Annotated in this window: 51 protein-coding genes; 26 read left to right on the forward strand and 25 right to left on the reverse strand. The window is 65.7% G+C overall.

Annotation, left to right across the window (positions count from 1 at the left end; all coding sequences use genetic code 11):
- Together BW39_RS14810 and BW39_RS14815 are read right to left on the reverse strand one after the other, a co-directional pair.
- A partial coding sequence (locus tag BW39_RS14810) for a hypothetical protein (RefSeq protein WP_043822694.1) occupies positions 1 to 212 on the reverse strand: 212 nt, incomplete at its 3' end.
- A gap of 493 nt (positions 213 to 705) precedes the next feature.
- Positions 706 to 978, reverse strand: coding sequence for a hypothetical protein (locus BW39_RS14815; protein ID WP_043822610.1), 273 nt, complete (start codon positions 976 to 978; stop codon positions 706 to 708).
- Positions 979 to 1,432: 454 nt separating this feature from the next.
- On the opposite strand from BW39_RS14815, the gene BW39_RS14820 reads away from it, so the two are divergent.
- Together BW39_RS14820 and BW39_RS14825 are read left to right on the forward strand one after the other, a co-directional pair.
- Entirely contained in the window at positions 1,433 to 1,852 is a 420-nt protein-coding gene (locus BW39_RS14820) for a hypothetical protein (protein WP_043822696.1), read from the forward strand.
- A 176-nt stretch (positions 1,853 to 2,028) separates the two neighbouring features.
- Complete coding sequence (locus BW39_RS14825; RefSeq protein ID WP_043822611.1) at positions 2,029 to 4,905, forward strand: aconitate hydratase; 2,877 nt, start codon at positions 2,029 to 2,031, stop codon at positions 4,903 to 4,905.
- Positions 4,906 to 5,047: 142 nt separating this feature from the next.
- Here the strand turns inward: BW39_RS14825 and BW39_RS14830 are convergent, their stop codons facing one another.
- Positions 5,048 to 5,947, reverse strand: a complete 900-nt coding sequence (locus tag BW39_RS14830; protein ID WP_043822612.1) for a LysR family transcriptional regulator — start codon at positions 5,945 to 5,947, stop codon at positions 5,048 to 5,050.
- Between the two features lie 136 nt (positions 5,948 to 6,083).
- Between BW39_RS14830 and BW39_RS14835 the strand changes: the two genes are divergently transcribed.
- The 3 genes from BW39_RS14835 (at position 6,084) to BW39_RS14845 (ending at position 10,140) form a co-directional block, all read left to right on the forward strand.
- Entirely contained in the window at positions 6,084 to 7,787 is a 1,704-nt protein-coding gene (locus BW39_RS14835) for an acyl-CoA dehydrogenase family protein (RefSeq protein ID WP_043822614.1), read from the forward strand.
- Between the two features lie 75 nt (positions 7,788 to 7,862).
- On the forward strand, positions 7,863 to 8,867 hold the full coding sequence (locus BW39_RS14840; RefSeq protein ID WP_043822617.1) for a Bug family tripartite tricarboxylate transporter substrate binding protein: 1,005 nt from the start codon (positions 7,863 to 7,865) through the stop codon (positions 8,865 to 8,867).
- 157 nt (positions 8,868 to 9,024) lie between these two features.
- Positions 9,025 to 10,140: a CaiB/BaiF CoA transferase family protein gene (locus tag BW39_RS14845; RefSeq protein WP_043822619.1), complete on the forward strand. Its 1,116-nt coding sequence runs from the start codon at positions 9,025 to 9,027 to the stop codon at positions 10,138 to 10,140.
- A 14-nt stretch (positions 10,141 to 10,154) separates the two neighbouring features.
- Here the strand turns inward: BW39_RS14845 and BW39_RS14850 are convergent, their stop codons facing one another.
- Both BW39_RS14850 and BW39_RS14855 read right to left on the reverse strand, forming a co-directional pair.
- Entirely contained in the window at positions 10,155 to 11,810 is a 1,656-nt protein-coding gene (locus BW39_RS14850; protein WP_043822622.1) for a GDYXXLXY domain-containing protein, read from the reverse strand.
- Entirely contained in the window at positions 11,807 to 12,778 is a 972-nt protein-coding gene (locus BW39_RS14855; protein WP_034398293.1) for a DUF2157 domain-containing protein, read from the reverse strand. Before BW39_RS14855 ends, BW39_RS14850 begins: the two co-directional genes overlap by 4 nt.
- Before the next feature lie 253 nt (positions 12,779 to 13,031).
- Here BW39_RS14855 and BW39_RS14860 point away from each other — a divergent pair, with 253 nt between their 5' ends.
- The 8 genes from BW39_RS14860 (at position 13,032) to BW39_RS14895 (ending at position 23,072) form a co-directional block, all read left to right on the forward strand.
- The gene (locus BW39_RS14860; protein ID WP_043822624.1) at positions 13,032 to 13,565 is read left to right on the forward strand and encodes a hypothetical protein; all 534 of its coding nucleotides are present in this window, start codon (positions 13,032 to 13,034) and stop codon (positions 13,563 to 13,565) included.
- A 136-nt stretch (positions 13,566 to 13,701) separates the two neighbouring features.
- Positions 13,702 to 15,171 (forward strand): cytochrome c oxidase accessory protein CcoG, encoded by a 1,470-nt coding sequence (gene ccoG / locus BW39_RS14865; protein WP_052155346.1) that lies wholly within the window; start codon positions 13,702 to 13,704, stop codon positions 15,169 to 15,171.
- Between the two features lie 648 nt (positions 15,172 to 15,819).
- Positions 15,820 to 16,122, forward strand: coding sequence for a helix-turn-helix domain-containing protein (locus BW39_RS14870; RefSeq protein WP_016450218.1), 303 nt, complete (start codon positions 15,820 to 15,822; stop codon positions 16,120 to 16,122).
- 117 nt (positions 16,123 to 16,239) lie between these two features.
- Positions 16,240 to 18,102 (forward strand): dihydroxy-acid dehydratase, encoded by a 1,863-nt coding sequence (locus tag BW39_RS14875; RefSeq protein WP_043822630.1) that lies wholly within the window; start codon positions 16,240 to 16,242, stop codon positions 18,100 to 18,102.
- Positions 18,103 to 18,182: 80 nt separating this feature from the next.
- Positions 18,183 to 19,175, forward strand: a complete 993-nt coding sequence (locus tag BW39_RS14880; protein WP_012204371.1) for a Bug family tripartite tricarboxylate transporter substrate binding protein — start codon at positions 18,183 to 18,185, stop codon at positions 19,173 to 19,175.
- A gap of 478 nt (positions 19,176 to 19,653) precedes the next feature.
- A complete protein-coding gene (locus tag BW39_RS14885) occupies positions 19,654 to 20,559 on the forward strand; it encodes an SDR family oxidoreductase (RefSeq protein WP_043822631.1) in 906 nt (301 codons plus the stop codon).
- The gene (locus tag BW39_RS14890; RefSeq protein ID WP_043822632.1) at positions 20,556 to 22,061 is read left to right on the forward strand and encodes an acyl-CoA synthetase; all 1,506 of its coding nucleotides are present in this window, start codon (positions 20,556 to 20,558) and stop codon (positions 22,059 to 22,061) included. The genes BW39_RS14885 and BW39_RS14890 overlap by 4 nt, the downstream gene beginning before the upstream one ends.
- Before the next feature lie 33 nt (positions 22,062 to 22,094).
- Positions 22,095 to 23,072, forward strand: coding sequence for a Bug family tripartite tricarboxylate transporter substrate binding protein (locus BW39_RS14895; protein WP_043822634.1), 978 nt, complete (start codon positions 22,095 to 22,097; stop codon positions 23,070 to 23,072).
- Positions 23,073 to 23,092: 20 nt separating this feature from the next.
- Here BW39_RS14895 and BW39_RS14900 read toward each other — a convergent pair whose 3' ends face one another.
- From BW39_RS14900 to BW39_RS14910, 3 genes are all read right to left on the reverse strand, one after another.
- The gene (locus BW39_RS14900) at positions 23,093 to 24,007 is read right to left on the reverse strand and encodes a LysR family transcriptional regulator (RefSeq protein ID WP_043822636.1); all 915 of its coding nucleotides are present in this window, start codon (positions 24,005 to 24,007) and stop codon (positions 23,093 to 23,095) included.
- A 163-nt stretch (positions 24,008 to 24,170) separates the two neighbouring features.
- A complete protein-coding gene (locus BW39_RS14905) occupies positions 24,171 to 25,175 on the reverse strand; it encodes a tripartite tricarboxylate transporter substrate binding protein BugE (protein ID WP_012205002.1) in 1,005 nt (334 codons plus the stop codon).
- A 79-nt stretch (positions 25,176 to 25,254) separates the two neighbouring features.
- Positions 25,255 to 26,214, reverse strand: a complete 960-nt coding sequence (locus tag BW39_RS14910) for an alpha/beta fold hydrolase (protein ID WP_043822638.1) — start codon at positions 26,212 to 26,214, stop codon at positions 25,255 to 25,257.
- A gap of 132 nt (positions 26,215 to 26,346) precedes the next feature.
- Here BW39_RS14910 and BW39_RS14915 point away from each other — a divergent pair, with 132 nt between their 5' ends.
- Positions 26,347 to 27,282: a LysR family transcriptional regulator gene (locus BW39_RS14915; protein WP_043822640.1), complete on the forward strand. Its 936-nt coding sequence runs from the start codon at positions 26,347 to 26,349 to the stop codon at positions 27,280 to 27,282.
- 35 nt (positions 27,283 to 27,317) lie between these two features.
- Here BW39_RS14915 and BW39_RS14920 read toward each other — a convergent pair whose 3' ends face one another.
- Positions 27,318 to 27,938 carry a hypothetical protein gene (locus tag BW39_RS14920; protein WP_043822641.1) on the reverse strand — a complete coding sequence of 207 codons (621 nt, stop codon included), beginning with the start codon at positions 27,936 to 27,938 and terminating at the stop codon, positions 27,318 to 27,320.
- A gap of 332 nt (positions 27,939 to 28,270) precedes the next feature.
- Between BW39_RS14920 and BW39_RS14925 the strand changes: the two genes are divergently transcribed.
- The 3 genes from BW39_RS14925 to BW39_RS14930 all read left to right on the forward strand — a co-directional run bounded on the left by BW39_RS14925 (position 28,271) and on the right by BW39_RS14930 (position 30,860).
- Positions 28,271 to 28,672, forward strand: a complete 402-nt coding sequence (locus BW39_RS14925) for a hypothetical protein (RefSeq protein ID WP_043822698.1) — start codon at positions 28,271 to 28,273, stop codon at positions 28,670 to 28,672.
- A 195-nt stretch (positions 28,673 to 28,867) separates the two neighbouring features.
- Positions 28,868 to 30,163 (forward strand): hypothetical protein, encoded by a 1,296-nt coding sequence (locus BW39_RS31050; RefSeq protein WP_141441623.1) that lies wholly within the window; start codon positions 28,868 to 28,870, stop codon positions 30,161 to 30,163.
- A 325-nt stretch (positions 30,164 to 30,488) separates the two neighbouring features.
- Positions 30,489 to 30,860 (forward strand): hypothetical protein, encoded by a 372-nt coding sequence (locus tag BW39_RS14930; protein ID WP_043822643.1) that lies wholly within the window; start codon positions 30,489 to 30,491, stop codon positions 30,858 to 30,860.
- 46 nt (positions 30,861 to 30,906) lie between these two features.
- Here the strand turns inward: BW39_RS14930 and BW39_RS14935 are convergent, their stop codons facing one another.
- Genes BW39_RS14935 through fepB form a run of 3 tightly spaced genes read right to left on the reverse strand, consistent with a single transcriptional unit; the run spans position 30,907 to position 34,025 of the window.
- Entirely contained in the window at positions 30,907 to 31,947 is a 1,041-nt protein-coding gene (locus BW39_RS14935) for a FecCD family ABC transporter permease (protein WP_043822645.1), read from the reverse strand.
- Positions 31,944 to 33,020 (reverse strand): FecCD family ABC transporter permease, encoded by a 1,077-nt coding sequence (locus BW39_RS14940; protein ID WP_043822646.1) that lies wholly within the window; start codon positions 33,018 to 33,020, stop codon positions 31,944 to 31,946. Before BW39_RS14940 ends, BW39_RS14935 begins: the two co-directional genes overlap by 4 nt.
- 3 nt (positions 33,021 to 33,023) lie before the next feature.
- Complete coding sequence (gene fepB, locus BW39_RS14945) at positions 33,024 to 34,025, reverse strand: Fe2+-enterobactin ABC transporter substrate-binding protein (protein WP_043822648.1); 1,002 nt, start codon at positions 34,023 to 34,025, stop codon at positions 33,024 to 33,026.
- A 119-nt stretch (positions 34,026 to 34,144) separates the two neighbouring features.
- Here fepB and BW39_RS14950 point away from each other — a divergent pair, with 119 nt between their 5' ends.
- Positions 34,145 to 34,960, forward strand: a complete 816-nt coding sequence (locus BW39_RS14950) for an ABC transporter ATP-binding protein (protein ID WP_043822650.1) — start codon at positions 34,145 to 34,147, stop codon at positions 34,958 to 34,960.
- Positions 34,961 to 34,990: 30 nt separating this feature from the next.
- Here the strand turns inward: BW39_RS14950 and BW39_RS14955 are convergent, their stop codons facing one another.
- Entirely contained in the window at positions 34,991 to 35,782 is a 792-nt protein-coding gene (locus BW39_RS14955; protein ID WP_012204987.1) for an IclR family transcriptional regulator, read from the reverse strand.
- Between the two features lie 358 nt (positions 35,783 to 36,140).
- On the opposite strand from BW39_RS14955, the gene BW39_RS14960 reads away from it, so the two are divergent.
- On the forward strand, positions 36,141 to 38,090 hold the full coding sequence (locus tag BW39_RS14960; RefSeq protein WP_235264211.1) for a TonB-dependent receptor: 1,950 nt from the start codon (positions 36,141 to 36,143) through the stop codon (positions 38,088 to 38,090).
- Positions 38,091 to 38,109: 19 nt separating this feature from the next.
- A complete protein-coding gene (locus tag BW39_RS14965) occupies positions 38,110 to 39,420 on the forward strand; it encodes an NtaA/DmoA family FMN-dependent monooxygenase (protein WP_043822653.1) in 1,311 nt (436 codons plus the stop codon).
- 27 nt (positions 39,421 to 39,447) lie between these two features.
- Here BW39_RS14965 and BW39_RS14970 read toward each other — a convergent pair whose 3' ends face one another.
- The 4 genes from BW39_RS14970 to BW39_RS14985 form a co-directional block, all read right to left on the reverse strand.
- A complete protein-coding gene (locus tag BW39_RS14970) occupies positions 39,448 to 40,143 on the reverse strand; it encodes a response regulator (RefSeq protein ID WP_043822656.1) in 696 nt (231 codons plus the stop codon).
- The gene (locus BW39_RS14975) at positions 40,140 to 41,789 is read right to left on the reverse strand and encodes an ATP-binding protein (protein WP_043822659.1); all 1,650 of its coding nucleotides are present in this window, start codon (positions 41,787 to 41,789) and stop codon (positions 40,140 to 40,142) included. The genes BW39_RS14970 and BW39_RS14975 overlap by 4 nt, the downstream gene beginning before the upstream one ends.
- Positions 41,790 to 41,801: 12 nt before the next feature.
- A complete protein-coding gene (locus tag BW39_RS14980) occupies positions 41,802 to 42,725 on the reverse strand; it encodes a dioxygenase family protein (protein ID WP_043822661.1) in 924 nt (307 codons plus the stop codon).
- A gap of 82 nt (positions 42,726 to 42,807) precedes the next feature.
- On the reverse strand, positions 42,808 to 43,107 hold the full coding sequence (locus BW39_RS14985; protein ID WP_016448111.1) for a hypothetical protein: 300 nt from the start codon (positions 43,105 to 43,107) through the stop codon (positions 42,808 to 42,810).
- A gap of 128 nt (positions 43,108 to 43,235) precedes the next feature.
- Between BW39_RS14985 and BW39_RS14990 the strand changes: the two genes are divergently transcribed.
- Entirely contained in the window at positions 43,236 to 43,679 is a 444-nt protein-coding gene (locus BW39_RS14990) for a hypothetical protein (RefSeq protein ID WP_043822662.1), read from the forward strand.
- Positions 43,680 to 43,722: 43 nt separating this feature from the next.
- Here the strand turns inward: BW39_RS14990 and BW39_RS14995 are convergent, their stop codons facing one another.
- The 3 genes from BW39_RS14995 to BW39_RS15005 form a co-directional block, all read right to left on the reverse strand.
- A complete protein-coding gene (locus BW39_RS14995; RefSeq protein ID WP_043822664.1) occupies positions 43,723 to 44,706 on the reverse strand; it encodes a tripartite tricarboxylate transporter substrate binding protein in 984 nt (327 codons plus the stop codon).
- A 77-nt stretch (positions 44,707 to 44,783) separates the two neighbouring features.
- A complete protein-coding gene (locus BW39_RS15000; protein WP_326923862.1) occupies positions 44,784 to 45,929 on the reverse strand; it encodes a CaiB/BaiF CoA transferase family protein in 1,146 nt (381 codons plus the stop codon).
- Between the two features lie 29 nt (positions 45,930 to 45,958).
- Positions 45,959 to 46,912, reverse strand: coding sequence for a hydroxymethylglutaryl-CoA lyase (locus BW39_RS15005; RefSeq protein WP_043822669.1), 954 nt, complete (start codon positions 46,910 to 46,912; stop codon positions 45,959 to 45,961).
- A 114-nt stretch (positions 46,913 to 47,026) separates the two neighbouring features.
- Between BW39_RS15005 and BW39_RS15010 the strand changes: the two genes are divergently transcribed.
- Entirely contained in the window at positions 47,027 to 47,950 is a 924-nt protein-coding gene (locus BW39_RS15010) for a LysR family transcriptional regulator (RefSeq protein ID WP_043822672.1), read from the forward strand.
- A gap of 379 nt (positions 47,951 to 48,329) precedes the next feature.
- Here BW39_RS15010 and BW39_RS15015 read toward each other — a convergent pair whose 3' ends face one another.
- Both BW39_RS15015 and BW39_RS15020 read right to left on the reverse strand, forming a co-directional pair.
- A complete protein-coding gene (locus BW39_RS15015) occupies positions 48,330 to 49,631 on the reverse strand; it encodes an MATE family efflux transporter (protein ID WP_161786991.1) in 1,302 nt (433 codons plus the stop codon).
- Positions 49,632 to 49,663: 32 nt separating this feature from the next.
- Entirely contained in the window at positions 49,664 to 50,164 is a 501-nt protein-coding gene (locus BW39_RS15020; protein WP_161786992.1) for a glycine-rich domain-containing protein, read from the reverse strand.
- Between the two features lie 698 nt (positions 50,165 to 50,862).
- Between BW39_RS15020 and BW39_RS15025 the strand changes: the two genes are divergently transcribed.
- The 4 genes from BW39_RS15025 to BW39_RS15040 all read left to right on the forward strand — a co-directional run bounded on the left by BW39_RS15025 (position 50,863) and on the right by BW39_RS15040 (position 54,027).
- A complete protein-coding gene (locus BW39_RS15025) occupies positions 50,863 to 51,837 on the forward strand; it encodes a DDE-type integrase/transposase/recombinase (protein ID WP_043822674.1) in 975 nt (324 codons plus the stop codon).
- A 328-nt stretch (positions 51,838 to 52,165) separates the two neighbouring features.
- Positions 52,166 to 52,819, forward strand: a complete 654-nt coding sequence (locus BW39_RS15030; protein ID WP_043822676.1) for a cytochrome b/b6 domain-containing protein — start codon at positions 52,166 to 52,168, stop codon at positions 52,817 to 52,819.
- A complete protein-coding gene (locus tag BW39_RS15035) occupies positions 52,816 to 53,607 on the forward strand; it encodes a molybdopterin-dependent oxidoreductase (protein WP_043822678.1) in 792 nt (263 codons plus the stop codon). The genes BW39_RS15030 and BW39_RS15035 overlap by 4 nt, the downstream gene beginning before the upstream one ends.
- 105 nt (positions 53,608 to 53,712) lie before the next feature.
- A complete protein-coding gene (locus BW39_RS15040; protein ID WP_012204972.1) occupies positions 53,713 to 54,027 on the forward strand; it encodes a pentapeptide MXKDX repeat protein in 315 nt (104 codons plus the stop codon).
- Positions 54,028 to 54,188: 161 nt separating this feature from the next.
- Here BW39_RS15040 and infA read toward each other — a convergent pair whose 3' ends face one another.
- The 3 genes from infA to BW39_RS15055 form a co-directional block, all read right to left on the reverse strand.
- On the reverse strand, positions 54,189 to 54,452 hold the full coding sequence (gene infA, locus BW39_RS15045; protein WP_012204971.1) for a translation initiation factor IF-1: 264 nt from the start codon (positions 54,450 to 54,452) through the stop codon (positions 54,189 to 54,191).
- 500 nt (positions 54,453 to 54,952) lie between these two features.
- A complete protein-coding gene (locus BW39_RS15050; protein ID WP_016453662.1) occupies positions 54,953 to 56,341 on the reverse strand; it encodes a GntP family permease in 1,389 nt (462 codons plus the stop codon).
- Positions 56,342 to 56,492: 151 nt separating this feature from the next.
- Positions 56,493 to 56,873, reverse strand: coding sequence for a hypothetical protein (locus BW39_RS15055; protein WP_161786993.1), 381 nt, complete (start codon positions 56,871 to 56,873; stop codon positions 56,493 to 56,495).
- Between the last annotated feature and the right edge of the window lie 291 nt (positions 56,874 to 57,164).

Raw genomic sequence — 57,164 nt, forward strand, 5'->3', positions numbered from 1 at the left:
GTTTCGCTGGCCAGCATGTCGGCGCTGTTGCGGATGGTGCGCAGGGCGCTGGCGAGCACGTCCAGGCGGTTGCTGGTCTCGGGCGTTTCCAGCCACAGCAGGGCCATGCGGGAGAGCGCCGAGATTTCGGCACAGCCTTGCTGCACCAGGCGGTCCACCTCGGTCACGACCTGGGTGAAATGCTCGGCGCTGGGTGGGGGTCTGGGTGTCATGGCTCGGCTCTCCGTGCAAGGTTGAGAGAGGCCGTGGAAAGGCAAACGTTGCGCATGCTTCCGTGCTCCTAGTCGAGGCTTGAGACCACCGGGTTGCGTTTTCAAGCGCAGGCAGGTGGGCGGGATGTTGAAAACACGAGACTAGTCGTGCGGGCAGCCTTGCGGTGAGCCCCATCCCGCCCGAAATCGCACAGACGTGGGCAAGCGCCCACGAATACAGGATTCAGACGTGACAAAGCCTCGCTGACGGGGAGGCTGCACCGCTAGTCTTGGAAAAGGTGTTTTCAAGCACCGGCCCCGTGACAGGGGGCTGGTGCGGATTGTGGCATAGCGACTGGAGTTGCTCCAGAGGGGCTGGCATGACCTGGCAACTGCGGCGAGTCAGTTGACGAAGCAGTCCTGTCCTTCGGCAGGACTGCAACCCAGCAGGCGGCCCGACGCAGGCGCTGGCATACGGGGAGCTGGTGCGGGCCTTCGCTGCGCTGGGCCCGGTTCAGGGGGCTGTGCTGCTTTTGACGTAGTGGGAGCAGCCCACGGCGACGACTTCGCCGCTGGTTTCGCTGGCCAGCATGTCGGCGCTGTTGCGGATGGTGCGCAGGGCGCTGGCGAGCACGTCCAGGCGGTTGCTGGTTTCGGGCGTTTCCAGCCACAGCAGGGCCATGCGGGAGAGCGCAGAGATCTCGGCACAGCCTTGCTGCACCAGGCGGTCCACCTCGGTCACGACCTGGGTGAAATGCTCGGCGCTTGGTGGGGGTCTGGGTGTCATGGCTCGGCTCTCCGTGCAAAGGTGAGGCGGGCCATCGAGATGGATGCGATGTACATGGTTCCGTGCTCCTATTCGAGACTGAACCACCAGGCCGGGTTTTCAAGCACAGCAATGGTGGACGGGATGTTGAAAACACGAGAATAGTCGTGCGGGCAGCCTTGCGGTGAGCCCCATCCCGTCCCAAACCGTTCGGATGCAGGCAAGCGCCCACGATCCAAGCAAATCAGACGTGACAAGGCCTCGCTATCGGGGAGGCCGCTCCGCTATTCTTCAAAGGTGTTTTCAAGCACCGGCCCCGTGACAGGGGGCTGGTGCGGATTGTGGCATAGCGACTGGAGTTGCTCCAGCGGGGCTGGCATGACCTGGCAGGTCATGGACTCGGGGGGCGGTGGCGGCGGAGCATCGGTGGGGCCGGCTTGCGAGGTGCATGCCCGGCGATCCACAAGGAGTGCTGATGCCGATGTTTTCCCATGCCCGTTTCCTGTCCCGCACCCTGTGGGCCGACGCCATCTGCTGCGCCGCGGCCGGTGCGGTGCAGCTGGCTTTTTCGCAGCCCTTGGCCGTTTCAACGGGCTTGCCGCAGGCGCTGCTGCTGGGCACGGGGTGCTTCTTGCTGGCCTGGGCCTGCGTGGCTGGCTGGGGCGCGTGCCGCATGCCGCGCAGCAGGGGGCTGGTGGCCATTGCCGTGTTCGGCAACTTCGGCTGGGCCCTGGCGTGCGGCGTGTTGCTGTACAGCGGCGTGCTGGCGCCTGCGCCCGCAGGCTGGGCATGGGTGCTGGGCCAGGCGGCCATCGGCGTGGCGCTGGGCGATCTGCAGTGCGCGGGGTTGTGGCGCAGCAGGGCTTCGCTGGCCGGTTCGATGACAGCCCCGTGAAAGCCTGCCGCTTTTGCCGCGCGGACAGCGTTGTCCGCGTGTGACTATCGCCAATGGACCACAGCATCCGCGGGCACTTCTGGGCACAATGGAAATCAGAGTCTTGGTGCATGCCCAGCAGCCCGGAAAAGGCGGCGCGCATGTGCCTTCCCAGAGTTTCATCCAGGAGTCTCACGATGCGCCACGAATATGAAAACACCCTCAAGTCCTTTGCTGCGGCGGGGGGCAAGAAGGGCAAGTTCTTCTCCCTGCCTGAACTGGCAAGGCAATATCCACAGGTCCGGCGATTGCCCGTGTCGTTGCGCATCGTGCTGGAGTCCGTGCTGCGCAACTGCGATGGCAACAAGGTGACGCGCGAGCATGTGGAGCAGCTGGCGAACTGGAAGCCCCAGGCCGAGCGCGTGGACGAGATCCCCTTCGTGGTATCGCGCGTGGTGCTGCAGGATTTCACGGGCGTGCCGTTGCTGGCCGACCTGGCCGCGATGCGCAGCACGGCCGCCAGGCTGGGCAAGAAGCCCAAGTCCATCGAGCCGCTGGTGCCCGTGGACCTGGTGGTGGACCACTCCATCATGGTGGACTACTTCGGCACCAAGAAGGCGCTGGACCTGAACATGAAGCTGGAGTTCCAGCGCAACAAAGAGCGCTACCAGTTCATGAAGTGGGGCATGCAGGCCTTCGACACCTTCGGCGTGGTGCCGCCGGGCTTCGGCATCGTCCACCAGGTGAACCTGGAGTACCTGGCGCGCGGCGTGCACAAGACCAAGGACGGCGTGCACTACCCCGACACCCTGGTGGGCACGGACAGCCACACGACCATGATCAACGGCATCGGGGTGGTGGGCTGGGGCGTGGGCGGCATCGAGGCCGAGGCTGCCATGCTGGGCCAGCCCGTGTACTTCCTCACGCCCGATGTGGTGGGCTTCGAGCTGTCGGGCCAGCTGCGCGAGGGCGTGACGGCCACCGACCTGGTGCTGTCGGTGACAGAGATCCTGCGCCGCGAGAAGGTGGTGGGCAAGTTCGTGGAGTTCTTCGGCGAAGGCACGCGCAGCCTGGCGCTGCCCGACCGCGCCACCATCGGCAACATGGCGCCCGAGTACGGCGCCACCATGGGCTTTTTCCCCGTCGATGAAAAAACCATCGACTACTTCAGGGGCACGGGCCGCAGCAAGGCCGAGATCGAGGCCTTCGAGGGCTATTTCCGTGCACAGGAACTGTTCGGCGTGCCGGCCGCCGGCGAGATCGACTACTCGCATGTGGTGCGCCTGGACCTGGGCACCGTGGCGCCCAGCCTGGCCGGACCCAAGCGCCCGCAGGACCGCATCGAGCTGGGCAATGTGTCGTCCAAGTTCGATGAGCTGTTCAGCGCCCCTGCGGCGCACAACGGGTTCAACCAGCCGATGGAGCGGCTGGGCCGGAGCTTTCGCGTAGGCGGTGGCGGCGAGGGCGAGGTGGCGCCCGAGACGCCGGCCCATCCGCCCGGCGCGCAGCGCTCGCTGGCCGAGATGGAGGCCAACAAGCCCAGTCTGGAGGCCGCCCACAGCGAGGCACCTGTCGATGCCCCCGCCCCTGCCAAGCGCCTGAGCATCGCCAACGGCGACGTGCTGATTGCCGCCATCACCAGCTGCACCAACACCTCCAACCCCAGCGTGATGCTGGCCGCCGGCCTGCTGGCCAAGAAGGCGGTGAAGGCCGGGCTCACGGTGCAGCCGCACATCAAGACCTCTCTGGCGCCGGGCTCGCGCGTGGTGACCGAGTATTTGACCGAAGCCGGCCTGCTGCCCTACCTGGAAAAGCTGGGCTTTGCGCTGGCCGGCTACGGCTGCACCACCTGCATCGGCAACGCGGGCGACCTCACGCCGGAGCTCAACGAGGCCATCACCAGCAACGACCTGGTCTGCGCGGCCGTACTGTCGGGCAACCGCAACTTCGAGGCGCGCATCCACCCCAACATCAAGGCCAACTTCCTGGCCAGCCCGCCCCTGGTCGTGGCCTATGCCATTGCCGGCACGGTGCGCCGCGACCTGATGACCGAGCCCGTGGGCCAGGGCAAGAACGGCCGTGACATCTACCTGGGCGACATCTGGCCGACCAGCGAGGAAATCCATGCGCTGATGAAGTACGCCATGAACGGCAAGGCCTTCCGCGAGAACTACGAGAAGGTGCGCTCCGAGCCCGGCAAGCTCTGGGAAAAGATCCACGGCGTGACGGGCGCCACCTATACTTGGCCCGAGAGCACCTACATTGCCGAGCCGCCGTTCTTCGATGATTTCCGGCTCCAGCTGGACGCGCCTGCTGCCGGCGCCGAGGGCTCCAACCCCTACGTGGTGCACGGCGCGCGCGTGATGGCGCTGTTCGGCGACTCCATCACCACCGACCACATCTCGCCGGCCGGCTCCATCAAGGAAAGCTCGCCCGCAGGCCATTGGCTGCTGGCCCACGGCGTGCAAAAGGCCGACTTCAACAGCTACGGCTCGCGGCGCGGCAACCATGAGGTGATGATGCGCGGCACCTTTGCCAACGTGCGCATCAAGAACCTGATGATTCCGGCGCAGCCCGATGGCTCGCGCGAGGAGGGCGGCCTGACGCTGTACCGCGACGGCACGGGCCAGGTCACCAAGATGCCCATCTACGACGCGGCCATGAAGTACCAGGCCGAGGGCCGTGCCACCGTGATCTTCGCGGGCGAGGAATACGGCACGGGATCGAGCCGTGACTGGGCCGCCAAGGGCACGCAGCTGCTGGGCATCAAGGCCGTGGTGGCGCGCAGCTTCGAGCGCATCCACCGTTCCAACCTGGTGGGCATGGGCGTGCTGCCGCTGCAGTTCCTGGGCACGGACAGCTGGCAGACCCTGGGCCTGACGGGCGAGGAGTTTGTGGAAGTGATTCCCGCCGCCGACCTGGCACCGCAAAGCGAGGCCCAGCTGGTGATCACGCGTGCCGATGGCAGCAAGCAGACCGTGGTGGTCAAGCTGCGCATCGACACGCCCATCGAGGTGGACTACTACCGGCACGGCGGCATCCTGCCGTACGTTCTCAGGCAGCTCCTTGAATGAAGTTGGAAACCCCCTGAGCCGCTATGCGGCTTCCCCCTGGAAGGGGGACGACACCCTGGCGGCAGGGCGGCCCTTGCTCGGTGTCCCTCGCTTTTGGGTCACGCCAGTTTTGGACATAGTGAACTGAGCAAGGGTGTGGCGTTTATGGCTGCTGCCCCAGCCTGCCCACGCTGTCGCGCAGGTGGGCCAGCAGCGATTCGACCAGGGGCTGCACATGGCCCGGATGCCACATGGCCTGCATCTGCGACTGCGGGTGCCGGCCCTGGATGGGCACGAAGGCCAGCCCCGGGAAGCCCACGCGCTGCAGGCAGGCCGGCACCAGGGACACGCCCTGACGCAGCGACACCATGGACAGCACCGACAGCCAGTGCCGCACCTCGTGGTGCAGGTCGGGCGTGAAGCCCTCGCTCTGGCAGATCTGCCAGATCTGCTGGTGGTAGTCGGGCGAGACCTGGCGCGAGAACAGCACCATGCGCTCACCCGCCAGCTGGCGCACCTGCAGCTTGCGCAGTCCGGCCAGCGCATGGCCTGCGGGCAGGCAGGCCATGAAGGGCTCGCTCACCAGGGTGTGTGATTGCAGGCCAGGCGCGGGGCGCGTGGCGTGCAGCAGGCCCAGGTCCAGGCGTTCCTGCTGCAGGCCGGCGATCTGCTCGGCGCTGTTGAGCTCCAGCATGTCGATGCGCACCAGCGGGTGCCGGGCGCGAAAGCTCTCCAGCGCCTCGGGCAGCCCGCGGTAGATGGCCGATCCCACAAAGCCCAGCCGGATGCGGCCCTGCACGCCGTCGGCGATGGCGCGCATGTCCTGGCGCACGCGCTGGGCCTGTTCCATGATGTCCTGGGCCTGCACGCGCAGGTGCTTGCCGGCGGCCGTGAGCCGCACCTCCTTGCTGGTGCGCTCGAACAGCTGGGCGCCCAACTCTTCCTCCAGCTGGCGGATGGCCACGCTCAGCGGCGGCTGGGAGATGGACAGGCGCTGGGCTGCGCGGCTGAAGTGCAGCTCCTCGGCCAGCACCAGAAAGTACCTCAGTTGTCTCAGCTCCATGGCGTTCTATCCGGTTTGACTATTGATCAATACGTTATCGATATTTGACTCGAATAGGACTGTTTCCAAGAATGGGGGCATCCCCAAGACCCGGAGCCCATGCGCCCGGGCCAGGTTCCCGCACAGGAGACAGACCATGAACCCCGAACCGCAGGCGCTGGCCGCCATGCAGGCTTCCCCCGCCCAGGCTTTCCAGGCCGTGCCCGACCGCCACGGCAGCAACCTGTACACCACCGATTCGCAGTTGCAGCCGCTGCTGGCGCTGTACCTGCCGCCCGAGGTGAACGCGCACCTGCAGCCCCATCTGGAGCGCATGGGCGCGCTGGCCGGCCGCGAGATCGATGAATGGGCGCTGACCGCCGACAGGAATCCGCCCGAGCTGGAGCACCGCGATCGCACGGGGCGCGATGCGCAGCGCATCGTCAAGCACCCGGCCTATGTGGAGATGGAGCGCGTGGCCTATGGCGAGTTTGGCCTGGCCGTCATGTCGCACCGCACGGGCGTGCTGGGCTGGGATGGCAAGCTGCCGCCGCTGGCCAAGTACGCGCTGACCTATCTGTTCGTGCAGGCCGAGTTCGGCCTGTGCTGCCCGCTGTCCATGACGGACTCGCTGGCGCGCACGCTGCGCAAGTACGGCAAGCCGGCCCTGGTCGAGAAGTACTGGCCGCGCATGACGCAGCTGCGCTTCGAGGACCAGGCCCAGGGCGCCATGTTCATGACAGAGCAGGCGGCCGGCTCGGACATCTCCAACACCCAGACGCTGGCCCGCCCGGCCGCCGACGGCAGCTGGCGCCTGTCGGGCGACAAGTGGTTCTGCTCCAACCCCGATGCCGACTTCGCCATGGTGCTGGCGCGCGTGGAGGGCGCGCCGGCGGGCATGAAGGGCATCTCGCTGTTCCTGCTGCCGCGCCGGCTGGACGACGGCTCGGCCAACCACTACCGCATCGTGCGCCTCAAGCACAAGCTGGGCACGCGCTCCATGGCCAGCGGCGAGATCGTGCTCGAAGGCGCCGTCGCCTACCTGGTGGGCGAGCAGGGTCGGGGCTTCGTGCAGATGGCCGACATGGTGAACAACTCGCGCCTGTCCAACGGCGTGCGCTCGGCCGGGCTGATGCGCCGTGCCGTGGCCGAGGCAGAGTACGTGGCGCGCGAGCGCCGCGCCTTCGGCAAGGCCCTGCAGGACATGCCGCTGATGCAGCGCCAGCTCGACAAGCTGCGCATCTACTCCGAGCAGGCCCGCACCATGGTGCTGCAGACGGCCCAGGCGCTGCAGCGTTCGGACGCAGGCGAAGACGGCGCCTACGCGCTGCTGCGCATCCTCACGCCCATGATCAAGTTCCGCGCCTGCCGCGACGCGCGCAAGGTCACGGGCGACGCCATGGAAGTGCGCGGCGGATGCGGCTACATCGAGGAGTGGAGCGATCCGCGACTGGTGCGCGACTCCCACCTGGGATCGATCTGGGAAGGCACCAGCAACATCGTGGCGCTGGACGTGATCCGCGCCATCAAGCGCGAAGGCTCGCTGCCCGTGCTGCGCGACCACGCGGCCCAGCTGCTGGCCCAGACCGAGGCGGCCACGGACTTCAAGGCCGCGCTGTCGGCCAGCATGGACAAGGCTGCGGCCCTGGCCCTGCGCGCGGCCGAGGAGGGCGGTGACCGCCTGGCGCGCGCCGCCGCCTCGGGCCTGTACCACTGCTTCACGGCCACGGCCATGGCCTGGGAGGCATCGTGCACCGGCAGCGCCGAACGCATGCGCTGGGCCCAGCTGGTGCTGCTGCACCGCGTGCTGCCGCGCGACCCGCTGGCGGCAGGCGACCTGCCCGAAGGCTGGACACGCTGAGCCCATCGACCGCACCGACCCAGAACACACATCCCGTCCACAGGGATGACCGCACAAGTACCGGAGACAAACGCCATGCCTTGCACTGACCCGAAGCCGTCCTTCCAGAAACGCCAATTCCTGTGGGCGTGTGCGCTCGCCGCCACCGCCGCACTGCCGGCCGCCGCCCTGGCCGAACGCTTTCCCGAGCGGCCCATCAGCTTCGTCGTTCCCTTCCCGCCCGGCGGGCCCACGGACGCCATGGCCCGCACGCTGGCGATATCGCTGACCGAGACGCTGGGCCAGAGCGTGATCGTGGAGAACAAGGCCGGTGCGGGCGGCAACATCGGTGCCGACTTCGTGGCCCGCGCCAGGCCCGACGGCTACACCATCATGTTCGGCACTTCGGGGCCGCTGGCCATCAACAAGCACCTGTACCGCAAGATCAACTACGACCCGCAGACCAGCTTCGCGCCCATCATCCGCGTGGGCCACCTGCCCAACGTGCTGGTGGTCAACCCGGCCACCAAGGCCACCACCGTGCAGGAGCTGATTGCGCAGGACAAGGCCAAACCGGGCAGCCTGGACTATGCGTCCTCGGGCAATGGTGCCTCGTCGCACCTGGCGGGCGTGCTGTTCAACAAGATGGCCGGCACCTCGCTGCAGCACATTCCCTACAAGGGCACGGGCCCGGCGCTCAACGACCTGCTGGCGGGGCAGGTGAACATGACCTTCACCGACATCCTCACCGCCATGCCCTACATCAAGGCCGGCAAGTTCAAGGCCATTGGCGTGGCCACGGAAAAACGCTCCCAGGCCATGCCCGACATCCCCACCATCGCCGAGCAGGGCCTGCCCGGCTACGACGTGAGCGTGTTCTTCGGCGTGGTGGCACCGGCCGGCACGCCGGCCGACCGCATCGAGACGTTGAACGCGGCCTTCCGCAAGGCTCTGAGCAGCGAGCGCATCCGCAAGACCTTTGCCGACCAGGGGCTGGAGCCGGCATCGGATCTGTCGCCAGCGGGGCTGTCGACCTTCATCGCGCAGGAAGTGACCAAGTGGAAGGCCGTGGTCGATGCCTCCGGCGCCAAACTGGATTGAATAGATGGAGAACACCCCCTGAGCGGCTACGCCGCTTCCCCCTCTCTCGCACGCGGGAGTGGGACGGCGCCTTCGCTGCGGGGCGGCCCTTGCTGGGCGCCCCAGTGGCTTGAAGCACGCCAGTCTTGCACCTTGTGCCAATGAAGAAAGAAACTTTATGAGCAGAGCCAATGGTGCCCTCCAGGGCATCCGTGTCCTCGACCTCTCCCGCATTCTTGGTGGCCCGCTGTGCGGCCAGATCCTGGGCGACCACGGCGCCGACGTGCTCAAGGTGGAGCCGCCGCAGGGCGACGATACGCGCGCCTGGGGGCCGCCGTTCCAGGACGGTGTGTCCTCCTACTACCGGGGCCTGAACCGCAACAAGCGGCTGCAGTTCCTGGACCTGTCCCAGCCCGAAGGCCAGCAGGCCGTGCTGGCGCTGATGGAGCAGGCCGATGTGGTGGTGGAGAACTTCAAGATCGGCACCATGGAGAAATGGGGCATTGGCTGGGAGCAGCTGCGCGAGCGCTTTCCTCGCCTCATCTGGTGCCGCGTCAGCGGCTTCGGCGCCGATGGCCCGCTGGGCGCCTGGCCCGGCTATGACGCGGCCATCCAGGCCATGACGGGTCTGATGAGCGTCAACGGCGAGGCCGGCGGCGATCCGCTGCGCGTGGGCCTGCCCGTGGTGGACATGGTCACGGGCATGAACGGCGTCATCGGCGTGCTGCTGGCGCTGCAGGAGCGCCAGCGCAGCGGCCTGGGCCAGCTGGTCGATGTCTCGCTGTACGACAGCGGCATCTCGCTGCTGCACCCGCATGCGGGCAACTGGTTCATGAGCGGCAGGACACCGGGGCGCTCGGGCAATGCCCATCCCAACATCTATCCCTACGACAGCTTTGCCACGGGCACCACGCCGGTCTTCCTGGCCGTGGGCAACGACCGCCAGTTCCGCCTGCTGTGCGAGCACCTGGGATGCCCGCAACTGGTGGCCGACGAGCGCTTCGCCACGGCCGGCCAGCGCTCGCACCACCGCGATGCGCTCAAGCCGCTGCTGGAGCAGGCCCTGCAGGCCAGCGACGGCCCCGCCCTGGCCGATGCGCTGATGGCCATCGGCGTGCCCGCCGCGCCCGTGCTGGGCGTGGACGCGGCGCTCAACCACCCGCATACCCTGCACCGCGAGATGGTGGTGGAGATGCAGGGCGGCTACCGGGGCCTGGGCGCGCCCGTCAAGCTCAGCCGCACGCCGGCCAGCTACCGGCATGCGCCGCTGGCCGAGGGCGACAGTTTCGAGTGATTTGCCTGGTGCGCTCAGGGCACGATGGGGCGCAGTTGCGCGTCGGCCATGCCCACCAGCAGCGCACGCCCGTCGGGCTCCACGCGGAACTCGCCGTAGCGGGCCTGCTCCCAGCGCTGGCCATCGCCTTCGCGGAAGTACCAGGCATCCGTCACCAGCGTCCACCGGCCGCCGCGCGGGGTGAGTTCAAAGCGCTGCTCGCCGGGCGCCAGCGGCTCGCTGGCCGTGCCGGTGCGCAGCCACTGCACCACGCCCTGCTCATCGAGCTTGCCGATGGCGTACAGGCGTCCGCCGCGCAGGTTCTCTTTCTCCACGTCCCTGTCCTCGGAAGGCAGGCGGAAGTTCAGGCGCATGTAGTCGCCCTGCATCAGGGAGCGCGGGTCCACCGGCGCCAGTTCCACGAACACCTTGCGGCCCTGGGCGATGGTGCGTTCCTTCTGCGCAATGCCGATATTGGCCACCGCCAGCGTGCAGGCCGCCGTCAGCACCACCAGCCACGGCGCCCAGCGCTGCAGGGGCGCGGCGCCCGATGCGGCGGCGGTCTCCGCGCTGCCTGGCAGGGCTGCCGCGCGCGGCCCTGCCCAGGCCAGCAGGCCCAGCAAGGCGCCGCAGCCGGCCAGCACCAGGGCCTTGGTGGCCAGTGGCCAGGCCAGCTGGTAGTAGAAGCTGCCCACGATCCAGGCGGCAGCCAGGGCGGCCGCTGCGGCCTGCCGCCAGCGGCCGCTGGTGCCGGTCACCGCCAGCGCCAGCAGGCAGGCGCCCAGCCAGGGCAGAAAGGCACTCAGCACGGCCAGCACCACGGCAGCCACGGCGGCGCGCGGCTGCCGCAGCGTGGGCCATGCGCGCTGGGCGAACCAGGCGGCTGCCAGGGCCAGCACGGCCGAGCCGGCCTGCGTCAGAACGCCCATGGAGATGTTCGGGGCGGCTTCCTGCGCCAGCTCGCCCGCCAGGCCGCCGCCCAGCACGCCGGCCACCATGAAGCTCCTGCCGGACAGAAAGGCCAGGCCAGCCAGCACCGCCAGCAGCCAGCCCGTGGCAAAGGGCTCCAGCGCCGCCGCCATGCGGGTCTGTGCCGCAGACTGCCCCAGCGCGCGCCACTGGGCTGCCAGCAGCAGCATCCAGAGCAGCAGCGCCGCATGCACGATGACCCAGGTCGGCAGGCCTGCGTACAGGGTGGATGGATCGTTGTCCGGCCAGAGCATGGTGCAAAACAGCAGCGCGCAGGCGGCGCCCAGCAGCACGCGCAGCCAGGGCCTTGGAATGGCGGCCGTGCAGGCCAGCGCAATGGCCAGGCCTATCGCGCCCGCAGCCTGCCCCGACAGGTCGCGCGCCAGGCCAAAGCCCAGCAGGCCGGCGCCGGTCAGCATGGCAGGCAGGGCCAGTTGCTCCAGGAAGACGGGCAGCTCCTCGGCGCGCAGCACGGCCACGGCTGCGGCCAGCATCATGGCGCCGATCACATAGGTGCCTGCGCCGCGCTCTATCCAGTCGGACAGGGCAAACGCAAACAGAATCAGCAAGGGAAGAAGGGCCAGCCAGGCGCCCAGCGCCGTGAGCAGCACCACCGCCCAATGGCGGTCGTTGGCGGCAGGGCGGCGATCCTGCAAGGCGGCAGGCGGCAGGATGCCCTGGTCCACGGCCTGGCGCAGCAGGGTGTCGTGTTCGTGGCTCATTGAAGGCCTCCTTCCGCGTTGCGTGACATTCGAAGCACCAGGCTGACCGTGGCCGCCAGCAGGCACGCAGCGCCCAGGCCGACGAGCAGCAGCATGCCCGTGAAGTCCGCCCCCAGTTTCTCCAGCAGCAGGTAGACCAGGCCGCACACCAGCAGCACGTTCAGGCCCAGCGCCGCACCGCTGAGCAGGAAGATGTCGAAATGCCTGCGCAGGCCCGCCAGCGCCGCCGCGCCTGCCAGCAGCACCAGCCCCAGCGGGTACTGCGGCGCCACCGTGCTGTGGAACAGCCCGCTGATGGCGGTGGAGGTGATCATCGCCAGCGCCAGCGCGCCCGCGCCGCGCAAGGCCCACAGCCCCGCGCCCGTGAAGCGCCGCAGGGCCGGTGCCATGACCGCGGTGACGGCAAGGGCGGCGCCCAGGGCAACGGCATGGACGCCCAGGTCGCGCGACTCCACCTCCCAGAACTGCGGCGTATGGGCCTGCGCCCACAGCGCAATGCCCGTCATGGCAACCACCACCCAGGGCACCCAGACGCCATCGCTGCGCGCCGCCAGGGCCAGCGGCAGGGTCAGCGCTGCCCACAGCGCAAACAGCTGCCAGGGGTCCGCTCCCGTCTGGTAGGTCTGCCCGAAAAAGGCGAACAGCGCACCCGTGCCCAGCAGCGCCAGCACGGACAGCGGCACGCGCGCCGCCGCGCGCCATGCCGCGCCAAGACACATCACGAGCACGAAGCCCTGCAGCAGGGCGAAGCGCTGCATGCGGCCCATGCTCTCCCAATTGGCGGCAATCCACAGCACGATGCCCAGCCCGCCCAGCGCCGCGCCCAGCAAGGCCACCACGGGCCACAGGCGGGTTCTGAGCGCAGCCGGTTCCTGCTCGAATCCCGCCAGTGCAAACAGCTGCACGGCGGCCTTGCGGTCCAGGCCATGTTGGCGGACAAGGTCATGCAATAGGGGGCGCAGGTTCATGGTGCGGACGTTCCTTGGCTTGAAGAGTCGGATGCCCGACTGTGCCAGAACCTCGCGTGCATGGATGGCGGCGCAGGACGGCATTCCGGCGAGCCGGGCGAGCCGTGGGAAGATCGCGGCCAGAGTCCTGCCATCCTCTTGCCATTGCTGCCAAGCCCAATCCTGCCGCCATGCCTTTCCTGCCTGCCCCTTGCCCTGGTGCGCAAACGCACCAGCATCCGCATCCGCACCCACAACCTGCAGGGCAGGCGCGATGAAGCGCGGCGATGCGCTGGACGGGCAGATCGAGTGGCAGCCGGTCACCCGGCCTGCCGCCATCGCGCTGACGGCCTTTGCCGCCTGGATCGTCTGGGGCCACTTCCTCAGCCAGGGTCACTGGCTGCTGCTGCTGGACAACGCCAACCTGGCACTGCACGAAGCCGGGCATCCGCTGGTGGCCCTGTTCTCGCAGCATCTCTCGGTCTACGGCGGCACGCTGTTCCAGCTGCTGTTCCCGGCCCTGTTCATGCGCCATTTCCACAGGCAGGGCCAGCGCACGGGCTGGATTGCCGCGCTGATGTGGCTGGGGGAGAGCCTCATGAACGTGGCCCACTACATGAAGGACGCGCGTGCCCAGGTACTGCCGCTGGTGGGCGGCGGCGACCATGACTGGACGGAGATCTTCAGCCGCTGGGGCGTGCTCCAGGCCGATGTGCGCATCGGCACGCTGACGGCGCTGCTGGGGCTGTGCCTGGTGCTGTGGGGGCTGCGGTTTGCCGTTGCGGCGCTGCGCTCGCCGCAGGCCTGACCCGCCATCTGATACGGTCGAATCCGCTGCATCTGCTGCTACCGCCAGGGCAGGGCGCTGGGCATAGTCCAGGCAGTCCCCGGCAATTCATGACAAGCCCGCATCAAGGGCGCAGCGGCCGGGGCGAAGGCCCCGCATGTCAGAACGACCGAAACCGCTTCCCGATGAAACCGCCGCAGCCCCCCGGCCGCGGCCCGCGCCACGCAAGGTGATTCCCATCGCCGATGCCAGCGCGGACTCCCCGCTGTTCGAATCGCGCAGGAAGATCCAGCCGCGCTCCATCACGGGGCGCTTCACCCATTGGCGCTGGGCCATGGTCTGGCTCACGCAGCTGTTCTTCTATGGCATTCCCTGGCTGCAGATCCATGGCCGGCAGGCCCTGCTGTTCGACCTGGAGCAGCGGCGCTTCTACGTCTTCGGCTGGCTGCTGTATCCGCAGGACTTCATCTACCTGGCCGTGCTGCTCATCGTCTCGGCGCTGGCGCTGTTCCTGTTCACCACGGTGGCGGGGCGGCTGTGGTGCGGTTTTTCCTGCCCGCAGACGGTCTACACCGAGCTGTTCATGTGGGTGGAGCGCCGGCTGGAGGGCGACCGCAGCGCGCGGCTGCGGCTGGACGGCAGCGGCTGGGGCGCGGAGAAGATCGCGCGGCGCGGCGGCAAGCATGCGCTGTGGCTGCTGATCTCGCTGTGGACGGGGCTGACCTTCGTCGGCTACTTCGTGCCCATCCGCAGCCTGCTGCCCGAGGTGCTGGCGCTGACCGGCGCATGGCAGATCTTCTGGGTGCTGTTCTATGCGCTGGCCACCTACGGCAACGCGGGCTTCCTGCGCGAGCAGGTCTGCAAGCACATGTGCCCCTATGCGCGCTTCCAGAGCGCCATGTTCGACAAGGACACCCTGGTCGTCACCTACGACACCGCACGCGGCGAATCGCGCGGCCCGCGCCACAAGGGGGTGGACTACCGGGCCCAGGGGCTTGGCGACTGCATCGACTGCACGCTGTGCGTGCAGGTCTGCCCGGTGGGTATCGACATACGCGACGGCCTGCAGTACGAGTGCATTGGCTGCGGCCTGTGCATCGACGCCTGCAACAGCGTCATGGACCGCATGCATTACCCGCGCGGGCTGATCCGCCTGTCCACGCAGAACGGCGTGGCCCGGGGCTGGCGCCAGAGCGAGCTGGTGCGCCGCATCTTCCGCCCGCGCGTGCTCATCTACGGCACGGCGCTGGTGGCCATCTCCACGGCCATGGTGGCCAGCCTAGCGCTGCGCACGCCGCTGAAGGTGGACGTGGTGCGCGACCGGGGCACGCTTTCGCGCATCGTGGCCGGCGGCCAGATCGAGAACATCTACCGCGTGCAGATCGGCAATGCCACGGAGCAGGACCAGCGCTATGTGCTGTCGGCCTCGGGCATCGAAGGCCTGCGCGTGGCTTCGGAGACCGAGGTGGACGTGGGCGCGGCCCAGGACCGCTGGGTCGTGGTGCGGCTGCAGGCGCCCTATGGCGCGGCCGGCCCTGGCTCGCATGGCGTGGAGATCACGGCCACGGCGGTGGGTGATCCGGCGCTTACCAAGCAGGCGCACAGCACGTTCCTGGTGCCGCGCTGAAGGGCTGGTTGGATGGATTGATTCAGGAGTACGGCGCAGTTGTTGTGCACGATGCCTGGTCCGCTGCAGCGCGGGCGGGCATCGGTTTTGAGGCCCCGGGATTTTCTCCGGGGCCTTTTTTTGTAGTGAGATTGATGCGTCTTCCACAGTCTGCACAGCCAGCCTCATGAGTGAACTTGGCTGCTTGAAACCAGAGGCCGAGCGAAGCAAAGGCCCGTCACGGCTCCCCGTATGTCAGCGCCTGCGGCGTAGTGGTTGCGGGGTTGCAGTCCTGCCGAAGGACAGGACTGCTTCGTGATCTGACTCGCTGCGGTTGTTTGAGCGGCGCGCGAAGCGCAAAGCGAGTTCCGCAGCGAACCCTGCAACCGCCATGACGCAGGTTGCCCGCAGCGAAGCGGAGGGTCGCGGACATCCGGGGTCGCCTTCTTTGATCTGACCTTTCTTGGCGAATCAAGAAAGGGCAGTCGGCTGCCGGGCCGAGACCCGGCCTCTAAAAGCTGCCGCCCGGCAGGGGCAAAACTTGCGAACAGTCTTTGACGACACGGGTCAGGATTCGTGCGGACAGGATGTGGCAGCACGCTGCATCCCATTGGCATTACCCTGTGTCTACCGAAGCCTTGCAGTCAGGCGTTTTGTTGGAGGTGCATTGTGAGCAAGATCATTGAATCCCTGCGCGGCGATCTGGCTGCGCTGTACGAAGCGGGCGCCATCGACAAGGTGACGATGCGCGAGTTCGACGCGATCTGTCCTCCCCCGGTGCGGGAGTTCGAGGCGGCCGACATCAAACAACTGCGCGAGACTTTGAAGTTCAGCCAACCGGTGTTTGCGCTGCATTTGCACACCACGGCTTCCACGGTGCGCAAATGGGAGCAGGGCGAAACCCGTCCCGCCGGACCGGCGCTCAAGCTGCTCAACGTCATCGCCGACAAAGGCCTCCAGGCCATCCTCTGAGCCGGGGCCACGCGAGGGCGGTATGCGGGCGACTCCCGGGAGACACGATCTGGTGTAAATGCTCATAGGGAAATCCGCAGACCCCGCTATGGTGGGCGGCTGTTTTCCGTCCCGCGTATGAACAAGAAACCTGCCTCCCCCGACAACGTCTTTTCCGAGTCCAGCGCCTCCGCATCGCTGGCCGCCTCCACCACCACAGCCGGCACCACCAGCACCACCGGCGGCAGCCCGGCAGCGGCCACGCCCAAGCCCACGCCTTTTCGCTCCGCCCTGATCCGCTCCGGCACCATCCGTGCCACCACGCGCAGCTTCCTGCATGCCCTGGGCCAGGACGACGAAGACATAGAGCGCCCGCACATCGGCGTGTTCCACACGGGCGGGGAGATGAGCCCCTGCAACCTCAACCTGCGCGACCAGGCCCAGCATGCCAAGACCGGCATCTATGCCGGGGGCGGTACGCCGCATGAATGCCCGGTGGTGTCGGTCAGCGACGGGCTGACCATGGCGCATTCGGGCATGCGGTTTTCGCTGGTCTCGCGCGAGCTGATCGCCGACAGCGTGGAGGCTTCGGTGCGCGGCCACCAGTGGGATGGCATCTTCGCCATCGGCGCCTGCGACAAGAACCTGCCGGGGCTGATGATGGGCATGGTGCGCTGCAATGTGCCCAGCGTCTTCGTGCATGGCGGCTCGGCCCTGCCGGGACAGGCGCCCGGCGTGCACGGGCGCGACCTGAACGTGGTCGATACCTACGAGACCATCGGCCAGGTGCTGGCCGGCACCGCCACGGCGCAGGACCTGGAGGCCATGAGCCGCGCCTGCCTGCCCACGGCCGGCGCCTGCGCTGGCCAGTTCACGGCCAACACCATGGGCATGGTGAGCGAGGCGCTGGGCCTGGCGCCCATCGGCTCCAGCATGGTGCCCGCCGTGTTCAGCGAGCGCGCACCACTGATGCGCCGCGCCGCGCGCCAGCTCATGCAGGCCGTGTGGGCCAGCGCCGAAGGCGGCGGCCCGCTGCCGCGCGACATCATCACGCGCCGGGCGCTGGAGAATGCCTGCGCCGTGGTCAGCGCCACGGGCGGATCGACCAATGCCGCCCTGCACCTGCCGGCCATCGCGCACGAGGCCGGCATCCGCTTCCACCTGGACGAAGTGGCCGAGATCTTCGCGCGCACGCCGCTGGTCGCCGACCTGCGCCCCGGCGGGCGCTTCCTGGCGCGCGACGTGTACTACATCGGTGGCGCCGGCGTGATCCTGCGCACGCTGATGGAGCAGGGCTTTGTCCACGGCGATGCGCTCACCTTCACGGGCCGCACCCTGGCCGAAGAACTGGCCGATGCCGCGCCGCCCGATGGCGAGGTGGTGCGCACGCCCGGCAATCCCATCACGCGCGACGGTGGCCTGACCGTGCTCAAGGGCAACCTCTGCCCCGATGGCGCGTTGCTGAAGACGGCCGGCCTCAAGACCCTGGTGCACCGGGGCCCCGCGCGCGTCTTCGAGTCCGAGGAACAGGCCCAGGCCGCCGTGCAGGCCATGCAGTACGCGGCCGGCGATGTCATCGTCATCCGCAACGAAGGCCCGCGCGGCAGCCCCGGCATGCGCGAGATGCTGGGCATCACCGCGCTGCTGTATGGCCAGGGCATGGGCGACAAGGTGGCCCTGCTGACCGATGGACGCTTCTCTGGCGCCACGCGCGGCCTGTGCATCGGCTACGCAGGCCCTGAGGCCGCCGACAACGGCCCCATTGCCGCGCTGCGCGACGGCGACCTCATTGCCATCGACGCCCGCGCCGATGCGCGCAGCATCACGGTGGAAATCGGCGAGGCCGAACTGGCCGCACGTCTGGAGCAATCAGCCGCCGCGCGCCGCCAGGCCCCGCCGCTGGGCGGCGTGCTGGAAAAATACGCGCTCACCGTGCGCCCAGCCCACCAGGGCGCGGTCACGCATTCGGGCCAGGTGGTCTGGCTGCGCGACGACAGTTGAAGCCGCCGGGCTGGCACGCATTTCCCCCGCTGTTCCCCCACTGTTTTTTCAGAGTTTCAATTTCAACCGGAGACATACGCATGAACATCGACCGCCGCCAATGGCTGGGCACCGCTGGAGCGGGTGCGCTGCTGGCCAGCCTGGGCCAGCAGGCCTGGGCGCAGGCCCAGGGCCCCATCGAGACCCTGAACATCATCACCGGCTTCGCGGCCGGAGGCACCTCGGACGCCATCTGCCGCCGCGTGGGCACCAAGCTGTCGGGCTATGCCAAGACCGCCGTGGTGGAAAACCGCACGGGCGCGGGCGGGCAGATCGCCATCAGCTACGTCAAGGGCCGGCCCGCAGACGGCGCCACCCTGCTGCAGACGCCCACGTCCATGCTGTCCATCTACCCGCACATCTACAAGAAGCTGCCCTATGACCCGGTGGCCGACCTGGCGCCAGTCACCGTGGGCTGCATCTTCGACTTCGGCTTTGCCGTCGGCCCCGCTGTGCCCGCCAGCGTGACCACGGTGCCCGAATTCTTCGCCTGGGCCAAGGCCAACCCCGCAGGCGCCAACTTCGGCTCGCCCGCTCCCGGCTCCACCCCGCACTTCATCGGCGCCCTGCTGGGCCAGCATGCCGGCGTGGACTTCAAGCACGCCGGCTACCGCGGCACCCAGCCCGCGCTGCTGGACATGCTGGGCGGCAACGTCTCCGCCGTCTGCGGCCCCGTGGGCGACATGCTGCAGCACCTGGCCGGCGGCAAGATGCGCATCCTGGGCGTCAGCGGCGCCAAGCGCAGCCGCTTCGCACCCCAGGTGCCCACGCTGGTGGAGCAGGGCTACAAGGACATGGCGCACAGCGAATGGTTCGCCTTCTTCGTGCCTGCCAAGACCCCCGCCGAGACCGTGCAGCGCCTGAACGGCCACATGCGCAAGGCCCTGGCCACGCCCGACGTGGTGGACAGCCTGGCCACCTTCGGCCTGGACGCCCAATCCTCCACCCCCGCCGAACTGGCCGCGCTGCTGCAGTCCGAACTCGCCAAATGGGGCCCCATCGTCAAGCGCGTGGGATTCACAGCAGAGGGCTGATCAAAACCAGCGGGCCGAGCGAAGCGAAGGCCCGAGCCAACTCCCCGTATGTCAGCGCCTGCGGCGTGGCGGTTGCGGGGTTGCAAGCCTGCCGAAGGACAGGCTTGCTTCGTGATCTGACTCGCCGTGATTGTCTGAACGTAGCGCGCAGCGCGAAGTGAGTTTCACGGCGAACCCCGCAACCGCCACGACGCAGGTTGCCCGCAGCGAAGCGGAGGGTCGCAGGCATTCGGGTCGCCTTCTTTGATCTGACCTTTCTTGGCGAATCAAGAAAGGGCAGTCGGCCGCCGGGCCGAGACCCGGCCTCGAAAAACAACCACCCGGCAGGGGGAGATGAGCCCCCTGCACTCGCTGACAAGCCGCGGTCACAGCCCCAAATCACAAGCCCATTGTTTCCACCACGGAACCAACCGCGTTCCACCACCCTCCTTTGCCAGCCGCCCCTGTCTCCCTAGAGTGAAAGCAAAAGGAGACAAGCATGTTCGAAGCCAATCTATTCCAGGGCCAGCGCGTCCTGATCACCGGGGGCGGCACGGGGCTCGGCCTGGCCATGGCGGCCAAGCTGGCGGAGCTGGGTGCCGAGCTGCACCTGTGCGGCCGGCGGCGCTCCGTGGTGCAGCAGGCCTGCGAGATGCTGAACAACGACACGGGCGCGCAGGCCTTTGCGCATGAACTCGACATTCGCCAGCCCGAGGCCGTGCACACCGTCATCGACCGCATCTGGGCCGAACACGGCCCGCTGACCGGCCTGGTCAACAACGCGGCCGGCAACTTCGTCAGCCGCACCGAGGACCTGAGCATCAACGGCTTCCATGCCATATCGGACATCGTCTTCCGGGGCACCTTCTACGTCACCCAGGCCGTGGGCCGCCGCTGGATCGCCGAAGGGCTGCCGGGCTCGGTGCTGTCCATCGTCGTCACCTGGGTGGACACGGGTTCGCCCTTCGTCGTGCCCTCGGCCATGTCCAAGGCCGGGCTGGACGCCATGACCAAATCGCTGGCCGTGGAATGGGGTCCCAAGCGCATACGGTTCAACGCGATTGCGCCGGGCGTGATTCCCACCCAGGGCGCCAGCCAGCGCCTGCGCCCCAGAATCGACGGCAACGAGGACTCGGCCGACCGCCGCCGCCTGGACAACCCCACGCGCCGCCTGGGCACGGGCGAGGACATCGGCAACATGGCCGCCTTCATCCTGGCCCCGGGCAACACCTGGCTCAACGGCCAGACCATCACGCTGGACGGCGGCGACGCCCTGGCCAACGGCGCCTACTTCACCGAATACCAGGCCTGGGACGATGCCGACTGGGCGCGCGCCCGGCAGATGGCCAAGGCCGCCAACCAGCCCAACGTCAACGATGGGGAGCAGGAGGCCACGCCCACATGAGCACCGCCGCCACGCCCCACTCCACCCTGGTCTTCGAACAGCGCACGCTGACCGGGGCCGCCCAGCAGCAGCGCGGCCGCCAGCTGGCCCAGGGCCTGCGCAGCCTGGGCCTGGCCGAAGGCGACGTGCTGGCCGTCTTCCTGCGCAACGGCATCGAATACGCCGACGTGGTCCATGCCTGCCGCATTGCGGGCATCTACTACTGCCCCATCAACTGGCATTTCACGGCCACGGAGATCGACTACATCCTGGCCGACAGCGGCGCCCGCGCCCTCATCACCAGCCAGGACCTGCTCGACGGCCTCAAGGGCGAACTCTATGCGGACCTGCCCCGGCGCGTCGCCCACGCACGCGAGCCGGAGCAGGACTACGAAACCTGGCTGGCCGCCCAGGCACCCTACGACGGCCCGCTGGTCGCGCCGCGCGGCCACATGGCCTATACATCGGGCACCACGGGCCGCCCCAAGGGCGTGCTGCGCAAGGCGTTTCCCGTGGAGGAACTGCCCCGGCGCCTGGCCGTGAACCAGGCGCTGATCGCCACCGCCTACGGCCTGCAGCCCGGCGCGCGCACCCTGCTGACCGCGCCCATCTACCACAGCGCGCCCAGCCTGTACTTCCAGAACGCGCTCATGCTCAGCGAGCTGGTGGTGCTGGAGCAGCGCTTCGACCCCGAGCGCTTCCTGCAGCTGGTGCAGGAGCACCGCATCGACACGGCCTACATGGTGCCCATCATGTACGTGCGCCTGCTCAGGCTGCCGCGCGAAGTGCGCGAGCGCTACAACATCTCCTCGCTGCGCTTCATCGCCTCCACCGGCTCGCCCTGCGCGCCCGAGGTCAAGAAGGCCATGATCGAGTGGATGGGGCCCATCATCAACGAGACCTATGCCTCCAGCGAGTCGGGCCTGGTCACCTTCATCGGCTCGGCCGACGCCCTCACCCACCCGGGCAGCGCGGGCCTGCCGCTGCAGGACGCCGAAGTCCGCATCCTCGACAGGCAGGGCCAGGGCCTGCCCACGGGCGAGGTGGGCCTGATCTACGTGCGCCAGCCCGCCTATGCCGACTTCACCTACAAGGGCAACGAAGAGGCCCGCCGCAAGATGGACCAGGGCGGCCTGATCACCCTGGGCGACATGGGCTACCTGGACGAGGAAGGCTTTCTCTACGTCTGCGACCGCGACTCGGACATGGTGATCTCCGGCGGCGTGAACATCTACCCGGCCGAGATAGAGAACGAGCTGCTCAAGCACCCCGGCATAGCAGACTGCGCCGTCATCGGCGTGCCCGATGCCGAGTACGGCGAACGGCTGCTGGCCCTGGTCGAGCCCGGCCAGTCAGGCACACTGCCCGAAGCGGAACTGAAAGAATGGCTGCGCGGCCGGCTGGCGGCCTACAAGCTGCCGCGCAGCTTCGTCTTCCAGCGCCTGCCCCGCGACGACAACGGAAAGATCGCCAAAAGAAAGCTGCGCGACGCCCACTGGGGCGCGACGCAGCGCAAGATCTGAACCCGCCAACACCGAAAGAGAAGGAGACAACGCATGAACAAGGCCATTGCATTGCTGCTTGCCGCTGCGGCCACCGCAGCCGCAGCCCCCGGGTTCGCCCAGTCCGACTACCCCAGCAAGCCCATCAAGCTCATCGCCCCGTATGCGCCGGGCGGCTCGGTCGACGTGCTCGCCCGCACCCTGGCCACGCACCTGTCCACGGAGCTCAAGCAGTCCGTGGTCGTGGAGAACCGGCCGGGCGCCAACACCATGATTGCCGCCTCGGCCGTGGCGCGCTCGCCGGCCGACGGCTACACCCTGCTGCTGGCCAGCAATGCCAGCATGGTGCTCAACCCCCTGCTCTACAAGAAGCTGAGCTACAACCCCGACCGGGAGCTGAAGCTCACCAACATCCTGGCCGAGGCCCCGCTGGTGCTGGTCACCAACAGCCAGACCGGCATCAAAAACGTGGCCGACCTCAAGGCCTACTCCAAGGCCCACGCGGGCAAGCTCAACTACAGCTCGGTCGGCCTGGGCAACCCGCTGCAGCTGACCACCGAGCTGATCAAGTCCCGCCTGGACGTGGCCGCCACCCACATTCCCTTCAACGGCAGCGCCCCGGCCCTGACCGCCCTCATGGCCAACGACACCCAGCTCATGGTGGACGTGGCCGGCACCTCCCTGCCCCACATCAAGGCCGGCAAGCTGGTGGCCATTGCCACCACCGGGCCCGAGCGCTCGCAGTTCCTGCCGCAGACGCCCACCATTGCTGAATCGGGCGTGCCGGGCTTCAGGGCCTCCACCTGGTTCGGCATTGCCGTGCCCGCAGGCACGCCAGCGGACGCGCGCAACACCCTGCAGGCCGCCGTCAACAAGGTCATGCTCAACCCCGAGTTCGCCAGCGCCCTGGGCAACCAGACCCTGGCCGCCAGAAAGCCCCAGACCCAGGCCCAGCTCGACGACTTCCTGGCCGCAGACGGCCAGATGTGGCGCAAGGTGATCGCGGACAACGCGATTGTGCTGGAAAACTGAAGAACTGGTGAACCGAGGCGCTAAGGGCCGGGCTCCCCGGCCTGCTCTACGAAGCGCAGCAGGCTGGCCCTGAGGAACTCGGTCATCACCTTGACGGCATGCGAGGGCCGCCGGTCCTCGGCCGTGATGATGTACAGCCTGTCGCCCAGGCCGGACACCGTCCAGTCCGGGCACACGCGCTGCACCGCGCCCGATCGCAGCTCGTCCATCACCATGTAGTTGGGCAAGGTGGCCACGCCGCTGCCCCGGAGCATGGACTGCTTGAGGAAGGGGAAATGCTCGCTGGTGATGCAGGGCTCGCACTTGAGCGCAATCTCCTGCTGCCCCTTTTTCACCGAGACGGCATAGGTCTTGCCATCGCCGGGCGGCGTCAGCAGCACGCCGTGGGGAATCTCGGCAGGGTCATGGAACGGCCGCGCCTTGGCATAGGCACTGCTGGCATACAGGCCAAAGCCCACCGGCCCCAGGTCGCGCGCCACCAGGTGCTCCTGCACGTCGCGTGCCACGCGCACGGCCACATCCACCTGGGCGCTCATGGGATCGCTCACCCGGTTGGAGAACAGCACGCGGATGCGCACCTGCGGGTGCCGCTTCTGGAACGCCAGCAGCATGTCGGCCAGGTACAGCTCGCCCAGGCCCGTGGGAATGCTCAGCCGCACCGAGCCCGTCACCACATGCTGCAGCGCGTCAATGGAGCCCTGCGCCGCCTCCACCTCCTGGATGATGCTGCGCCCATGCTCGTACAGCACCTCGCCCGCCGCCGTCAGCAAAAAGCTGCGCGTGGTGCGGTGCAGCAGGGTCACGCCCAGCGCCGTCTCCAGCGCCTTGAGCTCCTTGCTCACCTTGGAGCGCGTGATGTCGCGCTTGCGCGCCGCAGCGCTGAGGCTGCGCGCGTCCACGATCTCTACGAAATTGCGGATGAGGTTGATGTCCATGGCTTGAGAGCGGCAGGTCAGGCGGGCCGCCTTGTTCGCGGCCTTGTTCGCGGCCGCAGGCAACGCGCCCGGACCGCCACCCCCGGACTATGGCACCGTCACGACGCCTGGCCCCGCCACCCGTGGGCGCCGGGACACAGGGCTTTCCCCGGTGCCCGCCGCATCAGTCCAGGCTGATCTGCGACGAAGAGGCCACCTGCTTCCAGGTCGTCACATCCTTGAGGATCACCGCGCCGAACTGCTCCGGCGTATTGGCCACCACCGTGCCGCCCAGCTCCGCCAGGCGCTGGCGCAGTTGCGGATCGGCCAGGGCCTGCACGCTGGCCTTGTGCAGCTTGTCGCGGATGTCCTTGGGCAGGCCCTTGGGCGCCAGCAGGCCGTTCCAGGCCTGCACGGCGTAGCCGGGCACGCCGGACTCGGCAAAGGTCGGCACATCGGGCAGCTCGCTGCTGCGCTGGGCCGTGGCCACGGCCAGCGGGCGGATCTTGCCGGACTTGATGTGCGGCAGCGAGGCCGGCAGCGGCTCCCACAGCATGGACACCTGGCCGCCGATCAGATCGGTGAAGGCCGGGCCCGCGCCACGGTAGGGCACATGCATGATCTGCACGCCCGCCTTGGCCTTGAACAGCTCCATGGCCAGATGACCCAGACCGCCCGCGCCCGAGGACGCATACGACAGATGCCCCGGCTGCGCCTTGGCCAGCGCGATCAACTCCTTCAGATTCGCCGCCTTGACCGAGGGATGCACGCTGAGCACGCCCGGCACCGTGATCACCTGGGTGATGGGCGTGAAGTCCTTCACCGCGTCATAGGGCAGCTTGGTGTAGACGGCCGGATTCGTGCCGTGCGTGCTGGACGTGGCGCCCAGCAGCGTATAGCCGTCCGGCTTGGCATCGGCCACGAAGCGCGTGCCCAGCGAGCCACCGGCACCGGCCTTGTTCTCCACGATCACCGAGGCGCCCAGCACCTTGCCCAGCTGCTGCGCGAACAGGCGGTTCACCACATCGGCCGTGCCGCCGGGCGGGAACGGAACGATCAGGCGGATGGGCTCGGCCGTGGGCCAGCCGGCATCGGCCGCCAGGGCCGACTGCGCGGGCGCCAGGGCGCCCAGGGCCAGGGCCGCCGTGGTTGCAGACAGGCTGCGGATCATGAAATTGCGGCGTTGCATGAGATTTTTCTCCTCGTTGAAATTCTTCGGGACCAGCATCGGCCAGTCATCGGCCAGTGACCCGCCAGTAACCCGCCAGTCATCGGCCCAGGCGCTCCAGCCAGGCCAGCACCCGGCCCAGCACCTCGTCGCCATTGGTGTCCAGCATGCAGAAATGCGAATTGCCGGTGATGCCTGCGGTCGGCAGGTCCAGCACCTCGGCGCGGCCGCCCAGGCGGCGCAGCAGCTGCCAATACACATCGGTCTGCGCGCGGTACTTCTGCCACTGCGGGCTGTGCGCGAAATGGTCGCCCCACACCGCCAGGTGCGGGATGGCCGAGGCAGGCGCGAAGGCATCCGCCCCCTCCTGCCCCTGTTGCTCCTGCTGCACCACCGGCATGCCCGTAGGCTCCACGCCCACCACGGCACGCACCAGGTGCGGCTTGCGGATGGCCGCATGCGCGGCAAAGCCACCGCCCTGGCTGTGGCCCATCACCACGCAAGGGCCGAACTGCTCCAGCAGCGCGTCATAGGCCGCCATGGCCATGGCCTCATGCCCCAGCCAGCGCGGCACCATCTGCCGCACCAGGGCGCCAAAATTCTCATGCGGAAACCGCTGGCCAACGAAGGGCTCGCCCACACCGTCGCCCGAAGGCGCGCCATGGCCTATGCGAAACAGCGTCCATGCCTCCTCGGCACTGCGGAACACGGGCGCCTCGGCATAGATCTCGGGGAACATCGCCCAGCCCGCGCGGCCGCGCTCCACGGCATCGCAGACCACCACGTCATGGCCCGCCTCCAGCAGGCGCCACAGCCAGCCCTGGCGGCCATCGGGCGTGGACTCCCACTGCGCCCCGGTCATGCCGCCGCCGTGCCACAGCAGCACCGGCAACGGGCTGCGCGGACGCGCAAGCCGGTACTCCATGGCGTACATCTGGCCCACGGCATAGCTGCCATTCATGTCCAGCGGCCGCTCGCCGCCGTTGCGCACCACTTCCCTGTGCTGGATCGGCAGATCCCGCACCGTGCGCTGCGCACCGCCAATGAAATGGCTTTGCATCTTCCTGAGGCAAACTTCAGGCATAACAGGGCTTCTCTCGCATGCCGCCATGCTAGGCATGCCCCGCCTTGGTGCTGTGCCGATTGCGGCGGCGCTGTGCCGGATCAGCACAGCCCTGCACCCACCCTACCCATGCACGAACTCAACCTCAAACTGCTGCAGGACCTGCAGGCCCTGGCCGACACCGGCAGCCTCTACAAGGCCGCCGAGCGCCGCCACATCACCCATCCCGCCTTTGGCCGCCGCATCCGCGCGCTGGAGGAATGGGCGGGCACGCCCCTGGTCGAGCGCGGCCACCAGTCCACCACGCTCACGGCCGCAGGCAAGACGCTGCTGGCCTCGGCCCATGAAGTGCTGGGCATCCTGGAGCAGACCCACGGCCTGCTGCAGCGCCCGCATCGCACGCGCGATGAAACCGTCACCATCGCGGCGGGCCGCACGCTGTCGCACACCGTCCTGCCGGGCATCATCACCGCCCTCAACCAGGCCATGCCCCAGCTGTGCTGGAAAGTGGTCACCACCAGCCTGGACTACGGCGTGGAAATGCTGCTGCAGGGCAAGGTGGACCTGCTCATGTGCCACGCCCAGCCTGCCATCGAAGGCAGCCTGCAGGGCCACCACCTGGCCTGGCTGCCCGTGGGCCAGGACACGCTGATCCCCGTCAGCATCCCTCTGGTCCCGCAGTTGCCCAAGTACGCCCTGCCCGCCCACGGCGGCGGCCCGCTGGTGCCCTACCTGGACTACGCGCAAAGCATGTCCCTGGGCAAGATCCTGCGCAGCCACCTGCACGAGCTGTGCGACACCACGCGCCTGCGCACCGTCTACGAGGCCGACCTCGCCGACTCCCTGCACGCCATGGTCCACCAGGGCCTGGGCCTGGCCTGGCTGCCGCTCACCCTGGTCAAGACCGACCTGACCGAGGGCCGCCTGGCCCGCGCGGCCGGGCCCGACAAGGACGTGCCCATCAACGTGCGGCTCTACCGCCGGCCTGCGGCGCAGAGCAAGCCGCTCACGCGCAGGGTGTGGGCGGGGTTGGAGAATCTTTATGGGAGGAGTCAGAAGTCGTGAGCAGTCAGTCTGACCCGTAGCGTTCGACCTTCACGTTACTCAGCGTCTGCGAATTTAGAGCTGCAGAACTCATCCACCATCGCCTTGAACATCGGGCTTTGGCCAGTCTCTGCGGCCACCAGCGTACTGGCAGCATTCGAATAGAAAGCGCGATAGCCGGAATAGGCACCGGCTTCATTCTTGCCATCAATTTTTCCGCACAGCGTGGGCTGTTCATCCACGTTGCTGATAAACAAGTCCTTGAAGCGTGCAGACTGGGGATTCTGGAGCTTCTTGGATGTACTGATCTTCGCGTTTGCCACGAAGCTCTTCCAATTGCCAGCGGCGATCTGGCCAACTGCCTGTTCATTGGATTGGCGCTTTTCCTGCGAGGATTTCAAATCAGCCTTTGAGAACTTGCGCCCCATCACGCTGGCCTCTTCCACCTCAGCACTGGTCTTGCCCACGGAGCACACCAGCTTTGCGCCCATGTAGTTGAACTCAAGATTGATGCGATCGTCCTGTGCAAACGTTCGCATCTTGTCGTCCACGGGAGAAGCCGCTTCGGGGAATGTCTTGAGGCACGCCTTTATCGCACTGTCGCGATTGGCCACAGGTGCGGCGGCAACGCCCAATGCCATCTGCGCAACGGCCATTGCAATGATCAGCTTCTTCATGTGTTCCGCTCCCTTATTCAATTGATTCATTCATGCCCGACTTGGGCGCGGGCATCTTATCAGTTGCATTTGAATCATTCGCGCAATGGACGATGCGGATTCCCACTTCGGATTGCATCCCTTCATCACCTTGCCAAACAGCTGCTTCTCAAAGCCTGCATTCGGCCACGCAGACACACCGAATCGCTGCCCCGCCCTCCGCACCCTGCGGCATCAGGCAGGCCACATTGCAGAGATGGAAGCTGCCCAGGACTTTCCCCTTGGCCCCGCTGCAGCCTTGAACTAGCATGGCCTGCACCGCCCCGGCCGGGGCGGATCTTCCTTGGGCATCGATGAGCTTTCCTGTTCAGATTCCGATCCGAGTCCCCTGCCCTCCGGGCGCCTGCATCTGCGAGCACGATGCCCTGCTCGCTGACTCCATGGCCGACCAGCGCATCCTGCGACTCACCAGGGAAGAGGAAAAGCGCCTGCTACACCGGCTGGAGCAGATCACCAGCCTGCAGGACCTGCGCCATGTGGAGCAGCGCATGTATGAGCAGCTCGGCATCCGCGTGCGCATCGAGCCCGGCGCCAGCGAAGTGCGCACCGTGCGCGGCATACAGATCGAGGTCCTGTCCATGCGCGGGCTGTGCAGCAAGACGCGGCAGGCGATTCCTGCGGCGATTCGGCGGGGGATGGAGAAGACGCCGGAGGTGGCGTTTGAGTTGTTGGATGAGGGGGGGTTGTTTGGGTGAGAATTAGGTTTTGTGAAGAATTGTGCTTTAGCTAGCACTAATAATACATCCTTAAAAATTCATTCCAAATCATTTAACTCAAACTCCATAATATAAAATTACCAATAACACATGAATAATGATTTAGCATTAATTAATACACTTTTTAATAGACTCTATGAATTTATGAAGTTTAATTACAATAAACCCTATTAAATGGCTATTTTTTCAAAGCTCCACGCATATCAATCTACGGAGCAACGCTCTCCAACCGAAGATTTTTTAACCGAGGTTTTTTGCGAATGGCTGCGCCTTGCTGGTCAGGCAGGCACGCTCAATTTCGTATTGATGGATTTATTCAAGATAAATTTCGACAAGAATTTATCAATTGACAAACACGAGCAAAATATACGTTGGAGCACGCAGTATGTAATCGGCCCAGGCTACAGAGGAACTGGCAAGCGTCCAGATATTGTTGGACAAAGTGATGATTTTTTTCTCATCATAGAAAATAAAATTACCGCCGCCTTTACCAATCATGAAGACGACAATGGATCTATCAGTCAACTAGATCTATACAGTGATTTTCAGCATCGCCAGAATAAAAAAAACGGAGGAATAATTCTTATTACGCAACACACAGTTTCCCCGGCAAATTGGCGCAATCCAACCATCACTTGGAGTTCAGTTCATCACTGGCTAAAAAATCGACTTCCCGCAAACATTAAAGACGCTAAAAATTCTACCGAAATCTTTAATTACTGGACAAAAAATCTAATTGAATTTCTAGAGGAACATGAAATGACAGGAACACGAATCATATTAAGCGATATTATTGCCTTGCCAGCATTTCAGCGTTTGCAAAATGGCCTAAGAGGAATCGCCGCAATTGCCAGAAAAGAATTAATCTCCCTAACTCACGACCAAGCATGGCGCTCTTTCCGTGTGCCACGCGGGGGAGTTTCGGGAGATTTCAATGAACCCCAATTCTTTGGAATATCTATGACATCCAATGGAATAAGAGCCCATGAAAGCTCTTTCGTTCTATGGTGTGGTGTATTGGCTTCTTCCGCTTATCAACTCTCTCCTCACATCGAAGGAATACCTGAATTATCAGTCGGATTCGGCGCGTGGACTGGCCTTCCCTTAAGCGACGAAGGATGCGTCTCGCTAAAAGCAAAATTAAAGAAAGAGCTTGATGCACTAACGCCCAATATGAAATGGACAGTAGACTGGAGAGTCACCGACGAGCATAATTCAGATGGTATTCTATTTGTATATACTCAATTATCTCTGATCGAACTTCATCAACAGGCAGGAGACGATTTTTGGGATGATCAAGCTAGATCATTCTTCCGAACTTCAAGCATAGCATTACTTTCACTACCTAGCCATATTTGGGAAGCGGTCGAAAAGCTTGTACATGAGGATGATATAGAACCAATCGAAACAAATGACAATATTCAAGAAAATGCAACACAAACCTTAAAGGATGAAGTTTTATATCTATAACTTTAGACTTCTAAAACACATTCATTTTTCAATTGATGACTTATTCATTCATGAATGAAAATCTTGAGAGCTGCCACAAGGATATTCACAACCAGCAAACCTGGCTTCCAATTCCCCAATTCATAGTGATTGACCCGTGCGCCAACCACAAACTGGTCGGCACCCGCCTCAGACCCATCCGACAGCCCCCCATCTTCTTGAACGCCCTGCCAATCAGCTACGCAACTCGTAGTATCTGCGTCCCGAAAAACCGGCAAGCATCATCTCTTTCTGAAGGAGATGCAATGTCAGATGCCAATGGAATGCTTCGTGGAGAGTCGAACCCATGAAGCACATCCCCCCATCCCCTCCCCCCGAAAACACCCAGACCCAGAAGCTCGCAACAGCGCTGCACGAAATGGACCGCTTCGTGCAGCAAGGCTGTGCCGAAGTTTCCGCCCTGGCCCAGCTGGCGCTGGCCTGGCTGGAGATCCCCGAAGGCCATCAGCGGCTGGACGTGGTGGCGCAGGCGCTGGTGACCATTCGCAACAGCGCTGAATCGCTGGCGGAGTTCGCGGGCAGTGAAGCCCGGGTGATGAACTGCGAGTACGAGGACCAGGCAGAGGTGCGCCGCAACGAGGCGGCCAAGGTGGCTGCCGAAGAGGCCGGGCATGTGTACACCGTGGCGGGGCCTGGGGTGGCGCGCGGCGTCAGGTAGTCCCACAGGTACTGGGTCTGCGCCCCGTTGCACCCTGCACGGCCGTCTATCCCTTGCGTGTGCGAAACAGCAGCCACAGCAGATACACCCCGCCCAGCAGCCCCGTTACCAACCCGATGGGCAGATGCAGGCGCACGGGTGCCCACTGGCTGAGCATGTCGGCCGCCAGCAGCAGAACGGCGCCCATGGCTGCCGCCGTGAACAGGGGCACGTCGGGCGACAGGCCCAGGCGCCTGGCCACCTGGGGCGCGGCCAGCGCGATGAAGGCGATGGGCCCCGCCGCTGCCGTGGCGATGGCGGTCAGGGCCACGGCAGCCATCACCATGGTGAGCCGCGTGCGCGGCACGTTGACGCCGAGCTGGGTGGCGGCATCGTCGCCCAGTTCCAGCAGGTTGATGCGGCGGGCGCACCACAGCACGACGGGCACGATGGCGATGAAGCCCAGCGCGGCGGGTACGACATGCGCCCAGGTCCGCGCGCTGAGCGAGCCGGCCAGCCAGCGCTGCGCGGCGACGGCCCGGTCCAGGTCCCCCATGACCAGCAAGATGGTGTTCAGGCCCGAGAGCGTGGCTCCCACGCCTATGCCCACCAGCACCAGCCGGTAGCCGCCGCCAGCACGCCGGCCCCCGGACAGCGCAAGCACGACCGCCGCCGTGGCCATGCCCGACAGCACGGCGGCCAGCGATGTCCACAGCGGCCCGGCGTCACCGAGCACGATGAGCGCAATCGCCCCGCTGGCCGCGCCGGTGGTGAAGCCGATCACGTCCGGCGAGCCCAGCGCGTTGCGGGAGATGGACTGGAAGATGGCACCCGCCATGCCAAGCGACGCGCCCACGAAGACGGCCGTGAGGACACGCGGCAGCCGCACCCGCTGCACGATGCGCTCTGCTGCGGGGTTGGAGCCCGTGCCCAGCAGGCTGTCGAGCGCTTCGGCGGGGCTGAGGGACAGGGTTCCCGTGCCCAGCAGCAGCACACCCAGCACCAGGGCCAGCACGACCAGCGCCATGCCCACGGCCAGCGGCCTGGGCCGCCAGAGAAACGAACAGGCTCCCCAGCGCACAACCGATGTGTTCACGGAGGTCTTCATAGCCTGCTCAACCGGTATCTGCACGCCACCCAGACAAAGAACGGCCCGCCGATCAGGCAGGCGACGATGCCCGCAGCCACTTCGGCAGGTGCCGCGACGACGCGGCCCAGCACATCGGCACCCAGCAGCAGCACCGCCGCGTAGAGCGCGGACAGCGGCAGTATCCAGCGGTAGTCCGGCCCGCACGAGAGGCGTGCCAGATGCGGTGCCACCAGGCCGACGAAGGCGATGGGCCCCACGGCCGCCGTGGCCGCCCCGGCCAGCAGCATGACCGCAAGGCAGGCCAGTTGCGCGGTGGCGCGCACATTGACACCCAGCGCCAGGCCCACGTCATGCCCCAGCGCCATGGCGTTGAGCTGGCCGACGATGGCCCAGGCCGCCGCCAGCCCCGCCGCCACGGCGGCCGCCAGCACGGCGGCGCTGGCATAGCCGCTGCCCTCCAGGGAACCGGCCGCCCAGTGGCGGAAGCCGTCAAAGACTTCCGGGGGCGCGTTGAGCAGGATGATGCCGGCGCTGGAGGTGAGCATGACCGACAGGCCGGCCCCGGCCAGGACCAGGCGCACCGGGTGCGCGCCCGCGCCCCGGGACTGGCCGAACGCGAAGACGGCGGCGCCCGCCAGCCCCGCGCCGGCAAAGGCGCACCAGACGTACTGGAGCACGGACGTCAGGCCGAAGGCCGTCATGCCGATGAGCACGGCCAGCGCCGCACCCGCGTTGACGCCCAGCAGGCCCGGCTCCGCCAGGGGATTGCGGGTGACGGCCTGCATGAGCGCGCCGGCCACGCCCAGCGCCATGCCGGCCAAGATGGCCACCACGGTGCGGGGCATGCGCAGCAGGCTGACGATCAGGTGCTGGTCATCACGCAGGTCCGGAGCCCGCAGCGCGCCGAGGATGTCGGCCAGCGCAATGTCGCGCGAGCCGACGGTGATGCCGAGCACGGCGATGATGGCCAGCGCCAGCAGCCCGCCTGCAAGGCCCAGCCAACGCCTGCAGTGCCGGGAGGACCGCGAGGAGGAGCGCAAACAGGAGCGCTGGGCAGGCCGCGCCGCCGCGCCTTGGAGCCGTGCACGCATGGCTCAGCGGAAATGGCTTGCCACGGCGTCGACCATCTGCTGCCCCGAGTAGTAGTCGATGCGAAACGAGGTCGGGCCCAGCGGATAGACGCGCCGGCCGGCAACGGCGGGCAGGTTGGCCAGCAGCGGATCGTCCAGGAAGGCCTGCACATCGCCCTGCGAGGCGCCGAGCAGGAAGACGGAGTCGCCGGTGATGGCGGCCGAGAGATTCTCGCGGGAGATGAATTCGAAGTCCGAGGCGCGTGTGACCTGGGCGGCCAGCGCGGGCGGCAGGCCCTCCACCTTGAAGCCCAGTGCAGCCAGCAGCCGCGCATGGGGGCTGGCGGCGCGGCCTATGGAGTAGCTGCCGGCCAGGTTGTAGGCGACGATGCTGACGGGCTGGGCCGGTGGCGTGATGGAGGCGGCGGTCTGCGCCACATGGGCATCGAAGCGGGCAATGGCTGCGGCGGCCTGCTTCGCATGGCCCGTGATGCGGCCCAGCTCGGTGGCGATGTCCTGCCAGGACTGGCTGGAGTAGTCGACCACGACCATGGGCACGCCCTGCGCCTGCAGTTCGGTGCGGTGCTGGGCCACGCTGTCGGCTCCGGTGGCGGAGGCCACCAGCAGGTCGGGGCTGGCGCCGATGGCGGCCTCGATGTCGAATTGCAGGTTGCGGTAGAGCACCTGCACGCCGCGCTTGTCAGCAACGGCGGCCCATTGCGAGAAAAAGCCCTTGTCGTCGGTCATGCGGCTGGGCGTGGTCGCGGCGGTCGCAACGACCGGCGCATCGATGGCCAGCAGGATGCCGGTCACGCTGGGCGAGGTGGAGACGATGCGCCGGGGCAGCGGTGCATGGTCTGCGTGTGCTGCAGCCGGCGTACCCGATGCATGCGACGCATGCGGTGTATCCGACATATGCGGTGCGGCGCCCGCCACGGGAACGGCGGCGCGTGGAAACCATGCGAAACAGGCCAGCACGGCCAGTGCGGCGGCCGCGCCCAGGGCGGCAAGTTTGAGTCTGTTCATCTCGATCCGAAGCGACGGGGCCGGGCGCCAGGGCGGCGTCTTCAGCGTATTCCGTATTGTAGAATTCATTCCACATTGCAAACACCGAAGGACCTATCGATTGTGGGAAATGACCGGCCATGACGCAGCGCCTGAGTGCTGATGCGGTGACGCTGCGCTACGGCGAGCGCACGATTTCGCAGGGCCTGTCCCTTGCCATTCCCGATGGCTCCTTCACCGTCATCGTGGGTCCGAACGCCTGCGGCAAGTCCACCCTGCTGCGCGCGCTGTCGCGGCTGCTGGTGCCGGTGGCCGGGCAGGTCATCCTCGATGGCCAGCACATCTCGCAATTTCCCGCCAAGGAGGTGGCGCGGCGCCTGGGCCTGCTGCCGCAAAGCGCGATGGCGCCCGAGGGCATCACGGTGGCGGACCTGGTGGCGCGGGGGCGCTACCCCCATCAATCCTTCCTGAGGCAGTGGACGGACGCGGATGAGCAGGCCGTGGCCGAGGCCATGCAGGCCACCGATGTGGCAGCACTGTCAGACCGCCTGCTGGACGAGCTGTCAGGCGGCCAGCGCCAGCGGGTGTGGATTGCGATGGTGCTGGCGCAGCAGACGCCGATCCTGCTGCTGGACGAGCCCACGACGTTCCTCGACATCGCCCACCAGATCGAGCTGATGGAGCTGCTGGCGGATCTCAACGACGCCGGCCGCACGGTGGTTGCGGTGCTGCACGACCTCAACCAGGCGTGCCGCTATGCCTCGCACCTGATCGCCATGCGCGACGGGCGCATTGCCGCGCAGGGCGCGCCCGGGGCGATCTTCACGGAGCAGTTGGTGCAGGAAGTGTTCGGCCTGCCGGCCGTGATCATTGCGGACCCCGTGTCGGGGACGCCCCTGGTGGTGCCCAGGGGGCGCAGGGCCGTGAAAGCCATGGAGCGCGCCGCGGGGAACTGAGGCGCCCGGGCATTTTTCCCGGCGCGGCTTTCAAGGCGAATCTGCGCTGAAGGCCCGCCCGCCCGTGGACTGGTTGATCAGGCTGGCCTCGCGGAACAGCGCGACCCGGTCTTGCGGCGACTTGAGCTGGCCCAGGTCCGAGACGGTGGTGACCGCGCAGACGATTTCATGCTGCGCATCGAACACCGGCGCCGCCTGGCCCGTGACGTTGGACAGCAGGTGGCTGGTCATCTCGGACCAGCAGCGCTCGCGCACTTCGTCGAGCACGGCCTTGGCCGGCGGCTTGCCACGGAAATGGGCGGGCTGCTGGCGCCGTGCGGCGTCGATGGTGGCCTTGGGCAGGAAGGCCTGGAACACCAGGCCGCAGGCGGTGTTGTCTATGGGCAGGATGTCGCCCAGCGCCAGCGGGTTGATCGAGAAGTAGGCGCTGCGGTACCAGCGCACCAGGGTGGGCCCCCGGTCGGTCCAGATGGCGACGCCGCCGCTGAGCGCATGGCTGTGCGTCAGCGCCTTCATGCGCTGCGCCGCAATCTCCACCGCATCCACACGCTTGAGCGCGCCAATGCCGATGCTCAGCGCCGCGCTGCCCAGGTCATACAGGCCGCTGGCCGGGTCCTGCTTGGCCAGGCCTTCCTTGACGAGGCTTTGCAGGTAGCGGTGGGCCGTGGAGCCCCCCGTTCCCGTTCGCCGGGCCACCTCGCCCAGCGCCAGCTCGCTTTCGGCATTGGCCAGGACCATGAGAAACCGGGTGGCGATGGAGACGGACTGGATGGTGCCGGAGCGCTTCTCGCCGGCTGTCGTCTGAGGTGTTGTTGTTTTCAAGGGCTGGGCTTTCTTGCCTGTACCAGGCGCATCGCAGGTGGGGGCGCGAGCGCCGCCGGTGTCGATGATACCGGCTCTGCCGAAGGCTCTGCACGGGTGCGCGCACACCATTTCGCCGCTGTTTTTTTCTTCCGCATGTGGGAATGCATTCCCTACTGTGGAATTTCAATGCATGATGGCGACCTTTGAAAAATACGAATCATTCTCATCAAAGGAAGATGCTGTGAAGCTGTGTTTCCATCGCAGGCTCCCGTCCCGGGCGGGCGCCATCGCACTCTCTACCCTGATGGCGCCGGCCGGCGCCTTCGCACAGGGCGCGTCGGGTTCCGGGGGGGAATCCAACGCGCTTGAAGCGGTCGTGGTCAGCGGAGAAAAGGTCAGGCGCGAACTCAAGGACACGGCCTCCTCCGTGTCGGTCAAGGCCGGCAAGGACCTGGCCCGGCAGGAGTCCGGCAATGCCTCGGTCCACGAGGTGCTGCACGACGTGCCCAACGTGGTCTACACCGACACGGTGGGCGCGCCCATCATCCGCGGGCAGGACACACAGGGCCCCAACAACGGCCAGAACGTCTTCTGGGGCGGCACGGTGCCGCGCGCCACCATCAACCTGGATGGGCACTACCTCAACTACAACGAGATGTTCTTTGGCGCGACCTCGGTCTGGGATGTGGAGAGCATCGAGGTGTTCCGCGGCCCGCAGACCACCTCGCAGGGTGCCAATGCCATTGCGGGCGCCATCGTCGTGAACACCAAGGACCCCAGCTTCAAGCGCGAAGGGGCCTACCAGCTGGAGGCGGGCGACTACCACTCGCGGCGTGCGTCCATCGCCGTCTCCGGCCCCGTGGGCGAGGAGCTGGCCGCGCGACTGGCCGTGGACTACTCGGGGCGCGATACCTTCATCGACTACACCAATCCGCAGTTCCAGCGGGGCCAGGCCGATCAGGATTTCCGCGCGCTGAATGCACGCATGAAGTTCCTGTGGCTGCCCAGCCGCATTCCGGGCCTGGAGGCCAAGTTCACCTATTCCCACAACGACAGCAACCGCCCCAGCCAGGAGGCGGCGTCCGCTCCGTTCAACGCGCTGGAGCACTGGACGACGACCATGCCCAGCTGGAAGCAGAAGACCGACACCGGCATCCTCGACCTCAGCTACGAGCTGGGCAACGGCGTGCGGCTGGTCAACCAGTCCCAGTATTCGCGCTCGTCCGTGCAGCGATACACGGGCATTCCCGGCGAGGGCGATGCCGATATCCGCCAGAACAATGTCTCCAATGAGTTCCGCGCCCTGGTGGGCAGCGACAAGGACCGCCTGAGCGGCTTCGGCGGCGTCTACTACGCGCGCACCGGCACGGACGAAAGCCTGCTGCTGCGCGGCCTGTCCGCCTTCGACGACACGAAGAAAAACCTGGGCGTCTTCGGCGAGCTGAACTGGCGCCTGGCCGACCGCTGGACCCTGACCAGCGGCCTGCGCTACCAGCAGGACGAGGTGGTGCGCACCGGCACTTCGGTGCTGGCACCCACCGCCCTCGACTACACGAAAACCTTCTCGGCACTGCTGCCCAAGCTGTCCCTGGCCTATGCCGCCACACCGCGCTGGACCGTGGGCGCGCTGGTCAGCCGGGGCTACAACCCGGGCGGCGTGTCGCTGAACCTCACCAGCCGGCAATGGGCCTATTTCAAGAAAGAGTCGATCTGGAACTACGAACTGTTCAGCCGCGCCAGCCTGCTCGATGACCGGCTGATGCTCAACACCAACCTGTTCTACATGGACATGCGGGATGCGCAGTACAACATCCCCGTGGTCATCTCCCCGGGCGTGGCCCAGTCCTACACCATCAACGCGGAGAAGGCCCATGCCTACGGCCTCGAGCTGGGCGCCGACTACCGCGCGCTGGACAACCTGCGGATCAAGGCCGGCGTGGGCGTGCTGCGCACCCGCATCGAGGAGATGGGCAGCAACCCCGGCTATGAGCACAACCGCTTCGCCCGCTCGCCCGGCTACAACCTGAGCCTGGGCGTGAGCTGGGACGCCAGCCCCCGGTTCAATGTCTCCGGCCAGGTGCGCCACCTGGACGGCTACTACTCCGATACCGCCAACACCCGCGCCTATGCGGTCGGCTCCAACACCATTGCCGACCTGCGCATGACCTATGCCTACAGCGCGCGCGTGCAGCTGTACGGCTACATCAAGAACGTCTTCGACAGGCGCGCACCGACGTACCTGCAGCAAAACCGCGGCATCGGCGGCATCGAGGCCAGCATGACCGCGCCGCGCATGATCGGCGTGGGCGTGCGGGGAACGTTCTGAGATGGGAATGGCACCAGACATGACAACCCGCAAACCCCTGCACATCGGCCTTTCGCTGGCCCCCACCTGGCTGAGCGGCGACGCCTGGCGGCGGCCCGGCAGCAATATCGAAGGGCTGTACTCCAGCGACTTCGCCCTGGACCTGGCCCGGCGCGCCGAGGCTGCGCACCTGGACTTCGTCTTCCGCCCGGACGTGAGCTTTCTGCCCATGGAGGCGCTGGAGACGGGCGCGGGCTTCGCCAGCCTGGACCCCACGGTGCTGATGGCCGCGCTGGCGCGCGAGACCTCGCGCATCGGCCTGGTGTCCACGGTATCGACCACGTTTTTCCCGCCCTATGCGGTGGCGCGCCAGCTGCAATCGCTGCACTGGATCAGCAACGGCCGCGCCGGGTGGAACATCGTCACGGCCCTGCAGGGCCACGAGAACTTCGGGCTGCAGGCCATGCCCGATGCCGAAGAACGCTATGCGCGGGCCGCAGAGTTCACCGACGTGGTGCGCCGGCTGTGGGCCAGCTTCCCCAACGAGGCATTGAAGATCGACCGGCACAGCGGCCGCTATGCCGATGCCTCGCTGGTCCACCCCATAGACCACGAGGGACCGCACCTGAAGGTGCGCGGCCCGCTGAACCTGCCGGAGTTCGGCGGCCCGCGCATTCCGCTGGTGCAGGCGGGCGCGTCCAGCACCGGGCGCGACTTTGCCGCATCGGTGGCAGACATTGTCTTCGCGCCCACGCCGGACCTGGACGCGGCGCTGGAGCTGCGCCGGGACCTGTCTCGGCGCGCCCAGCGCCATGGCCGCCAGGCGCGGGATGTGCGCCTGCTGCCCGGCCTGAGCCTGTACCTGGCCGACACCCGCGAGCAGGCCCGGGAGATGTTCCAGCAGACGCACGGCCGGGTGGACAGGGACCGCAAGCTGGCGTCGATCAAGGCCATGGTCGGCCTGGACCTGACGGACTGGCCCGCAGACCGGCCGATCACCGCAGCCGACCTTCCGCCGCCCGTGGCAACCCCGTCCAGCCGCACGCATGCGGGCCTGCTCAGGCGCCTGATGGAGCGCGAGTCATTGCGCATCGACGAGCTGCTGCTGCGGCCGGAAATCCTCTCCGCCGCGCACTGGCAGGTGGTCGGCACGGTGGACGATGCCGTGGCGCAGATCACCCAGTGGAGCGCCGCCGGCGCCATCGACGGCTTTCTGGCCGCGCCCGGCGGCTCCGTCGAGTCCCTGCACCGCGTGCTGGAGCAGCTGGTGCCGCGCCTGGTGGAGGCCGGCCTGTTCCGCTCCCGCTACACGGGCACCACGTTCATGGAGCACCTCGACGAGTCGAGGTAGGGGCTGCGCCCTGCCCTCGCCTGGCCTTCACTGCGCCCGCGTGTCGGAACCGCCATCGGGCTCGAACGCAAAGCCCACGCCATAGACGGAGCGAATCCACTCATGGCGGTCGTCCGCCGCCTTGAGTTTCTTGCGCAGGTTCTTGATGTGGCTGTCGATGGCGCGTTCGTTCACGTCCAGCGTGTCGGCGCAGGCCAGCTCCAGCAGCTGCGCGCGCGAGTACAGGCGGCCGGGCTGGCGCATCAGGGCCTGCAGCAAGGTCAGCTCCCGCTTGGTCAGCGGCAGCACGCTGCCGTTGAGCATGGCGCGACCCTGCTCGGGCAGCAGCGTCAGGCGTTGCTGGGCAGGGCCGGGGCCGGCACTGCGGCGCAGCACGGCCTTGACGCGGGCCACGACTTCGCGCGGGGCGAAGGGCTTGCAGATGTAGTCGTCCGCGCCCAGCTCCAGGCCCAGCAGGCGGTCCATTTCCTCGACACGCGCGGTGAGCAGGATGACGGGGCTGGCGCTGTGGGGGCGGAACTGGCGCAGGATGTCCAGGCCGTCCAGCCCCGGCAGCATGATGTCCAGCAAAGTGAGGTCGGGCGGGGAGCGCAGCATGCGGTCCAGCGCCTCGCGCCCGTGGCGGATGTGCTCGACTTCGTAGCCTGCATGGCGCAGGTAGTCGATGACGATGGCGGCCATGTCGGTCTCGTCTTCGACCAGGAGGATGCGGGCAGGCTTCATGGCGCGGGATTTTCCAGCAAGGGCAGCCACAGCGTGATGCGCAGGCCGCCGAGCGGCGAGGCGGCGGCCTCGATGCTGCCGCCATGGGCCTGGACGATGGTGCGGCAGATGGCCAGCCCCAGGCCGGAGCCGCCCAGGCCGTCGCCGTCGCGCACGCGGGAGGCGTCCACGCGATAGAGGCGATCGAACAGGCGCGGCAGGTGCGGGCTGGCCACGCCGGGAGCCGTGTCGTCCCAGCACAGCTGCAGCATGCTGCGGTCCTGCATCTGGACAATTTCGGCAGACACCTGCAGCTGCCCGCCCGCAGCCGTGTAGCGCAGGCTGTTTTCCAGCAGGTTGGCAAACACCTGGTGCAGCCGGTGCGGGTCGCCCTGCACCAGCGGCGGCGGAATGCGCGCGGCCAGCTGGTCCACGGTGGAGCGGTCCAGGCCAATGCCGACCTGCTCGAAGCCGGGCCGCGCGCCGTCCAGCGCCTCGCCCAGCAGGGTCAGCACATGCACGGGCACATGGCCCGAGCCGTGCAGGGCCTGCGGGTCGTCCAGGCTCACGCGCAGGTCGCTGACCAGCCGTATCAGCCGCATGATCTGCCGGTGCAGGCGCAGCGCCATGCGGTCGTCCAGCGGCAGCACGCCGTCCTGCACGGCCTCGACCTCGGCGCGCATGGTGGACAGCGGTGTGCGCAGCTCATGCGCCACGTCGGCCAGCCAGCGCTGGCGCGAGGCCTCCATGGTGGCCAGTTGCACGGCCATGTCGTTGAAGGTTTCCGCAAGGCGGGCCAGCTCCGCATCGCCCTTGATGGCCACGCGCGTGTCCAGCCGCCCGGCCGCAATGCCGCGCAGGCCGTCGACAAAGGCGGTCAGCGGCTCCAGCCAGCGCCGCGTGAGCCAGGCCGACAGCAGCAGCGCCAACAGCAGGCCGGCCAACCCGGTCCAGGCCACGAAGTCCATCTGCTGCGCGAGGAAGGCGCGGTCCAGGTCGCGCTGCATGCCCTGCCCGGTCTGCACGGGGGACAGCACGATCTCGCCAATGGCCTGCCCATTGGCGGCGCGCAGAACGCGGTGCGCCGCACCGGGCTGCGGCGCCATGCCGGAGATGAGCTGGCCCTGGGCATCCAGCAGGCCCACGCGCGCCCACGGGCCGCCGAACGGGCGGTCTGGCGGCGGGCCAGGGCGGTCTGGGCGGTCTGTACGGTCGGAGCGCTCTGATCGATCTGATCGATCGGCAGGCTCTCCGCCTTCCGGCCCAGGTGGCGGCGGAAACTCCGGGCCCGGCCCCGGACCGTGGCTTCCCTCAAAACCAGGCCTCGGCTCCGGCATGGGCATGGGCATGGGCATGGGTGGCCGTGGCCCGGGCTCGCCCGCAGGAAGGCCCCGGCCCATGCCTGCGCCCGGGCGCACCATGTCGCGCCAGAAACCGGGGTTGGCGCGCGCCGCATCCCAGCCGCCGTTTTGCTCATGGTGCTGGATCAGCCGCTCGGCCAGCCCGTCCATGCCGGTCAGCTCCACCTCGGCCATGTACGGGCCCAGGCCCCGCTGCAGCCCCAGGCGGGAGAAGCCGAGAAACACCAGCAGCAGGGCCACCAGCAGCACGGCCAGGGCGAAGAAGGCCTTGTGCTGCAGCTTCAGGCGTGGGAGGCGGAGGCTCATTCAGTTGCTGCGTCAGACGGCAATGCCGATGGAAATCGTGGCGGTGTGGCCATTGGTGGTGTCTCCGGTGAAGGTGGGCGTCTGCCAGGCGATCTGCTCGCTGGTGTTGTCGCCGAAGACATTGTCCGATGTCACGCTGACCCGCGACAGGTTGGAGACGCTGGCGCTGTAGCCGCTGACACCGGCATAGACGGCGCTGGCCACGTCCTTGGGCATGGCCATCTGCGAGGTCAGCAGCTTGTTGGTGTAGCTGCCGGCCGTGTTGATGCTGCGGAACACCTCGAAGTGCATGTGCGGCCAACGCCCGTCATAGCAGCCCGGGAAGATGGTCACAAAGGTGCATTCGCCATTGCTGTCCGTCGCCTGCACGCCGCGCAGGAAGTTCTGGTTGAGCAGGTCGGTGGAGTACAGCGAATACTCGCCCTCGCGGGTGCAATGCCACAGGTAGATGGCATAGCCTTCCAGCGGGCTGCAGTTGGTGCCGACGTTGACCAGGGTGATCTTGAGCGTCAGCGGCAGGCCCGCAGCCGTGCCGTTCATGCCGCCAAAGCTGCTGCGCAGGTCGCTGCGCACCACGCCGCTTTGCGACAGCACATTGACCAGGCTGCCGCGCGAGCCGTTGGAGCCGTCGGCGGGGTAAGGGCCCTCGGTTTCCGTGGGATCGACCATGCAGGTGCCGGTCGTGGTTCCAGTCCCCGTGCCCGTACCAGTGCCCGTGTCGGTGCCCGTTCCTGTCCCGGTTCCTGTGCCGGTCCCTGTCGAATCACCGGAATCACCTCCGCCACCACCGCAGGCGGACAAGAGCGCGGCAGCGCCACCGGCAGCCATCAGGCCCAACAGGCGGCGGCGCTCGGACAGGCGGCGCGCCATGACTTGCAGATCGTGCTGAAGGCCCAGGTCGTGGGCAAGATCATCGGCATCGTGAGAGTGGTTCATGGGGATGGCTTTTCATGAGGGCCTGTGCGCAGGCCCGTGGGGTTGCAGACAGCCCGGCGGCGTGGCCCGCCGGGCCACGCGATCACTGCTGCGGATGGGGCGGCGGCCCGCCTGCGCCGGGCCCGCCAGCCGGCATGGCCACCAGCTGCCCGTTCAGGCTGCGGCAGGTGCCGGCCAGCGTCTTGCCATCGGGCATGGTCAGGGTCACGCTGTCACCCTCGGCCTTGCCCTGGCAGGCCGTATAGGCCTCGGGCGGCGGCGACGGCGGATTGCCGTGCCCCCCGTGGCCCTGCGCATGGCTGCAGGCCGCCGCGAAGGCCGCCACAGCCAGCACCAGGGCCGGGCGAATGCGTGAAGCGTTGGTTTGCGAGAAATCAATCATGGTCTTTTCCTGGAGTTGCCAAGGAATTCTTGCGACCAATCTGGGGGGAAATTGGGAGAAGTGGGGACGAGCTGGTACAAGCTCACAGAGCGAGTGAGTCAACAAGCTCTGCATCGCACAACAGAACCATGAAACCAACAAGATTCCTGCTGCTGGCCGCCCTGCTCGGCCCACCCGCTCTTGCTGCAGATCTGACCGTGATCGAAATGCATGCGGCAAGCGGCAATGATCGCCCGTACAGCCTGGATGGCCAGCGGGTCAGTCCGGCTCAGTTGAGAAACACACTCTCCAAGAAGCTGATCGCTGCCCCCGATGCCAAAAGCACGGCACGCATTGCCGTGCTGGTCGATCCCGATGTGAAGGTCGGCGCCCTCTCCGAGCTTCGCGGTCTGGTGATGAAAGTGGGATTCGGCATGCCGCGCTATTTCATGACGACGCGGGTGAATGACAAGCTCTCCGAGATCCAGGTGAACTACAGCCCGGTCTTCCCGAGAAGCGGGCTGGAGGCGTTGATGTCGTCCGGCCAACAGGCTGCAGATCCAGCGGCAACAGCACCCACTCCGCCCCGCTGATCACAGCCCCAGCATTGTCTTTAGCAGTCAGAGGGCCGAGTTTTTATTCCAGCGTGACATTGGCCTTCTTGACCAGGCGCGCAAAGCGCTCCTGTTCGGAGCGCAGGAACTGGGCTGCCGCCTCGGGGCTGTTGAGCACGGTGTATTCGTCGCGCCGTGCAAAGCCGGCCTTGACCTCGGGGTCGGCAAAGGCGGTGGCGATGCCGTCGTGCAGGCGGCGCACCTGGGCGGGCGGCATGCCCTTGGGGCCTATGGCGGCCACCCAGCCGGCGATGTCCACGCTGGGAAAGCCCTGCTCTGCCACGGTGGGCACATCGGGCAGCGATGCCACGCGCTCGCGGCCCATGATGCCGATGGCACGCAGCGCGCCGGATCTGAGGTGCGCCTGCGCCGTGCCCACGGCGATCACGCCGAAGTCCACCTGCCCGCTGAGCAGGTCCACCACCATCTGGCCGACGCCCTTGTAGGGAATGTGGCGTGCCGTGGTGCCGGCCGCGTCCAGAAAGACTTCGGCCGCGAGGTGGAAGATGGTGCCGTTGCCGGACGAGGCGTAGTTGAGGTCGCCGGGCCGCGCCTTCATGAGCGCCTGCAGTTCGCGCGCATTGCGCGCCGCCACCTTGGGGTGGACGACCAGCACGAAGGGCGAACCGCCGACGATGGACAGCGGCGTGATGTCGGCCAGGCTGTCGTAGGGCAGCTTCTTGAAGACGCTGGGGTTGACGGCGTGGTTGTTGGAGATGAAGGCGATGGTGTTGCCATCGGCCGGCGCCTTGACCAGCATCTGCGTTCCCGTGATGCCGCCCGCACCCGGCAGGTTCTCCATGACCACGGGCTGGCCGCCCAGCGAGCGCACCAGCGCGGTCTGGGCCGAGCGCACGATGGTGTCGGCGCCCGAGCCTGCCCCCACGGGCAGGATGACGCGCAGCGGCGTGCCATTTTGGGCGCGCACGCCCAGGGCAGCGGCCCCCAGCGATGCGCCGGCCAGGGCCAGCAGGGTGCGGCGGCGGAAGGGATGGGACGAGTGCATGGGGTTGTCTCCTTTTTGTGTTGTCTCATGCGCGCCGGGGTGGTTTTTCTGCGGCCTTCGGCGCCCGGGGATGGCTGTCAGGTCTGTGATGCAAGGGCTCCGAGGATTTCTTCGGTGTGCTCGCCAATCCCGGCCAGCGGCATGCGCACGCCGGGACGGTGGCCGTTCATGAGCAGGGGCAGCAGCACCACGTCGGTCTGGCCGCCGTCTTCGGTCTGCATGGAAGCCAGGCCGCCGCTTTGGCGCAGGTGCGGGTCGTCCACCAGTTGCTCGGGCCGAGTGATGGGCGCGTAGGGAATGCCTGCGGCCTCCAGCTGCGGCGCGAGCCGGGTCGATTCATGGCCGGCCAGGATGGCGCCCAGCTCGGCCAGCAGTTGGGGGCGCACGGCCACGCGGGCGGCGTTGTCGGCGTATTCGGGGCGCTGCAGCAGGTCGGCACGGTCCAGCACGCGGCACAGGGTGGCGAACTGCTTGTCGCTGACGGCGCCGATGAACAGCTGCTCGCCACCGGCCAGGGTGAACACGTCGTAGACGCTCCAGGCCGATACGCGCGAGGGCATGGGCGGCGGTGCCTCTCCCGTCATCAGGTACTGCTGCATGTGCTGGGATGACAGGAAGACGCAGTTCTCGAACAGCGCGCTTTGCACCTCCTGGCCGCGCCCGGTGCGCTCACGCTCGCGCAGGGCGGCGAGCACGCCGATGGCGCCGAACATGCCGCCCATGATGTCGTTGACGCTGGTGCCCGCGCGCAGCGGCCGGCCCACGGGGCCGGTCATGTACGACAGGCCGCCCATCATCTGCACCACCTCGTCCAGCGCCAGGCGCTTTTCGTAGGGGCCGGGCAGAAAGCCCTTGTGGCTGACGTAGATGAGGCCGGGCGAGCGCTGCGACAGCGTGGCGTAGTCCAGGCCCAGGGATTGCATGAGGCCGGGGCGGAAGTTCTCCAGCACCACATCGCTGCCAGCGGCCAGCTCGGCAGCGGTGGCGCGGCCCGCTTCGGTGGTGATGTCCAGCACCACGCTTTTCTTGTTGCGGTTGAAGCTGCGGAAAAAGCCGATGCCCAGGCCGGGCAGCGTGCGCGTTTTGTCGCCGCCCGGTGGCTCGACCTTGATGACTTCGGCGCCCAGGTCGGCCAGGATCATGCCGCAGGTGGGGCCCATGACCATGTGGGTGAATTCGATGACGCGGATGCCGGACAGCGGCAGCAGGGGTTCGGTGGCCATACAGGTGTGCTCGTGGGAAGGTAAGGGGTTCATGCAGCGGCGGGGGCTGCGTCGGCGGTGACGCTGCGCGGCAAGCCCGCGCGCCACAGCGCGCCATGCAGGCTTTCGCCGTCCAGCCAGGCGGCCACCTTGGCGCGCAGGCGCAGCAGGGCCTCGATGTCCAGGCCCGTGTCGATGTCCATGGTGTCCAGCATGAAGGCCAGGTCTTCGGTGGAGGCATTGCCGCTGGCGCCGGGCGCATGGGGGCAGCCACCGATGCCGGCCAGCGTGGCGTCAAAGCGCGTGACGCCGGTCTGCAGGGCCGCATGCACATTGGCCAACGCCAGGCCGCGCGTGTCGTGGAAGTGGCCGCACCAAAAGCGTTCGCCCGCAATGCGCCTCGCCTGCTCGAACAGCGATTGCACCTGGCCCGGCCCGCCATGGCCCACGGTGTCGGCCATGCTGACGCGGTCGGCCCCCGCGTCCAGCAGGGCCTGCATGCAGCGCAGCACCTCGGCCGGTTCCACCCGGCCCTGCAGCGTGCAGCCGAAGGCCGTGCCAATGCCGCCCTCGATCAGCATCGTCGAACCCGCCGCATCGCGTGCGGCACGCATGCGGGCCACCTCGGCCACGACCTCATCGGGCGTCTTGCGCAGGTTGGCCAGGCTGTGGGCATGGCTGGCCGACAGCGGCACCAGCATCAGGTCGGCCCCGCTGGCAAGGGCGCTTTCGGCACCACGCATGTTGGGCACCAGCACGGAGACGAACAGGCCCGGCAGCGTTCGGGCATAGGCCACCAGCTCGGCCGTGTCGGCCAGTTGGGGCAGCAGGCGCGCGGGAACAAAGGAGCCGACTTCAATCTCGCGCTGGCCGGCAGCGTAGGCATCGCGTATCCATTCCTTCTTGCGCTCGGTGGACAGCACGGTCTGGATGCTTTGCAGGCCATCGCGCAGGCCGACCTCGCGGATGACGGCGGACTGCAGGGCACGGATGGGTTCTGGCATGGGAAGGTTCGCGTGGGGTGGTTTGTCTTGAATGGCACTTTAGACATTCCCACCAGCGTGCAGAAGCGATAATTTTTCGCCTTAGAGTTTCCTAAATGGAAATCCATAACCGCCATGAAAGATCTGGACCTGACCACCCTGCGGCTCTTTGTCGCGGCCTGCGACCTGGGCAACATCGCCCGCGCGGGCGAGCAGCAGCACATCGGCTCATCGGCCATCAGCAAGCGCATGGCGCTGCTGGAAGAGCAGGTGCAGGCCCCACTGCTGGAGCGCCACCGCCGGGGCGTGGTGCCCACCGCAGCCGGGCTGATGCTGCTGGAGCACGCACGCGCCATGCTGGCCAGCGCCGACCGCGCGGCCCGCGACATGGCGGCCTACCAGCATGGCGTGAAGGGACAGGTGCGGATACTGGCCTCGGTCTCGTCGATTGCCGAGTCGCTGCCCGATGACATCGCGGCCTTTCTGCAAAAGCCCGAGCACGCGCAGATCCGCGTGGATATCGAGGAGCTGACCAGCAGCGAAATCATCCGATCCATCCGCGAAGGCCTGGCCCTGGTGGGCGTGTGCTGGAACGCGGCCGATCTGGAGGGCCTGCAGACCCTGCCCTACCGCTGCGACACCCTGGCCGTGGCCGTGCCGGCCGGCCACCCGCTGGCCTTGCGCGACAGCTGCAGCTTCAGCGAAACGCTGGATTGCGAGCATGTGGGCCTGCCCGCCTCCACGGCCGTCTACACCATGCTGGCGCGGGCGGCGGCCATCATCGGCCGGCCCATCAATTACCGCGCCGTGGTCAGCTCCTTCGACGCCACGATCCGCTGCGTGCGCGCCGGCCTGGGCGTGGCCATCATGCCCAGGGAGATCCTGGGCATGGCGGGCCCCGGTCAGGGTGTGCAGGGCGCGCAGGGTGTGCACATGGTGCCGCTCACCGATGCCTGGGCGCGGCGGCAGTTCGCCATCTGCTTCAGGGACGGCAGCCGGCTATCGCCTGCGGCGCGCACGCTGGTGGACTATCTGGCCGGGTGCGCGCAAAGGGATTGAGGGCTGCGGCATGCGGAATGCGGAATGCGCGTGCGGCGTGCAGCCTCGGCATAGGCCTCGGGCAGTGGCGACGGCGGGTTGCCGTGGCCACCATGGCCCCGCGCATGGCAGCAGGCAGCCGCGAAGGCCGCCAGGGCTGGGGCCGGGCGAACGCGCAAAGCGCTGGCTTGAGAGAAATCAATCATGGTCTTTTCCTGGAGCTGCAAAGAAATTCTTGCGATCAATCCGAGGCGAAATTGGGAGAGATGGGGAGGCCCCCAGGCGCAGGCACGCCCAAGGAACTCTCTCCCCGAACGTCCCTGCCAAGCCTGCCGGATGCAAGGTTCAGCCAACAAACGCAGGCCTGCTCCAGTGCGCCGGCGACTGGCACATCAAAACGCTATGCCCTCGCTCTGGAAGCCAGTGTGACAAGAACGCCGCCGAGTTTTCTTCTCCATCGAGCAATCAGCCCTGCCACCGCCAGAAAGCCGGTTATACAGAAAAGACCAACCACTTGCGAAAATCCCAAAGCAGTATTCAATTGCAAGAGAGGGACAATAACCAAAAAAAGAATACCGTTGACCGCAAGCTGCGGATAAAAGGCATCCGACAAGCCACGAAGCATGCCAAGCAATATAACGAAACAGCAATTGATAAAATAGAAGAGAAAAAACAGATAGTTCAAATCCACTATGGATGCCGCCACCATCACATCCGGGCTGAACAAGGAAACAATCCATGGCAATGCAAGCCAAGCCAGCAGTCCAATCGGAAAAACCATCAGGAAGAATATTTTCTCCGCGGTCTTCCTGAAATATTCAAGCATGACCTGATCATTTGCACCATATGCAAAGGAGAACTTGATCGTTGCCAGGTGGGCAAGTCCTATCACAGGAATCTGAAGCAGGAAAATGATCGAATTCATTATCGCGAATGCGGATGCCGACACAGTACTTAGACTGGCACAGTAGATACCTATGTAATAGAAGAGATATTTCTGCGCCACTGCTCCCACAGAGACGGGCACTGCACTTTTCAGCGCGCGGAAATAGATACGTCTCTCCCCCATGAGGCGGCAGCTCGCCCGCGTAGCTCTCAGCAAAGCTTTTCTATCGACGCAAATTGCAAAAACAATGATCGATATGATCAATCCGATCATGTCTGTTGCAAAATACGCCCATGATATCTCATATGCTCGCACTGCCGGATTGCCATGCAAAATCCATAAAACCGCAATCAACTGAAGAGATACCGTCATCAGTCTCAGTCTGAATACCAAAGTTATTTTCTGGTAAGTCTCCAACAAGAATTGGATCGCCGCACTGACGGCCACGACAGGCAGACTCAGAACAAGCACTCTATAGGCAAGAAAAGCCTCCTCGCTTATCATAGATTGACCAAGTGCGCCGAAGGGGTTTGGCAACACATAGGCCAAGCCTACCGCAAAAAAAGAAATTAGAAGCATCAACCACAGGCCTGCAAAGAAAATACCAAACAGATCTCTCTGGTTACCTTCACCAAAGCTCTTACCGAGTTCAGACTGCACCCCATATTGAATGGCCGTGTTCGCGACAAAGAATATTGCAGCTGCGGAAAGCGCAAGACTGAAAGCTGCCAACAGATCTGTCGATGCTCCACCCAGCAGCGCAACTATGATGATGCTGGCCACTTGCGTGGCACAGCGGTTCACTGCAATCTTCAAGGACTCTGCTAGAAATTGGTATGGCTTCATCACTAGTCAACCGAAGAGAGCTCAACAGTCTCTTCTTCGAACCCCATAATGTAGGAGCCGAACTCCTGGAAATGCAAGCTTTGCGTCGTCGCAAAGGAATTTCTCAAATCACCCAAGTCCTCATCACCTCTCATACCAAAATAAGGATAATGATGAAGATAGGCTCCAAATATGGCATTACAGTCTTCGTGATACTTATATGTATCCAAAATGTGGTGATGCCAAATCTCATCAATCTCCGTCGATGGAGCTAGCACATGCGCATGGCCATACTTTCGCATCAGCCACAAGAAATTCCTGTAATAGCCAACAGCGATCTCTGCCGCCTCGACATCCCAGACCCTGGAAATATTGGCATCAGGAACCGATAGCTTGTATATCAGCATCGAGAAATCAATATTGCGGATGTACTTCTTCACCCGCCGATCATCTAAAGCGCTATTTGTACGAATAAACACATTCGGAACGATACGCTTGGCATCGCGTGATTCAAGATAGCTCACATGCATCTCCTGATGATTGAGCGCCGGCAAGGCAACGCACTTGCCGGCACCCTAGTGAATTACCAGTGACCACCACCCTGGCAATGGTGATGTTCAGCGACCACGTTTGCTTGGCGAACGATCTTTCTCACGAAACGAACTCTCTTTTGCATTTTTCATCCTTGGTAGACGTCGCGGAATTGCGACGGCCAAAAGATAACATGCCACCCCTCAAACATAGAAAGGATCAATTCAATAAATCTGTAACAATTTGAAGAGCGGAGCACATGATGCAGTAAGCAATATCAAAAATCTTGACATGCAATACATCCCACATGATTGCATTGAATTCTTTGTTAGCACATCCGAAAATCACTCCAAAGACAAGAAATATGTAGCATCCCGGCAGATTGCATAGACCCCAAACGCAACCGGCCTTCCATACCCATAGCCACAACATAGTTTTTGATAAGATCCATACACCACCGTCAAGCACACGACACTATCGCATCCCGGATGATTGCATAGCCACAAGACTCCATCCATTCCTGAAACCTCATAACTTTTGCGTCAAAGTTGATGGATTCTCTCGGTCAAACCCGGAAAAGCACATGAAATAAATCCCGGACGATTGTATAGAACTCAAAGCCGTCCGCTCCGCCGTGGCCAAGGTACAAGAGTTGATAGATTTACTGCAAGCTGAAATCGGGAGGAGAACCATGCTCACATCACTGCACAAGAATGCACGCACCACGCTTGCCACTCGCGCCGATATAGCTGCCAGTTCGGAGCCTGCCAGCGTGCTGGCCCGACGCTACGGCATTACAGAGCAAACCGTCTACAAGTGGAAGAAGCGCGAAGTTTTCCACGACCGATCGCATACTGCTCACCGTCTGCAGACCATACTCAACCCTGCCCAAGAAATGATTGTGGTCCACCTGCGACAAACCTTGATGTTGTCCTTGGATGATCTATTGACAGTCGCACAGGAATTCTTGTGCCCCCAGGTTTCGCGTTCAGGATTGGACAGGTGTCTGCGCAGGCATGGGAAAGAAAAACTCGGCCATCCGAATGCAAAGCCGCCATCGTCAACCCGCCAAGGCAGCAGGAGACACAAGCCCGGCCATGTGCACATAGACGTAAAGCAGATATCCCAGATGGAAGGCAGGACCAGCCGACGCTACCTATTCGTAGCCATCGACAGGTCCACGCGGTGGGTGTTTGTTCAACTCAAGGCCAACAAAACTACGGCCAGTGCTCAGGCCTTCCTGAAGGCCCTCCATGGAACCTGCCCCATCAGGATCACCAAGCTGCTGACTGACAATGATAAAGAGTTCACGGAGCGAGTATTCGCCAACAAGGACCCACAAATACCCAACGTCAAAAATGAGTTCGATCAACTTTGCCAAGAGTTGGGTATAGAACACCACCAGACAAATACCAAGGCCCCCAGAGCCAATGCGCCGTTGAAGCATTCCACTGCCTGCGTTGCAGACGTGCTCAAGACACGCAGATTCAAGGCCCACGAGGATTTGGAACAGACCTTGTTGCGCTATGTAACGCTGTACAACCACAAACTGCCGCAGTCAGCGCTAAAGAACAAGACGCCCATACAGTGCATGAAGGACTGGCATCAGACGCATCCGAATCTTTTCCACCGAAAGCCGTATGAACGCCTCAGGTGTGACAGATAGCGGGCTGAGTCAACCCTGTCTGCAACTTAAGCGCTGGTCTGTTGCCGGAGACCACAGGGCACACGACCCCTGTAGTGCAAGAAACCACCTTCCGGCAGTTGCCCACACGGCCATGCCGCCTGCCGGGCCGGTCCTGCCTCAGGGTGATCTTGGCTTTCCTGATGCAGTTCGCGCGCATTGCACGCCGCCGCCCAGGGAAGTCACCTGCGCCAGTGGAACACCGGCAGGATGCACGAGAAGAAAGCGCGGGGTAGCGCAGCCAGCCCCCTGGAGTTATCACGATTAATTGAAGTTTGCGTGATACATCCGCTACAGGGTCCCTCCAACAATGGGACCCATGAACACCGCCCTCATCACCCCCCAACCGGCACAGCCCAAGGATGGCCAGCGCATCCACCCGCTGTGGCTGCGCCTCACGCATTGGCTCAATGCGCTGGCCGTGGTCATCCTGGTGACCAGCGGCTGGCGCATCTACAACGCGGCGCCGTTCTTTGATTTCAGCTTTCCGGGCTCGATCACGCTGGGCGGCTGGCTGGGCGGGGCGCTGCAATGGCATTTCGCGGCCATGTGGCTGCTGGTGTTCAACGGACTGCTGTACCTGCTGCTCAACATCGCCAGCGGCCGGTGGCTGCGCAAGTTCTTTCCCGTCAGCGTGCAGGGCGTGCGCCAGGACCTGGTGGCCGCCCTCAAGGGCCGGCTCTCGCACGCCGACCCGGCCCGCTACAACCATGTGCAAAAGCTGGCCTACCTGTTCGTGGTGCTGGACCTGGTGGTGATCGTGCTGTCGGGCCTGGTGCTCTGGAAGTCGGTGCAGTTCCCGCTGCTGCGCGAGCTGCTGGGCGGCTATGAATCCGCACGGCGCGTGCACTTCTTCGGCATGGCTGCGCTGGTCGCCTTTGTGGTGGTGCACCTGGCAATGGTCGCCCTGGTGCCCCGGACCTTCCTGACCATGATCCACGGCCGTGCGCCCAAGTCACCATGAAAATCTTCAAAGCCCCTTCCCTGCCCGGCGTCGATGGCGCGGCCGTGGTGCACGAGGCACGCTCGCTGATCGCCCGCAAGCTGGACCAGCCCGCACGCCGCGCCTTCTTGCAGCGCTCGCTGACGCTGGGCGGCCTGTCCCTGCTCACGGGCTGCAGCATCAGCGATGACAGCCACGTCGAGGCCGCGCTCAGCCAGGTATCGCGCTTCAACGACCGCGTGCAGGGCCTGCTGTTCAGCCCCACGCGGCTGGCGCCCACCTATTCCGCAGCCGAGATCACGCGCCCCTTCCCCTTCAATGCCTACTACGGCGAGGACGAGGTGCGCGAGGTGGACGGGGCCAGCTGGCGCCTGGAGGTGACCGGCATGGTCGCCGATCGCCATGCCTGGACCCTGGCCGAGCTGCGCGCCATGCCGCAGGACGAACAGATCACGCGCCACATCTGCGTGGAAGGCTGGAGCGCCATAGGCCGCTGGGGCGGCGTGCGCTTTGCCGATTTCCTGCGCCACATAGGCGCCGACACCAGCGCCAAGTACGTCGGCTTCAAGTGCGTGGACGACTACTTCACCAGCATCGACATGGCCACGGCCCTGCATCCGCAGACGCTGATGGCATTGACTTACGACGGGCAGCCCCTGCCGCCCAAATATGGCTTTCCGATGAAGCTGCGCATGCCCACCAAGCTGGGCTACAAGAACCCGAAGCACATCCAGGCCATGTTCGTCACCAACACCTACTCCGGCGGCTACTGGGAAGACCAGGGCTACAACTGGTTCGGAGGCAGCTGAGCGGCCTTCCAAGCCGCTGGGCCGCCAACGAAGGTGCGAGGCCGGGCCCATCCAAAGCCGGCCGATTTGCAATCCCGCAAACCGCTAATCCAAAGGAAGACTCAAATGACCAAGCTCACCACCACCCTGCTCGCCACCTGCCTCGCCCTGGCCGGTGCCACCACGGCATTCGCTGCGGATGAGATGGCGAAGGACGGCATGTCCAACGGAGCCATGTCCAAGGATTCGATGTCCAAGGACGGAATGAAGAAGGACTCCATGGCCAAGGACGGCATGAAGAAAGACTCCATGTCCAAGGACGGGATGAAGAAGGACTCGATGTCCAAGGACGGCATGCACAAGGATGGCATGCACAAGGACGGCATGTCCAAGGATGGAATGAAGAAGGATTCCATGGGCAAGGACGCCATGTCCAAATAAGCAGACGGACTCGCCTGATCCGTCTGGTGCCCTCCAGGCGGTCGGGCCGTCGGGGCTGCTTGGAAAGCTGACTGGGGCTGCCGATCAGGCAACCAGGCACAGAGCCCGGTCCTGCCTGCGCCCCGAATGCCCGCTCTGCAACAGAAGCGGGCCGGCGGGCTTCAGCGGCGCTGCGGAGGACGCGGGCCCGGTGCGCCGGAGCGTTGCTCGATGTGGCGGAACGTGAGGCGACCCTTGTTCAGGTCATAGGGCGACATTTCAAGCGTCACCTTGTCGCCGGCCAGCACGCGGATGCGGTGCTTGCGCATTTTTCCGCCGGTATAGGCGATGAGCTGGTGGCCGTTTTCCAGCGTTACGCGGAAGCGGGAATCAGGCAGCACTTCGTCTACCCGGCCTTGCATTTCGATCAGTTCTTCTTTAGCCAATGGGACTCCTGTGAGTACATGTTGAAAGGGTTGCGTCGCCGCAAGTTGCTGGTGCAGCACCATGCTGCGGCCTTGGGCCAGCGCAGGATGACCGCTGCACGCAGGCAGCGGAGCATCGAAAAAAGGGAAAAGAGGACCCTGCAGGTGGCAGGGAGAGTGCGGACCCGGGAGGTGGGTTGGATTCGCGTGGTGCTCGCCGTTGAGAGTGACAGTTGCGGACCTCGTCACAGACTTTGTGACAGTGGGCGGCTAACGGCAGCCCGGAGACCGCGAAGGTGTCAGACGGGCACTGAGGAGGCGAACAACAAGGACAGCACCTCCATCAGTATAGGTGAATTGCCGGCCCCGCGTTGAAGCGGCGCCGGGTACCGCACCTGTACGGGGCGGCATTTTCCCTGTCGGGACTGGGGCAATTCGCAGTCGAACCGGAAGTAGTGCCCTCTCTTGGTGGTTGCGGCGGCATCGAAGCGGCCGCAGGCGGCCCGCCTCATGCCTTTCACCTATCCCAGCTTGGGCAGCAGATTGAACAGCAGCACCATCAGCAGGCCCACAAAGGACACGATGGACTGGACCACGGTAATCGTCTTGGTGGCCTCGCCCATGCTCATGCCGAAGGACTCCTTCACCATCCAGAAGCCCGCGTGGTTGGCGTAGTTGAAGAACAGCGAGCCGCAGCCGATGGCCAGCGCCAGCAGCGGCACGTTCAGCGAAGGATCGGAGGCCGCCAGCGGCGCCAGCAGGCCCGCCGCGCCCACGATGCCCACGGTGGCCGAGCCGGTGGACACCGACAGCAGCATGGCGATCATCCAGCCCAGCACCAGCGGAGGCAGGGCGAACTGCTGGGTCATGTGGACGATGGCATCGCCCACCTTGGCGCTGGTCAGGATCTGCTGGAAGGCGCCGCCGCCCGCAATGATGAGCATGATGCCGGCGATGGGCTTGAGGCTCTGGCCCAGCGCGTCGCGCAGCTTCTCTGCATCGGCGCCGCGCAGATAGCCCAGGGTGATGGAGGCAAACACCACGCCCAGCAGCATGGCCACCAGCGGATTACCCAGGAAGGCCGCCGCATGCAGCAGGCCCGAATCCTTGGGCAGCAGCACCTCGGCCAGCGCATGCACCAGCATCAGCAGCGCGGGCAGCAAGGCGCACAGCACGCCCATGCCGATGCTGGGCGCACTGCCCTCCCCGCCTTCCTTCTTGCCTGATGTGAACTGCTCCAGCAGGGCTGCATCGGGGCGCGTGCTCATGCGCGGCGTGATGAAGGCGCCGTACAGCGGACCACCCAGCACCATCGCGGGAATCACGGCCAGAAAGCCGTACAGCATGGTCGGGCCGACCGTGGTGTGCAGCGTGGCAATGGCGGTGAGCGGGCCCGGGTGCGGCGGCACCATGCCGTGCATGGCGGCCAGCGCGGCGATCACGGGCACGCCCACATAGACATAGGCCGATCCCTTGAAGCGCTCATTGCTTTCCAGCTTGCGCGCCACGCTGAAGATCAGCGGCAGCATGACCACCAGCCCCACCTCGAAGAACATGGGAATGCCGATCACGAAGGCCACCAGGGTCATTGCCCAGGGAATCATGCGCTCGGACGTGCGCTGCAGGATGGCACTGGCCAGCCGCTCGGTGGTGCCGGAGTCCGCCAGGATCTTGCCCAGCATGGCGCCCAGGGCAATCACCACGCCCACCGCGCCCAGCGTCTTGCCGGCCCCGTTGGTGAGGTTCTTGACGATCTCGCCCGGCGCCATGCCCGTGGCAAAGCCCACGCCAATGGAAACCACCAGCAGCGCCAGCAGGGGATGAAGACGGATGCGCGAGACGATCAGCGCGACGAGGACCAGCACGCTGGCCAGCGCGATGAGCAGCAGTTGGGTATCGAATGAAGACATAGGAAGCTTGGAGTTGTGATTCTTGCGACGGACGCCCGCACGCTGGCGGCATGCGGTTTCCGATCGCTGCAAATCGTATGCCTGGCCCTGAGGGGGAGCTGTAGGCTCCGGGCTTGTTCGCACGGGCAGCCGCTACGCGCAGCGGGGCAACTCAACTGCCAAGACAAAGCTCATAGACCGGCAAACCATCGGCGCCTTTCGGATCGCACAGCCACAGACCCTCAAAGAAATGGTGATCCTGGTCGGCCAGGAGGTCTTCCACCGCGAAATGCAGTTCATGGAGCAGCTCTGATGGCGTAGGCGCCGCTGTGCGGCGTATCTGCACTACTTCGGAGATCTTCAGCCACTCACCGGTGATCCCTCGTTGGTCGTACTTGAAGATGATGTTCAGGCTGGAAATCGGCAAGCGGGCCAGCAACGCCTTTTCATTGAAGTCGCATCCAACGTCTTCGTGATACTCGCGCAGCGCAGCTTCCATCAACTGTGCGTTGCCAGGCAGGGCCGCCTGGAAGGACCAGTACAGATCGGTCAACAGCTTTTCAGGAGGTCGCATATGCATCTCAAGGGAGTGAAGGGATCGCGTGCCAACAGAAGTGCTGCGCTCTTGTTCCAGTGGCTACTGACCACGCACGCTGGGCCTGATTGCAGCTTACTTTGCAAAGCCCATCTCGGAATGGCGAAGCCCATGGTTCTCTTTTGGCCCATGCAAGGACAACCTCGCTGCAGCGCCAGCAGGGTGCATTGAAGCAAGCCTGGAAAGCGGCCAAGGCCAGGGCCTCAGCCGCCAAACGCCTGGCTGCCACAAAAGCTTCAAATCTCCGTC

It is taken from the genome of Delftia sp. RIT313 (genome assembly GCF_000632165.1).
Lineage (GTDB): Bacteria > Pseudomonadota > Gammaproteobacteria > Burkholderiales > Burkholderiaceae_C > Comamonas > Comamonas acidovorans.

Bases quoted from the DNA above. Each gene is read 5' to 3' on its own strand.
- BW39_RS14815 (WP_043822610.1), bottom strand. From the start codon at position 978: ATGACACCCAGACCCCCACCAAGCGCCGAGCATTTCACCCAGGTCGTG.
- BW39_RS14820 (WP_043822696.1), top strand. From the start codon at position 1,433: ATGCCGATGTTTTCCCATGCCCGTTTCCTGTCCCGCACCCTGTGGGCC.
- BW39_RS14825 (WP_043822611.1), top strand. From the start codon at position 2,029: ATGCGCCACGAATATGAAAACACCCTCAAGTCCTTTGCTGCGGCGGGG.
- BW39_RS14830 (WP_043822612.1), bottom strand. From the start codon at position 5,947: ATGGAGCTGAGACAACTGAGGTACTTTCTGGTGCTGGCCGAGGAGCTG.
- BW39_RS14835 (WP_043822614.1), top strand. From the start codon at position 6,084: ATGAACCCCGAACCGCAGGCGCTGGCCGCCATGCAGGCTTCCCCCGCC.
- BW39_RS14840 (WP_043822617.1), top strand. From the start codon at position 7,863: ATGCCTTGCACTGACCCGAAGCCGTCCTTCCAGAAACGCCAATTCCTG.
- BW39_RS14845 (WP_043822619.1), top strand. From the start codon at position 9,025: ATGAGCAGAGCCAATGGTGCCCTCCAGGGCATCCGTGTCCTCGACCTC.
- BW39_RS14850 (WP_043822622.1), bottom strand. From the start codon at position 11,810: ATGAGCCACGAACACGACACCCTGCTGCGCCAGGCCGTGGACCAGGGC.
- BW39_RS14855 (WP_034398293.1), bottom strand. From the start codon at position 12,778: ATGAACCTGCGCCCCCTATTGCATGACCTTGTCCGCCAACATGGCCTG.
- BW39_RS14860 (WP_043822624.1), top strand. From the start codon at position 13,032: ATGAAGCGCGGCGATGCGCTGGACGGGCAGATCGAGTGGCAGCCGGTC.
- ccoG (WP_052155346.1), top strand. From the start codon at position 13,702: ATGTCAGAACGACCGAAACCGCTTCCCGATGAAACCGCCGCAGCCCCC.
- BW39_RS14875 (WP_043822630.1), top strand. From the start codon at position 16,240: ATGAACAAGAAACCTGCCTCCCCCGACAACGTCTTTTCCGAGTCCAGC.
- BW39_RS14880 (WP_012204371.1), top strand. From the start codon at position 18,183: ATGAACATCGACCGCCGCCAATGGCTGGGCACCGCTGGAGCGGGTGCG.
- BW39_RS14885 (WP_043822631.1), top strand. From the start codon at position 19,654: ATGTTCGAAGCCAATCTATTCCAGGGCCAGCGCGTCCTGATCACCGGG.
- BW39_RS14890 (WP_043822632.1), top strand. From the start codon at position 20,556: ATGAGCACCGCCGCCACGCCCCACTCCACCCTGGTCTTCGAACAGCGC.
- BW39_RS14895 (WP_043822634.1), top strand. From the start codon at position 22,095: ATGAACAAGGCCATTGCATTGCTGCTTGCCGCTGCGGCCACCGCAGCC.
- BW39_RS14900 (WP_043822636.1), bottom strand. From the start codon at position 24,007: ATGGACATCAACCTCATCCGCAATTTCGTAGAGATCGTGGACGCGCGC.
- BW39_RS14905 (WP_012205002.1), bottom strand. From the start codon at position 25,175: ATGCAACGCCGCAATTTCATGATCCGCAGCCTGTCTGCAACCACGGCG.
- BW39_RS14910 (WP_043822638.1), bottom strand. From the start codon at position 26,214: ATGCAAAGCCATTTCATTGGCGGTGCGCAGCGCACGGTGCGGGATCTG.
- BW39_RS14915 (WP_043822640.1), top strand. From the start codon at position 26,347: ATGCACGAACTCAACCTCAAACTGCTGCAGGACCTGCAGGCCCTGGCC.
- BW39_RS14920 (WP_043822641.1), bottom strand. From the start codon at position 27,938: ATGAAGAAGCTGATCATTGCAATGGCCGTTGCGCAGATGGCATTGGGC.
- BW39_RS14925 (WP_043822698.1), top strand. From the start codon at position 28,271: ATGAGCTTTCCTGTTCAGATTCCGATCCGAGTCCCCTGCCCTCCGGGC.
- BW39_RS31050 (WP_141441623.1), top strand. From the start codon at position 28,868: ATGGCTATTTTTTCAAAGCTCCACGCATATCAATCTACGGAGCAACGC.
- BW39_RS14930 (WP_043822643.1), top strand. From the start codon at position 30,489: ATGAAGCACATCCCCCCATCCCCTCCCCCCGAAAACACCCAGACCCAG.
- BW39_RS14935 (WP_043822645.1), bottom strand. From the start codon at position 31,947: ATGAAGACCTCCGTGAACACATCGGTTGTGCGCTGGGGAGCCTGTTCG.
- BW39_RS14940 (WP_043822646.1), bottom strand. From the start codon at position 33,020: ATGCGTGCACGGCTCCAAGGCGCGGCGGCGCGGCCTGCCCAGCGCTCC.
- fepB (WP_043822648.1), bottom strand. From the start codon at position 34,025: ATGAACAGACTCAAACTTGCCGCCCTGGGCGCGGCCGCCGCACTGGCC.
- BW39_RS14950 (WP_043822650.1), top strand. From the start codon at position 34,145: ATGACGCAGCGCCTGAGTGCTGATGCGGTGACGCTGCGCTACGGCGAG.
- BW39_RS14965 (WP_043822653.1), top strand. From the start codon at position 38,110: ATGACAACCCGCAAACCCCTGCACATCGGCCTTTCGCTGGCCCCCACC.
- BW39_RS14970 (WP_043822656.1), bottom strand. From the start codon at position 40,143: ATGAAGCCTGCCCGCATCCTCCTGGTCGAAGACGAGACCGACATGGCC.
- BW39_RS14975 (WP_043822659.1), bottom strand. From the start codon at position 41,789: ATGAGCCTCCGCCTCCCACGCCTGAAGCTGCAGCACAAGGCCTTCTTC.
- BW39_RS14980 (WP_043822661.1), bottom strand. From the start codon at position 42,725: ATGAACCACTCTCACGATGCCGATGATCTTGCCCACGACCTGGGCCTT.
- BW39_RS14985 (WP_016448111.1), bottom strand. From the start codon at position 43,107: ATGATTGATTTCTCGCAAACCAACGCTTCACGCATTCGCCCGGCCCTG.
- BW39_RS14990 (WP_043822662.1), top strand. From the start codon at position 43,236: ATGAAACCAACAAGATTCCTGCTGCTGGCCGCCCTGCTCGGCCCACCC.
- BW39_RS14995 (WP_043822664.1), bottom strand. From the start codon at position 44,706: ATGCACTCGTCCCATCCCTTCCGCCGCCGCACCCTGCTGGCCCTGGCC.
- BW39_RS15000 (WP_326923862.1), bottom strand. From the start codon at position 45,929: ATGGCCACCGAACCCCTGCTGCCGCTGTCCGGCATCCGCGTCATCGAA.
- BW39_RS15005 (WP_043822669.1), bottom strand. From the start codon at position 46,912: ATGCCAGAACCCATCCGTGCCCTGCAGTCCGCCGTCATCCGCGAGGTC.
- BW39_RS15010 (WP_043822672.1), top strand. From the start codon at position 47,027: ATGAAAGATCTGGACCTGACCACCCTGCGGCTCTTTGTCGCGGCCTGC.
- BW39_RS15025 (WP_043822674.1), top strand. From the start codon at position 50,863: ATGCTCACATCACTGCACAAGAATGCACGCACCACGCTTGCCACTCGC.
- BW39_RS15030 (WP_043822676.1), top strand. From the start codon at position 52,166: ATGGGACCCATGAACACCGCCCTCATCACCCCCCAACCGGCACAGCCC.
- BW39_RS15035 (WP_043822678.1), top strand. From the start codon at position 52,816: ATGAAAATCTTCAAAGCCCCTTCCCTGCCCGGCGTCGATGGCGCGGCC.
- BW39_RS15040 (WP_012204972.1), top strand. From the start codon at position 53,713: ATGACCAAGCTCACCACCACCCTGCTCGCCACCTGCCTCGCCCTGGCC.
- BW39_RS15050 (WP_016453662.1), bottom strand. From the start codon at position 56,341: ATGTCTTCATTCGATACCCAACTGCTGCTCATCGCGCTGGCCAGCGTG.